The following is a 47,746-nucleotide window of genomic DNA, read 5'->3' as shown; positions in this document are numbered from 1 at the left end:
AATGCACATGTTTCAACCGATCGGGTCATCAAGGCAGCTAAAACGAGAAGACCTTGAAAGGGATGGCTGTAAGAGCGAAACCGCCAGCGGCCGCACCCGCAGGAATGGATATGTACCCCACCCCCCAAGAAAAACTGGCCGGCTCGCAGGCCGCCAAGTTCCCCTCCGCAATCCTACAAAACTTGCAGACGCGTCTGACTTGTCCCCCCAAGACCCAACGCCCATAGTCCCCACTCGCCCCAATGGCGACCGGGTTTGGCGACCTGGCTACTCACCCACAGGCACTTCCGCTTGCAAGCTTTGCCGAGGACCCTTTATGTTCACGGCGATCTTTCATGGCGGCTGTACGCGGGAGATCCTCGGATCTGCCGATTATTGTGGGATGAGTCGGCTCGCCAACCCGCGTATAGCTGCCACCTATTCGACTGGCGACGACAGGACAGCTCCCTTACCCACAAGCGGAGGTTCCCATGACTCAGCAATACATCCCCATCACCGGCATCGACTGCCTGATTCCCTGCCTGTTTATAGACAAGACCGCACCATTGGACGTGCTGCACGCCAACGGCACCGCACGTTTACTGGCCGTGACTCAACTGCTGGAAAGCCTCTCCCGCGCAGAACTGAAGAATGCTGACGACACCGATCTGCAACATATCTCCAACGCAGCGGCGATTCTGCTGCGTGACAGTTGCGACCTGTTGGGAGTGATGGGCTGGCGCCTTCAAGCCTGACGCCTGAGCGCTCCGCGCTGCTTGGTAGCGCGGAGCGTTTCAAATGGGTCTTGGACTTTTTAGGGGGTGGAAGTCTTTTAAAAATGGCTGCAATCGGCTGAAAAGCGGACACTTCGCTTTTACTCCGACTAGGATCACTTGTAGCTGCATGCCACAGCAGGCGCTCAAGCGCGATAGAGCACGTTGTTATCGTGGTGCTTTCGTGGCATGGTCACACCGATTACGATTAGATTTTTTCTTGCCGCCTGACTTTACTGGCTGATTCTCCCCGATGAGAAAAGTATTAAAGTTGACAGCATATGCCCTACATACTTGATATGGATATCAGCAACATTGCCAATGTCATTCACCTCCAGCGCTGGTGCAAATCGATTAGGCTCCATCCTAGTGCCTTCAGCGCTAGTGTTGGTGTGATCAGAGAAACAAATGAGTGCGACTTCATTACAGACGATGAAGGTGATTTTTTAAGCGTCGAGATCAGTCCTAATAGGGAGCTGAGCTAGTTATGGCCGCCACCTATCCCACCAAGGTTCTTTTGGCCTTTCGAAGTGGCGGTATTTGCGCTTACCCAACATGCGGAAAACACCTCACCTATCAGGCGGAAGTCGGTGACGACACCTATGTCGCCGAGGCAGCCCACATCCGCGGGGAAAAGCCGAACGCTGCTCGCTACGACGCCTTGATGACTGACGAAGAGCGAGACAGCGTTCATAATCTGATTTTCTTGTGCACCGATCACCACACCATTATCGACAAAGTTGAGGCCGACTGGCCTACAGCGAAACTTCAGGCTCTTAAATCGACCCATGAAGCACAAGTTCACGAAGCTATGGAAAAGGCATTTGTGGACGTTGAATTTCCTGAGCTCGAGCAAGCAATTTCGTGGGTCACATCGCAGGCGCCTGCAGCAAACGGTTCGTTTGACCTCACTCCGCCAGACGAAAAGATCAAAAAGAATGACCTGTCGAACGGTTCTCGGCACATCATTGCTGCCGGACTGATGTCACGTGCCACAGTCGCGGCCTACGTCGAGGCTGAGACGCAGCTAGATTCCGACTTTCCTGAACGGCTCAAGGCTGGGTTTCTAGCCGAATATTATGCACTCCGAGCAAAGGGGCATAAGGGAGAGGAACTCTTCGAGCTCATGTGTTCGTTTGCGCAGCGTGGGCTTCGGAAAAACACTGATCGAACTGCTGGAGTAGCAGTCCTGATTTATCTTTTTGAGATTTGCGACGTGTTTGAAAAATGATCCTGCCCACAAAACATATCGCCCAGAACGAGGCACTCATCGGCTTGGGAGCGACGCTTCTGACCCAGCTCGTCGCGCCAATGACAGTGTCAGGGCTATGGGGGCGTCTTAAGCATGAGCCAAATGTTGGAACATTCGAGCGATTCGTTCTGGCTGCAAACCTCTTGTATATGATCGGTGCGATTGATCTGAAGGATGGGATGATAGTGAAGGTCCCTGCATGATCAAGGGTGTACGTGCTAACCATCGGAGCTTCCGGGCCGTGAGTTTTATTCCGGGGGTCAATCTTGTGCTCGCCGATCGATCGAAAGGCTCGGGCGACAAGGACACAACAAACGCTCTCGGAAAATCTGCGCTGATCGATATCATCGATTTCTGCCTAGCCAGCAATACCAAGCCAAATCATGGACTTCGTATCGAAGCACTAAAGGGTTGGACGTTCAGCCTCGACCTAAGTGTCGGTGGAAACGAGGTGTCAATCACCCGCGCAACGGGCGCTCCCTCATTCTTCTCGATTGAAGGTCCAACAGAGGGCTGGCCGGTCCAGCCAACAGAAAATAAGGTAGGCATAACCGGCTTCGATGCAAAGACGTGGAAGGCTGTACTTGCCTGGGCGATGTTCGGAATTACCGAAGCTGTCGCTGATCGCGGCTATAGGCCATCGGCTAGGTCTCTACTATCCTACTTCTGCCGCAATCAACCCGCGGCTTACAACAACCCATTCAAGTATTTCGACAATCAAAAAGTCTGGGACATCCAAGTCCATAACGCTTTCCTCCTCGGTTTGGACTGGGAGAAGGCGGCGCTTTGGCAGCAGCTAAAAGATCAAAGGAACGCGCTGGACGCACTAAAGCAAGCAATCAAGACTGGGGCCGTTGATGGTGAGTTAGCGTCTCTCGGCGAACTCGAAGCAGAACGACTCCAGCTTTCGACGCAACTTGATCGTGAGCGATCGGCGCTCGTCACATTCCAAGTCCTCCCGCAATATCGGGAGATTGAGACTCAGGCTAACGCACTAACCGCTGAGATCCACTCGCGAGTGAATGCCAACATCACAGACAAGCGTAGATTAGAGCGATACCGAACAACCATAGTGGCCGAGGAGACGCCCTCGGATGACCGCCTGGAAGCTTTATATACTGAGGCAGGGGTGGTATTGCCGGGCGCGGTCATCAAGACATTGGCAGCTGCTCGGGCCTTCAATGAGCAAATTGTTGTAAACCGACGTGAATTCATCGCAAATGAGATCGTTGTACTCGAGGCCGCTTTAGAGGCAAGAAGTGACGAGATCGCTGTCCTCACGGAGCGGCGCGCTAGCTATCTGAACGCACTTGCCGGTCAAGGGGCTCTTGAGGAGCTTATGCAACTGCAAGAACTTCATGCAGCCACAAGACTGAAGGTCGATGGGCTTACGAGCCGCATCACACAGCTACGGCAAATGACCACCAAAGCTGACACGATTAAGGTTGAAACGGTTGAGCTAAAGAGAGCGGCGACCCTCGACTATGATGAGCGTCGCTCATTGTGGTCCCAGGCGCTGAGTTTATTTTCAGACTTCTCGGAACATCTATACAAGAGCCCCGGCCGTCTGGTCATCGACCTCGACGATACTGGCTACAGGTTTGACGTCGAGATCGCCGGCAGCCCGAGTGAGGGTATCAGCAAGATGAAGATCTTCTGCTACGACCTCATGCTCATTTGCTTCGCACGTCATCGAGGTCTCGGTATCGACTTCCTCATCCACGACAGCACAATTTTTGATGGTGTCGATCCTCGACAGCGAGCACATGCCCTAGAGCTCGCGGCCGAGATGTCGAAGAAATATGGATTTCAATATATCTGCACGCTTAATACTGACATGCTGCCAGTAAGCGACTTCTCCGCAGCGTTTGACTATCAAGCGGCAGTGAGACTGCGCTTAACCGATACCGACCCAAGTGGCAGCCTGCTTGGGTTCCGGTATTGATTACCATCTGCGCTGTTCTGGCCCGAACGTAGGCTGGAAAGTCCGCTTCTGGCCGGTAGCCATCAGCCACGACGGACTTCAATAGGCAAAGAGGAATGAATCGCCCCAGATTTCGTAGAGGCTCAATAACTCTAAATCGAGCCTAGGTAAATGTCCGCTTCTGGCCGCGTCCTGCCTGATACGACTGGCTAGCACCGGCCAGGAGCGGTCATTGTGTGTCTATGAGAGCAGGATGGATTCATTCGTGCACCAATAGCAGTTGAACTGTAAATTATTTCGATAAATGACGGTGCAGGACGCGCAAATGCAAAACGAAAGGGTGAAGGCGTCGGCTACGCCTTACGCTGGCTACAGATATCAAACATTGTTCGGTGTGCATCTGCTCGTTGATTGGCTCGAGGCACCGGCATCATATGTTCGTATGAGATTTGAGTGTGACGACAAATCAATCGGTCCACAGGGGCTGGACGATATTGTCGTAGAGCGATCAGATGGATCATTTGACTACTACCAGGTTAAGTACACACCGCCGGAAGCGGCTAGAGGGTGCGTGCTTTCATGGGATTGGTTATTAGATCCTAGTTCCGGCGGAGAGAAGCCAAAGTCTTTCATTCAGAAGTGGGCTAAGGCCTTAAAGGCCATCTCTGCTGAGCGCCTAGGAACAGCTTCCTTAATAACGAACCGGACGCCTGATCGGGAGATTGAAGACTGTCTGCGCGGTCATCATCTCGATTTCGACCTGGCACCATCGACTGTTCAAGAAAGACTGAAAACCCAACTCGGCGCTGAGGCTGCTGCTCGAGCGTTCCTGCAATCTCTGCAGATTCGGCACAGTCAACACGCGTTTTTGAGATTGGAAGCCAAGATTTCCGATCGGCTTGGAACTCTTGGTTTCCAACCAGGAGGGATTGCACGTTTACTTGGTAAGGCTTCTGATTGGGCAAACTTTAAGGAAGATCCACCGCCAGATGGTTGGATAACGCTGGATGTGATTCGTGGCGAGCTATCCCTAGCGTTACCTGCCCCCATTCCGCAGGACTTTGTAGTCCCGGAGGGGTATGAGCCTCCGAACCGGTTCTTCCATGACGAGCTTGTCGAGGCGGTTTGTTCTAGCTCCGGTGGCCTAGTAACTCTTGTTGGTCCCCCTGGGAGGGGCAAGAGCACATACATCAGCTTTTTATGCGAGCAGCTAGGCAAGGCAAAAATCCCAGTCGTTCGTCATCACTACTTCTTGTCTGTGCACGACCACAGCGGCGACCGCCTGACTTCTACACGTGTCGCAAGATCTCTGTTAAGTCAAGTTAGGCTGATTGCAGGTGGGAAGCTACATGGCGATATCAATGTCGACAGGGCCGAAGATTTGGCCGACGTGCTCAAACGTTGTGGGATGGCATATGAGGCGGAGAGGCGGCCATTCGTAGTGGTTATTGATGGTCTTGACCATGTGTGGCGAGACAATCGCGGAGATGTGCGTCCGCTCGATGAGCTTTTCCGTCAACTTCTTCCCCTTCCTGAAAACGTCGTTCTACTTGTCGGCAGCCAACCGGTTGCCGACGATAGGATGCCCGACCACCTGATAGCTGCATGTCCCCGTGAGCAATGGAGAGAATTACCTCCCATGTCTGGCGACGCTGTGCACGGTTATATCATGAGGCAGGTACAAGCCGGACGTTGGAAGTCACGGTTCAGGTTAGAGGAGGCAGAATTTGCGAGATGCTCAGCTGTTCTGCATGAGAGAACGCATGGGCATCCTTTGCATGTCATTTACTCGGTTGAGGCGTTACTAAACAAAACATCGTCCCCTACCGAATACGATGTCCGCGAGTTGCCGGACTGCCCTGGGGATGACATTCGTATGTACTACAGAACGTTGTGGCAGAAGTTGAGCTATGCCCAGCGAGATGTGTTGCATCTGATGAGCGCATTTTCATTTCGTTGGCCTGAGAGCGCCTTTGAGGATATCTCCCTAGGCCACGATCCAGGCCTTCTAACACTCGATGGTGTTCGTCATCTTTTGTTCGATAGTGGGCTTGGCCTGCAGCCATTTCACGAAAGCCTTATCGTCTTCATCAAGGAGGAAGGCGAGCATGGTTCTCGGGTCGAAAAACTTCGGCCACGCGTGGAGGAGTGGCTTCGAACCCTAGCACCGGCCCGCCTTAGAAATACTTGGCACTGGTTGATCGTTGCGGAAATGGGCGACGCGCAACCACTTCGGCAGGGTTTGACCCGGAATTGGCTGCTAGACCGTCTAACTGAAGGGCATCCAGTCGATGCGTTGGTTCGACTGCTTACGCGTGCTGAGGAAATTGCATTCGCAGAGCTGGCTTTCGGGGAGGCCTATCGTCACAGAGCTCTCAAAATGCGACTGCTAGAAGGGCCTCGATGCCAAGTCGAAGATGCATCTCGACTTCAGCGGGCTTCTTGGGTCGTCTCATCCGATACGACGCTTAGTCAGGACGCGTTTGTTGGTCGGCATAAGCTTGCCACCTCGGTTCTTCCTTGGCTGGCGATTGCGCTTGCTGAGCGTGCAGATGAGCGTTGCGCGCGCGAATCAGCCAGGTATGCGCTCGACAGATATAACAGCGAGCTTCGCTTAAATCCCGGTAGAGCTAACCGAGATGCCATCCTGAATCGACTGCATCTTTTGAATGCCTTGATCCGCTGTAGTGCTGTGCTACCTCCGGTGTTGGCGAAGCAACTGAAACATATGCCAGATTGGGGCTGTTATCAGTTGGTCGGCCATCTGAAGAAAACTAGAAGCCTTGTTTTGTTGATGGAAGTCTGGCGAGAGCCCGACGCGTTCGGTCAGCGGCGCTTGCTCGAAGATGCGGTATGCGAGGTTGCGACGCTTTCCGGCGCTAATATCTGCGCTTGGGAGGAATTCAAGAGTTTCAGACTGAGCCCTTTCGCTGCAATCGTGGCCACCCTCAGGGGATCACCATTTGACTCGCCCACTGCTAGCCCAATTCGCATAGGTTGGGACCGCAGCGCAGACATGGAAGTCCGCCGTTACATGTTCAGCGCCCTTGTACGAGACTGGTTTCTCCAGACTCTGGAATTGGATCTTTGCGCGCAGGGCGACTTCGAGTGGCTGGAGGCTCCCACGTTCACTGATCGTGAGAACCTCAGCGATTACCTTGATGTCCTTGCAACATTCGCAAAGGGAGTTGCTGACGCTTTTCGCGAGGGCATCGCAGTTCCGTTTGAGGCAGTTTTTGAACACTTCAGTCCGGTGACTGAGCCAACTAATGTTAGCTACCAAAAGAAGGAAACTTTTAGCAGCTTCAAGAGAGCCCTAGTGCAAGTCGCCGTCGACGTTCACCTTCTGAGTACAGCAGTTGGTGGCCCACGCATCATTGAGGCTAAGTCTTGGGATGCAGCTAAATCTTCTCCATGGTTGGATACACGGTCGTTCCCCGAGTTCGCTGTGCAGTATGGACAGCGTGTGTTCTCAAACGAGCTAGTCCGCCATGCTGTCGAGGAAAGGGCTGAGCAAGCCGTAAGCGAGCTTCAGGAGACATGCACAATTGCACAGGATTTGCTCGAGTTGTGTGAACTCTCAATTCTGTATGAGGAAGTGGAGGTTGCGAGAGCACGTTGCAGGCAGGCTTGGGACATCACGATTGGCTATGGGCACCGTAAGGACCCATCGCTCGATGGGGTTGTTTCTGCTTTGGAGTACTTACGAGAGGCCGCCCCAGAAGTAACCAGGTCGCTACTGTCTCTCGCTGCACCTCAGATTGCTAATGTCTGCCACTACACAGATGGAAGTGGAACTAAACACATTCCTGAGAGTGCGTCAGCGCTTCTGGCCAAGCTAGATCGTTATGCGTTGGCGAAACAATATGAGGAGCTTGTAGCTGTTGGGGAGTGGTACGAAGCTGAAGACTGCATGAAGCATCTGCTTGGCTCCGCGAAGCGAGTGACGCCTGAACTACTAGCGTTGGCGAAAACAGGTCTGTCTGATAACGAACTCCAACGCAAGTCTTGGAAGACTGAACCTATTGGCCCGCTTGCAGCTGTTGCAATGGCCCATCAGGGAGAGCCGACGTTTCTCCCCCCAACTGTTTCGGTGTTGCCTCCAAAGAAAGAGGGCCTTTTCCCGTCGGAAACGGTGGACTTCGACGCATTTCCACCGAGCAGTTTTCGCAAGTTCTTTTTAGAAATATCCCAGAAGAAAGGTGTTCCAGACAACACGTTGCGTAGCTGGTTCCTGCACTGGAAAGCAAAAGGCAAAGCATCAGTAATGCTCAAATACGTCCGGCAGGTGGCACTTGCTGAGTCTGACCAGCGGACTCGATTGCATCATTTGCTCGATGATCTTTTTGCGGTCAGTGCAGAGTTGGAAGGCGCCAGCGATGCAACGTTTGACGTAGCTGTTAAGGCTCAGATTGATAACGGGGGCTGGTTTCCTTTCTTTTTCGAAAGTTCTGAGGAAACTGAAGCTCGACTGACAAAGGTTGCTGAGTTGTACCCAGAACGGGCTGATGAATTTATTCGGCGCTCCGCTAAAAATTGGCTGACAACGTGGAGCAATCCAAGTGAGTTGATTGTCCCTGGTGAGAAATTGGTCTTTTTTCTGATTCAGTTGGGACGTATTGAAGAGGCTGTGGATCTGACGCAGAAGATGGTCGAATCTATTGTCGCTGACACCAGTGGGCTAGTTTTGCCGACACCTGCCTGGTCATGAGGTCGACCAATATGTCTAATCCTCAACTGACAGTGCTCATCGCGCGACTTCGATGGCCCGTACCGGCAGTTAAATGGTGGGTAAGTCAGCAGCTCGCGTTGTTACTACTGGATATCCAACAACGTGAGGTCGTTCAAGCTGCGCTTCTAGACGCACTCTTACAGGCACGTTTTGAAATCGAAGCTGTTGAGCTCTTGTTCATTTTTTGGCTGGCACGTACAAGAGATCAGTCCTATCAATTTCCGACTGAGCTTGGAGCTCATGTAAAGGCCAGGTCCCCGCTATCTGATTTGATTCTGAAATCCGTGGACTCGGGATGTGAGTATTTTGGGGAGTATCTGGCTCCGCTTTTACGGTTTCCCGGCGGAACAGCAAAACCCCGTGATTTCTTTGCCGCAGAGGGATTTGCATTTCCTGCCGTACTTCGATCTGTGCTGAGATACATCGAAGCGAGAACGCGCTTGCCGTTGCAGGCGCAATTTGCCTCGGAGTGGCAGGCAAGTCTCTCTCGAACGCCTGCTCACAATCACAGCATCGACTTCTTCCTAGACTCGCCGAGAGACCAATACACTGGACAGTTCTTTACGCAGCAGAGTGCGCGAGCTCGGTCAGCTTTCTTGCGGACATTGTCGGTTGCTAAAGATCATGGCCTCCCAGAGTCGTCTGTGGAAGGTTTCTCTCTTAGCACGCTGCCGCTAGATCCTGTGCTCGCGTGGCTTCAACCGAACCCTCCAGTTAACGGTCTTGCACTTTATGAGTCGGGCCTCGCAGAGTCATCAGTCGAAGACTACATTCGGGCCGTACTCGGGCAGATTCGCCAGAAAGGAGTGGTAGGTGCGTTGTCCTGGCCGGTTGAGCTCGGCACTAGTACATGGCTCGATATCACAATTGTGCTTTGGTCTGGATCTGTCCCTCAGTTGCACGAAAATTTGATGCCGGAAGACTTGTTTGATGTAGTCGGAACGTTGAAGAGCGCTGGGTTGGAAACCATAGCGCGCTGCGCATACACGCATGAGGCCGCGTCGATTATCGGGCTTTCCGGAGCCCTACCTCTTGCAGGTTGGATCCAGTCAGGCCAGTACGGGTACATGCAAGCAGACCTCATCAATAGGCATGTTTTTGCGCCAATCCCCGTTGATCAGGCGACTGAAGTTGAAGCTGCCCCGGAGGGAGGCACGCTGATATTTCGGTGCGGAGGCTCTAAGTTGGCCACCTTCGGATACTGGAACACAAAGTGGCGGGCAAACCATCTTCGAGATGCAGGACCGCGGTGCGGCACCTATCTGCTTCTGAGTACAGACTCCAAGTTTCCTCAGTGGGGAGAGTCACCAGGTCATTTGTTCTATGTCTGGCAATGCCGGCGGTTCACCCGTGAAAGTGACTTCGGTCCGGTCAGATATACAGACACCGTTGGTGTACTGCCATGGTGCAAACCAGCCAGAAATTCGTAGCATCAAGCAGACGGAGCGGACCACCTATATTGGTCGCGTGTATTCAGCCCTAAGCATTTACACAAAGCTTCTTAGCTCGCGATCTTGCTCGTCCCGATAACGCAAATTCAGTTCTACGGTAATCCACAACAGATGAACCAGCTAAAACGCCCCCTTAGTCCCGAGTGGGTCATGCTAAGCTTTGGGCCGGACGAAGATGATCCAGAAGGCACTGAGCGAACCATCATGCTTCCGCGCGGCTTCCCCTATCTAGAGCTGCGGGCCATTGGTGAGATGCTGGAAGCCGATGGTGTCTTTGTCCCTGGCTACCGTCCTCCATTAGTAGGACTGTGCCACCCTGATGCTTTCATCTTTGAGAATTACCTAGAACAGAGCCAGGCGATCCTTTTACCAGATAGAAATATTGCTTCCCGGATGGCCAAAATCGTGGCTGGTGTACCTATGGACGCGATGCTGCGCAAGATTGCAGCGATTAAAGCCTTCTGCCACTTTCTCAATATTCAAATTGAGCCCTCAGTCGCTTTTCACGAGCTCGCCCATACACAAGGCAATGATGTGGCGAACATAGAGCTGGCTCGCTTCCGAGACGCTGACAACGATGACCCCTATCCGTGGTTGGACTTAGCCTTCGGTGACCTGAATACGCTCGAACCTTTGAAGCCTCAGCGATTGCAGGAATCCTATGATTTGGCCTTCCCGTTGCGCCGTTGGCGGAGAAACTACATTGTTGCATTGAAGATCGCTGAGCTTGAGCTTTCCACCTGTCCTAACTTGGATCGGATGTTGAGTTTACTTTCCTGGATGCGTGACGACTTCATCATCGCAGGGCCTGCGGCGATGCTTGCTTGCATCTACTTCGCCCCAAACTCTGCGCCTCGCAAGGGCTTATTCAAACAGCTGCGTTCTGCCAACAGGCTTAGGGCTATTGAGGGGGTGCGCAATGCCGCCTGGGACTTGACCCATTTGAGCGAGATGATCAGGAAGGTAAATGAAGCGGGTGATGGTCCTGTGAGGCTGCTCTTCGCCAGCTTCGACGAGGGGCTTCGAAATCTGGCAGGACTTGTGTTTGCTCTTTCTGCCGATGACTTTTCCGAGAGCTTGCTGGTCGATGCGCTTATGCCGTGGTGGAACCGGGCGCACGCTGAGCGGATCGCGAAGGCGCTTGTTGAACTCATTGCGGACGTCAATGACGAAAGCCGAAAACAACAACAAGCAAGCTGGGCTGTCTCGATCGACGAAATGATCCGTCGAGGAGAAGAGGTCCTATTGTCTGTCTCATGACTCCTGAGCCTAGCTAGAGCGCGTTTTTTGAGGTGCTGTGTTCGGACTTGAATACGTGTGTTAAAAGGCTTCAAAAAGTGACTGGTGATAGATGCTAGGTATTGCAGTGACAGACTCCCCTGCTTGGAGGCGTCAGAGGCTACAGGATATTAGGGGTTCAAATTCTAACTACCCTCGACTTAGCGATAGAATAAATACTTAAGTACAGCGGTTAATTATTTTTAAAGGTTTTTTTTGGGGGGGGGGTGACTGCTAACGATGTGTGTACACACCTGTAACAGGTTGGCTATTTATTTTACTTTTTCATATCTATACGATGACCGCTTTTGGCCGAAATCTGTCGATCATGAAGGGCAGCTTTCGACCCAGGCCGGCCCTTCATAGCTGCTAACGCTTGCCAGAACCAGTGACTGCAATCCGATGGTACTATCTTCAATCGTGAGCTTGAAAAGATTCCGCGTTCTTTTGTGGAACTCCACAGGAACGCAATAATCTCGGTTCGACTAGCAACGACTGGTCATTAGACCAATCCAATGTAACCATTTCAATCGACTAACTGTCTGCCGCTTCGGGGGGCAACCGTAGAGAAGTAAGGATTTAGGATCTAGAAATGTTGAATCGAATACTTATCTATTTAGGGCTGTTGCGGGAAGAACGGTCCCTTGCCGACACGATACTAAACACTCGAAGTGCTGTCTTCTTAGCGAAAATTATGGGTATCTGCGCTATTATTTCGATCGGCTCGAATTACATCATGTGGGTACATGCCGTCTTCGAAGATTTTGATTTAGGAAATTCGGCCATCAGGGAGTACCTGTCATCAGACTATTATGGGAGCGCTATGCGGAATGAGGGGCGGCAACTGGAGCGGTACAATAAGGGGGTGGCCGACTCGTTACCTCCACACTTGAGTTTCTATTTCCCTACTCTAGGTGTAATCGTCAAGCACGAGGTAAGTGTAGTGCCTGGGACAGGGCACAGGCCGGACGGCACTCCTCAGTACAAATTTGAAAATAAATTCAAGGTTTCGCTGAATTTCGTTCACCTCATATGGTTTGTTTTATTGATGAGCATGCTGCTGGTCTCTGGGCTATTATTTTTATCCCGTCGCTCGCCTGCGGCGCTGATCCGACTCGAGGAGCTAGAGCTTAAGAATCATTTTTCACCTAGAGAACGATTGCCGCCTACCCGTGAAATGCTTGGGGTTGATAACCGGCTCGCTCTTATCTTCAAACGATTTAACGCTTTTGTAGTGTCCCTGAATTCCCGTCAGCGCGGAAAACCATCTTTTGAGGTTAACGATGAGTACGATGTTCAGGACCTGATGCTACCTATGCTGCAAATGGAGTTCGGAATCGTCAAGCGTGAAGTCTGGGGCCCGGATATCGCCGGGACAGCTTCCAGGGTGGACTTTCAGCTCGTCAACGAAGGAGTGCTTATTGAAATAAAGAAGACGCGAGGGAGTTTGTCAGATCGAGAACTATCGAATGAGCTCATCGTTGATATCATTCGATATTCAGCTTATGAACACATCAATAAGATTGTATTTTTTATCTATGATCCCGAGACTCGGATCCGGGATCCGTTAGTCCTGTTGACAGATATCGAAAAACTGCGTGGTACGGTTGATGTGAAAGTTTTCATATCGCCAAGGTGGTATGGATAGTCCGATGGTAATAGAGTCCGAATGGCGCTATTAGAGTATGACGTAACCGGAGTAGCTGGTTACCAGACAATTCCTCAATTATGCAGTAACTCACAAATTATGACGCTTCTGGAACTGGATTTGTGCTGCGTCCGGGGATGAACTGGATAGAGATATCTAGATGTGCCCGAAGACTCAATGTGCGGGCCCATTAAGGTAGGGGCCTAGTCAATGACTTTTGTGACTGTAGATGCTTGCGCAGTTCCTGGTTACCTGATCCAGCGCAGCGATTGTTGAAGGCGTCTGCGGTCTCTGCTGCCTGTAGAGAGCATCATAAATCACCTTGGATGCGATCATCGGGGCATGCGCTGCCCAGCGTCCGCTCCTGGCCAGTTCCTGCCCTTCGTGAAGGGCAGCTTTGGGAAACTCTGTACAAAAACCCGGAACTCCAATCATGCCCCCTCGCTGGCGAGGTTTTTGTAGAGCCCCTACTCCTCTACAAGAAGGAATTCTGCAATTACAAAGCGTTACGAGCTCTCGGATGAGACCTGGTACAGGGTTGCCGGTCTCTTCAAACCCCAAAGTGGGCCATACACGCGCCTATAGCGCAGGTCGACGACCACTGTCTTGATGTGCCTGTTCGTGGAATCTGCCCTCGCCAGTGGCCCATTCCTACCCTGCCGGCGTCATCTCGACCGCTACACAACGCCCTTTCGTTCGCACCTTTTCCACCAGTCGCGCTCTGTTGACGAACACATTGATTTCGCAACTGCCTGAGTGCTGCACGTCTTCCCAGTATTCTGCGTGCACAAGTTGCCCATTCTGCGGCCCCGTGTAAGTACCCGCTGCTTCACGTGAAACATAGCTACTGTCACGTACATATCTGAGCACGACCATATCTTCCTCCGGTGCCACCATGATCTGCCTTGGCACGCCGAAGAAGTCGATCAGTTCGCCCACCGGGCGATCTTTCCAGGCACTGCTGGCCGACAATGATGCGCAGCCACTGAGCAAGGTGGCGAGCAGGGCCAACATAAACAATCGGTTCATAAGGTCTTCTCCCTGAAGGCCAGGTTACTTGGCAGACATCTGCGCGAACCCTTCATCTATCTTCTGCATGATGGCCGCCTTGGCCGCCTCGCGATTCAATATCTCGAAGAACTGCGGCCCTGCCTTGCTCATTTGCGACGCGGACATCACACCCAAGTGCTCCATCTTCTTGGCCTGGCGTTCAGTTGGCTTACAGACAAAGTCACGGCTTTGTGCCAGCCAGGCGTCAGGTTTGCTCTGCCACTGGCTGGAATACTTCGCATTGCGAAACTCATTGAACACGCTGTGGAAATCCGCCGCATCCATGATGCGCACGCGGTTCTTCGCACAGTCGATTTCGACATCGTAAGAGGTGAAGTTGGGTTTACCGGGCTCTTCGTAAAGTTGATAGACACCCAATGATTTCGCGCCACCTGGACGATTGATGATGTGAGTGGGGTCGCCGTCGGCGATGAACACCTGATTCTTGCCCAAGGCACCCTGGTAGTGAACGACCCAGTAGTCGCCCTTCAGCACTTCGCTCGCCTGGGCAGCGAGGGCACTACACAGTAATGCGGCAGGCAAGAGCTGCCTTGTAAAAGCGATCATGGGGGCGCTCCTTTGCCGTTATTTTTGAAGGCAATAGCTTCGCACCCTGAACATGTAGCAAAGGGCTATCTAGCACATCCGTCCTATGCCTTTGACGAGAACAGCGGTCGCAAAACTTCCTGGAACTTGCTCCCTGAGAAAGGTACCGACACCGGCGAGTCCAAACGGGTAGCTTCCAAGAACCGCAGACACTTAGGCAAAGCTCCGACCAAGTGACAGGGCGTTTCCATGCTGCCTTTCTGAGCATCAGTTCAATAGCGCCGTATCGCCCTACCCCAACTGCAAAAAGAACCGACCAATCCCCGCGCCTGTCCTCTCTGAAAAGTCCTCATCCAGAAACAGATACCCCATGCCATCCGAAAGCACGCCTTTATGCTCAGGCAGCGCTCTATCCAGATCGCCCCCATAAATGGAAACCCTTCTACGCCCTGCCCCCGCTGAAACAGGCGACTGTAGCCAGGCGTCCACGCCATCCAACTTCGAAGCCAGGTTTTCATCATCGTCCACGTCGGCGTTCACCCCTAGCCGCACCGTCCCGCGATCTGAAATCGGCTGAGCCGCCTCATTCCGCTCGGAACCGGCTCGAACATAGCCCATGACAATTGCTTGCGAACGACCGTCAATGGCGCGCAGCTTTCGATAGTGAGCCACTTCACCCGGCTGGTAAGGCACAAAAACCGAAACCCAATAATTCCTGTCGATCAAGGCTCCTGAAAACCAGCTTCCAGGCAAGGCCATGAGGTGTGTGAGCGGCACTCCATCAGGCGAACAGGGCCAAGCCAGATCAGTGGGCAGGCAGGCCCCAGCACCGACATAAGCATCTTTTTTCTCAGGTATTTCACAGGTAAACGTCAGCTCATCAAACATCCGTATCGTTCCGATCAGTCATGGGCGCAGCATCCGTTAACTGCCGCTCGCCACTATACATCGGACACAGTACAGTCCCTTCTCGGCTTCTCTGACGATTGCAAATCATGGATGACACTCACTTCACTCCCGAACAACTGGCCAATAGAACCGGCACAGCCGTCGTGGACCATCAAGCGCCAATCCCCATGAAGTTCACCTCAGCCGACCAACTCATCGACCCAAAAACCATCGGCTATCGCAGCCTGGGCTTCGGCGAGGCACTGACGATCCCAGCAGCGCCCTATGAACTGCGCATCCACCACCGCGATCTGCCGCAATGCTTTCTTGACTGCGCCGACACCTTCGCCGCCGAATGCAAAACCGACGATATCGATCAGGGTTTTGTCGACATTCCGGAGCTTGCACAGCTGGGCTACCCAAGCTTCAGCGCGCTCTTGCAAGACCATCCCGATCTGGCGGCGCGCCTGGTTCAGGACTACCTGTATTTCGAGTTGTTGTTTTCGCTGTTCCCGCATTCAAGCGGCCTAAATGTCGTGATCAACAGCATCACCCGCGTCAGCTCAAAAGAAGGCGTCCTGCTGCTGACGGGCGAGACCTACGCTGCCAAACAGTCATGAAAAAGCCCTGGCCTCAGGATCGATACCGGGAATCAGGCCGATGATGTCAAACAACGAATCACTATCGAGCGCGGTCCGAGCCCTCTGCCTGGCGGCTTGATGCGCCTTCAAGGCGATGGAAGATCCATCGCCTCAAACAGTGCAACCTCAAGTACCGAGAACATCAACAATCGGTGTGTACTGCGGACTATTCTCAACAGCGTTTTCCCGCACCTTTTTGGTGCGCCCGCACCTTTATTGTTCGCAAAAAAAAATGATGACACGTTAACTAAGACTGGATACTCTCCCGTCCAAGAGAAAGGAATCTCGTTGTACTAGTACACCCCTATTGGTATCGGACAAGGATGTGACATACATGTCTTCCCTAATTACCTCGCCTGCCACTCTCTACGAAACCGTCGGTGACGGCGTAGAGTCGAGTAATGCCTCATGGAGTTTCGGAGGCAGTACCCCGCAACACTTTGACTCCCATGTTTCGAAGTCCGTACCTAAATATAAGGACGGGCATAACATCGTGCTGTCGCTCAGCGACTTTTTTGTAAAGAGTGATAGCACCTGCTACGAACTGGGTAGTTCCACCGGCACCCTCACGCGACAACTTGCACAGCGTCACTGCGCCTCGGTGAAGTGGGTGGGCATTGATGTGGAAGAGGCCATGACGCGCAAGGCGAATGAGCTCTTGAGCGCGTCGCCGCAGCACAACGTCAGCTTCGTTACCGACGATATCCTGACCTTTCCCTATGAAAAAAGTGATCTGATAGTTGCTTATTACACTATTCAGTTCGTGCACCCGCGCATTCGCCAAGCCTTGTTCGATCGTATCTACGAGACCTTGAACTGGGGCGGTGCTTTTATCATGTTTGAAAAAGTACGCGGCCCAGACGCACGCTTTCAAGACATTCTAAGCAGCCTGTATGTAGATTATAAGCGCGACCAAGGTTATAACGCCGAGGAAATCCTGGCGAAGACCAGAAGTTTGAAAGGTGTACTTGAACCTTTTTCCACGGCCGGCAATATCGACATGTTATCCCGCGCTGGCTTCAAGGATATAACCAGTATTTTCAAATATATTTGCTTTGAAGGCTTCTTCTGCATTAAGTGAATGGAGCTTCATTGTGAGTACAACTATAGAACAACAGTATTTGCAACTATTGCAAATGCCTGAAACCTTTCGTGCGCAGAAAATGGATTGTGAACTTTGCAATTCCAAAGATCATCGGGTTTTGCTGGAAAGTGTCCAGGGGCCCGGTGACCAGGCGGTGGCATTGCCAGTGCTCGGCTGCCAGGATTGTGGGCACATTTTCCAGCAATACCGCTTCGACGAAGCCTTCTACAGCGCTTACTACGACAAGTTCTACCGCCTGAGTTTGTTCGGCAATACGGAGCCGGAGCGCGCCTTCTTTCTGGACCAGGTACGCCGCGGCGAACACCTGTATCAGTACCTGCAAGATGTGCTTCCCGCCAAAGGCAAAATGCTTGACGTCGGTTGCTCCGCCGGCGGCCTGATGATTCCTTTTGCCAAGCGCGACTGGACAGTCAGAGGCAATGACCCCGACCGGGCCTACGTCGAATACGGCAAGAATATCGGCCTGGACATCGACCTGGTCGGCGCCGAACACATGAGCCCCACGGGTGATTACAACCTGATCATCATCAATGGTTCGCTGGAGCATGTTCATGACGTCAACCAGGTCATGCAGCTTTGCCGGCAGGCCAGTGCCGAGGACGGATTGCTGCTGATTGAAGGTCGCGCGTTGGGTTATGGCATCAAACAAGGGTTTCTAACCCATAACCATCGCCGCTACTTGAGTGCCAGCAGTATCGAGCACCTGATGTACCGGCATGGTTGGCAGCCGATCCAGACCACCCATGAGCCCGTGTGCGGGCCGACCCGACCGGGGGCGGTGTTCGTACTGGGGCGAGCCTGTGCCCAGCCTGCCACCGAGCACCTCGATAGCATCAAGGCTCAGGGCCGCAAGGCACTGCAGGAGTCCTACATGCCAAGCCTGCACTCGATGCGACCCCGCACATGAGTGCCTCGGCCTATGCCCTCGAAAAGTCGAGTGCCCGCGTCCATTCCTGCTTCAGGGATGATCTGGTCGTGACACCACCGCCAGCAGACGCGGTCACCCGGCGCTACAACCTCTACGACCCCCGTAGTGATATCGGTTTTGAACTGGGCCAGGCCGAGTACTCACTTGCCTTGCTGTTCGATGGCCAGCGAAACCTGCAAGCGATTGTCGACGCCGCCCTGGCGCAGCATCGAATCAAGGTCAGCCCCGAGAAGCTTGCGCAGTTCGAGCGCAAACTGCTCAACCTGAAACTGCTGAGCAGCGAGCAAACGGATCATAAAAAGGACCTGCGCGATCCCGCCACGGGCATAACCTATGGCCCGCTGAAAGAGCATTTGCTGATTAACCTGGTTAAAACCAACCCGCAGCCATTGCTTGATCATCTTTACCGGTTGGCGCCCTGGTGCTGCCGCGCGGCATTCATTTTGCCGCTGCTGGCCTTGTCCCTGTTGAGCTTCATGTACCTGGGCGCGCACTTGGACAGCTTCATGGCCGATGTCAGCGCCACCTATATCCACAGTTACCGCTGGCTGCTCTGGCACTTCCCGGTGATCCTGACCTCCATCGCCCTTCACGAACTGGGGCACGCGATGGCCTGTCGTCACTATGGGGTCAAGGTCAACGATTTCGGGATCGGCATCTACTTGTTGCTCGCCACCGGCTGGGTACGTCCGGTGCAGACGCAATGGTCGCAGCTACCGCTGAACCAACGGGTGATCACCATTCTGGCAGGCCCCTTGCTCAGCCTTCTGTATGCGGGAGTGGGCATTGCCCTGTGGGCGATGTTCCGTGACACCCAAGGGGTTTTACCCGCCCTTTTCGTGGTGATGATCGTGGCTTCGTGCATTTCCCTCATCCCCACCCTGCTGCCGATCTTCAATGGCGACACCTACCTGGCGATTACCGAAGTGCTGGGGCAACCGCGCCTGCGCCAGCGTGCTTTCAACTATGTAAAGCGCCATTGGCGCAGCGCGCCGCAGGAAAGCCTTTCCCCTGCATTGCGCAGGCTCTACTGGAGCACGTTCCTGTTGACCTGCCTGGGTTGGGTCATCGCCTGGAGCTTCATCGCAGCCACCCTGATTCGCCTTTTCAACCACCCATAAGGACAGTGTCATGACTCAACCTACAGTGACTCCGGCTATTGCCGCCATGGATGAACCCACCACCACAACCGCCCCGGCCGACGTCGCGCCGCAAGCCCTTACCGATGCACCGTTCGAGGAGTTCGACCTCGACGATATCGAAATCATCGAAAGCAAAGTTTTCGCCTGATCGCTCCGGGCTTCCTCGGCTTGACGTCGAGGGAGCCTCCCCTTCCTCAGACTGGGCAACCACATGGCTCACTTCGTTAAGCCCGAACCGATTGGTGTGGGTATCCAGTACAACCCCGAGATCCTCGACTGGTTTCCATTTGAGGACATCGAAGTCGATGTGCTGGAAATACTGCTCGACAACATCATGGCCCCTATGGATGGCCCGCAGATCATCAAGCCCGCGGCCCAGGCGATGATCAATCGGCTGGCTGAGAAATTCACCTTGCTGGCGCATTCCAACTACGGTTGCGACTTTGGTTTCAGCCCGCTTGAAGAAACCGCCGCTGTGCAACGCCATGTGCCCCTGGCCAAGATGCTGAACAGCCCATGGGTCGCCAACCATTGTTTTTATGGCGACAACTCCTGGCTGGATATCTGGAGCAGCCCGCTGCAGTTTTCCAATGCAGAGGTTCTGCGCTGCGCCGAACGCGCGAAGGCTTTGCAGGCACATTATGGGATGCCACTGGCCCATGAAAACGCCGCCTATTACTTGCAATGCCCGGGTGCAGAAATGCGCGAAGCCGAGTTCCTGGCCCGTCTCGTGCAGCAGTCCGGCACCTTCTTGCACCTGGACTTGCACAACATCTACACCAACCACCTGAACCTGAAAAACTTCGACTTGCGCGACTACCTCGACACCTTGCCGTTGGACAAGGTGATCTCTGTGCATCTGGCAGGTGGCAGCTGGCATGAGGGGCTCTACCACGACTGGCATGACTCGTGTGTGCCCGAACCTGTTTGGGATCTGTACCAGGAACTCATGTCCCGCTGCCAACCCTCGGCGATCATCCTCGAATACCAGGGGCAGGCTCACCACGCACTGACACGCGTGATGGACGCCAACGACGAACACATGATCGTCACCGATGTGCGGCGCGCACAGAACATCTGGAATCACTACACAAAAGCGGCACAGGAGCTGACGCATGGATGCTGAGCAGGTCTGGAAGCTGTGGCGACGCCTGCTACGCGATGAAACACTGCAGCAGCAGTTGTTCGAAGCTCAAGGCGCGACTCAATGGCTGGAACACTTTCCTGATAACGAGCGGGTGATTCTGCAGGCCTATGGCAGTCAGTTTGAAAGAGTGAAATGGTTCGTCGAAAACTATCAGTTCCGCTTGGTCAATTCCTTTATCAATGCGCTGGAAACCGGCGCGCCATTGACGCTGCGCGCGCTGCTCAACATCGACCTGGACCTGCCGGCACTGTCCAAGGCATTCCTGCGCCAACAAGAGTGGTTCGACTACGGGCCAAGAGTGTATGGCTATTGCGATGCGGCATTGGGCTTTCTGCTCGAGCGCCAGGAACTTGCCGACTACCCGCAGATTCGCGACCTGATGGGCCTTGAGCGCGAATCTGTGCGCCTCTACATCGGGCTGGTGGAAACCAGTGCCGCAGTGCCGGGCACTTATCAACGCACCGACGGTGCACGCATTTACCAGAGCCGCTATGCGCTGTCGCACTGGTTGCGTAATAAAAGCCTGCTCGGGCGTAGCAGACCGGAGGAAGCCAGCGAGCATATCTTGGTGTATTTGCCCACCCCTGAGGCGCGCCACAAATTCACCCTGATCAGCCCGCGCGCTGCGTACCTCTATCACTGCCTGGAGCAACCGCAGTCACTCGCAAGCTTGATGCAGATACTGGGTTCCAGCGCCGCACAACCCAGCGGCGAAGACTTGGCACTGCTCGATAAGCTGCATCGACTCAACGCCATCAGGATGCCGGCCTAGACCATGGAAAGCTCACAGTACTTCTGGCTGCGCTCGACCGGTTTCCCCATTCATCACTTGACGGATCTGGGCCGATTCGCCGACCTGCCGGCGTGCCGCGTCTTCGAGCAAGACTTCCGCTCCTTGCAGACGCTGAAGGCGACGCTACTTGAAAAGGCCAACGCGCATTCGCCCCAGGCCTGCCGCAAATTCATCCGCAAACTCAACGAGAACCAGGCCCTGCAACCCACCGATCTGCCAGAAGTACTGCGCGAACCTCTCGGTGAGGCTTTGCAACACTGGAATGCTTTGCTGGCGCGAACGTCAGCGCCTGAAGAAGCCGCCCGGGAATATGACGCCTATCTGGAGAGCGCCCGCCAAGGGCTGATCGACTTCCTGGATGACGAAGCGGTGGCCGAGGCCTTGTTCATCTCCAACCCGTCGGCGTTGACACGCATCCGTGAGCTGATCAGGGATCGGCACAGCAGGAACGACACCCGCAAAAAGCAAAAGCTGCGCTTGGGCTGGAGTTACGCGCAACGTTTCTGCGCCAAGAACGATACCTCCAGTTTTTTCGGACCTTTGGCCTGGGGCCGGTTCGATACCCGGCAGACGGCCAATGTGCATCTGACCCAGGATGACACGGCGTGGATCAAGGATCGCCACACCTTCTTCGAGAATTGGGTGGTACAGCGGTTGGTCGAACAGATCAACCAGCAATGCCCAGACACCGACCTTATGCCCTTGCAGCTCAATACCGGCTGCTACCTGCACGAACAGACCCTGTTCATGCCGATTGGCAAAAGCCAGCGCCTCAACCCGCAAACCGCCCAGGTACTGCAGTACATCAGCGAGCACCCGGGTCGAGCCGCCACTTGTGCGGGGATATTGAACAACTGTCTGCAAGATGCGGCTGGCACATTACGCGATCTGCTGGAGCACCTGGTGAGCAAGCGTATCGTGCGCCGGGGCTGGCAAATGTCGCCCCGCGAGCGTCACCCCATCGTGCAGCTGCAACGCTGTTTGGCCAACGCGGGGGTACCCGACCCGTTCAACCAGCTCTGGCAATCGCGCCTTGAAGCACTGGAGGGCTTGCGCCGTGACTATGCCCACGGCGACCTGATGCGTCGGACCGAATGCCTGGAGCGCTTGAACCAACTGCTTGGCGAGGCCGGGGTCGACCTCAGCCGAGAAACCGGCGCCATGTATGTCGGCCGTTACCCGCTGTACGAAGATTGTTCGAGAAACATGAACATCAGCCTTGGGCAAGCCATGCTCGACCAAGTCAACCAAGAACTGGCGCCGCTGATGCGCATCAATCAGTGGCTGATCAAAGCCATCGCGCACCAGCTCAATCAGGCCTTCATTGAAGTCTGGGAGCAGCGCCAGGTGGCCAACCCCGGTAAACCGGTTGATTTTCTCGACCTGCTCAACACCCTTGCCCCTCTGTTGCCTGCACTTGAGGCGCGCATCATCGACGACCTCGATCAGTGCCTGGAAACCGCTTGGGCGCAACTGCTGCAGGACTTCCCGGAGCATGCCGAAGTGCGTCTGTGTACTGCGGACGTCGAGCGCCTGATCAGCCTGCTGAACACTCGTCTGGATGTCGAAGGCTTCGAGGTGTTCGGCAGCGACTTTCACTCTCCGGATATCCTGCTCTCCAGCGCGTCGGTCGAGGCTTTCAATCGCGGCGACTACCAAATCATCGTCGGTGAAGTGCACCCGGCAGTTCATACGCTGAGCCAGCCCGTTGCCGCCCCGTTCGGACCCTTCAATACGCAGATAAACCAACAGGTGGAGGCGATTTTCCAACGCCCGCGCGTGGTACTGGCTGACTCGCCCGAGAGCTATCAGCGCTCCCACATCGACTGGCCATTGCAGCCCTCCTACCTGCAATTGGTGCTGCCGTCTGGCGGCGGTTGTGTCGCAGCGCACCAGCAGTTTGCCGCCGGCAGGGCAAAAGTGCTGCGGATGAACGGTCGCCTGCAAGTGGTCGACGCCCTAGGTCAGTTCAGCGAAGACTTGCTGTGCGTGTATTCCACGCCCTTGCATCGGCTGGGCTTCGCCCTGGCCGGCAGCGCCGTGGCCAAACACGATCACCGCCGTATCTGGTTGGGCCGGACCCTCTACAAGCGCGCTTCCTGGCTGTTTGCCCGCGATCGCCTGCCGGAACCGAAGGGCTCGATCGACGAGCTTGAACACACCCTGCAATGGCGTGCCTGGGCTGGCGCTCACGGTTTGCCCCGCTATGCCTTCGTCAAGATCGATACCGAACCCAAACCGCTGTTCCTCGACTTCGACAACCCTTTGTCCTTCGACGGCATCAGCAATGCGCTGAAGAACGCTGGCCATGTCAAGTTCTCGGAAATGCGACCGTGCCCCGATGAACTTTGGCTTGAAGAGGCACGGGGGCGTTTCTGCTGTGAAATACGCACAACCTTTTCCACATGCGAGGCTCTTGCGACATGAGTAAAGAAAATACAGCCTCTTGCGCCAAGGCCGACCAGGAAATAAAGCACACGTTTGTGTACCTGTTTTTGACCATATTCATTCCCTTTGGCCTCGGCCATTTCGTCTCGTACCTGTTTCGCACGGTCAACGCTTTGATCTATGTGGACCTGGAGCAGGAACTGCACCTGCCGGCCAGCAGCATGGGCCTGCTGACCGGCGTGTACTTTCTGACCTTCGCCGCGGCGCAGATTCCGCTCGGCGTCATGCTCGACCGCTACGGTCCGCGCAGCGTGCAGGCCCCCATGCTGTTGTTCGCGGTATTGGGCTCGCTGATTTTCAGCTTCTCCCACACCGAGCTGGGTCTGATCATCGGTCGCGGCCTGATCGGCCTGGGGGTTGCCGGTTCGCTGATGAGTGCGATCAAGGCGTGCACCATCTGGCTGCCGGTCGAGCGCCTGCCGCTGAGTACGGCGTGCCTGTTGTCGGTAGGTGGCCTGGGCGCCATGGCGTCCACCACGCCGCTGCATGAACTGCTCAAGTGGATCTCATGGCGTGAAGCGTTCTTGATTCTGGCGCTGTTGACTCTGTTCGTCAGCGCGGTCATTCACCTGAGCGTGCCGCGCACCTACAAACCCAAGCACACCACTCTGGCCGAAATGTCCAAGGCCGTGGGGACGCTTTACTCCTCGTGGGTATTCTGGCGACTGGCGTTGTACTCGGTGTTTGCCCATGCGATCTACATGTCGGTGCTGTCGCTGTGGATGGGACCGTGGCTACGCGATGTCGCCCAGCTCAGCGAGTCGAGCATGGCCAATACCTTGCTCTGGGGCACCGTGGCGATGGTGGCAGGTTCGCTGGCCTTCGGTTCGATCACCGACTACCTGCGCCGCTTTGGTGTGCAGCCGATCATGGTGTGCGGCGCCGGGGTTGCGATTTTCATCGTGTTTCAATCGCTGATGATCAGCGGACTGCCGGTGTCGCCGCTGCTGATTGCCATGGGGTTCAGCTTCTTCGGCACCTCCACCACCATGAACTACGCGATCGTAGCCCAGTCGGTATCGCCTGAACTGGCCGGGCGGGTCAGCTCGTCGTTCAACCTGGTGGTGTTCGTGCTGGCGTTCGCCTTGCAATGGTTGATGGGAGAGATCCTGAACCTGTGGCCGGCCAGTGGACAAGGGCATCCGGTGGAGGCTTATCAGTGGTCGCTGGGGGTGATGATTGCGTTGCAGGTACCTGGGGTGTTGCTGTGGCTGAGTTTCAAACCGTGGCAACTGAAAACAGCGACGGCGCGGTAAACGCTGGCGGCCAGCTGGTCTTCGTTGACCACAGGTCCGTCAACCCGCTGCAAAAACCCGCCAGTTGCGCTGCGTATGAGCGAGCAAGGCATGCTCAGCATCGAATCACTGACAGCACAGGCAACCGCTGATCAACGGTTGATCGGGGTCGCTTTCAAGAAAGGTGACCCTGACTTCCACGCCCGTTCGCAGTGGCGTCAATTCACACTGCCAATTGGCAGCGCCTCCTAGCCAACAGCTGCTTTTGTCGTCAAACCGACCTTCCCGATCCCAGGGGAACTTGACCTTGAGCCTTGCGCAGCGCCCATCAGTGCGCAGCGCTTCATCTTCCATGGCGATAACCAGCGCAGTCTGGCTGGGCACCTGCGGTTTCTCGTGAGCCAAAGGCGGACGATAGAGCGCATCCCCCGGCACAAGCATGAAGCGATTGCAGTAACCCGGATGCCGGTCATCGTCAGCCGGGTCGCCACTGGCGTACTCATTCAATACCTGTGGCTGTCTGCCTTCATGGATGACCCGAGTCAGAAGCCATGGCTCATTGCGCTCTTGGCCCGGCGGGCCGGGAATTTCCAGAACATGGCCACTGGCTAACCCGGTTTGCTGACCTTGGCTTTCAAGCGGACGGTAGGCCGCGCGGCGGTGCTCACCGGCCTGCGGGGTGAGCTGCCTGGCGGGCTTGATCAGTCGCTCGTTGGCCCGCCTGTCGCCCTCGGGGGCGACAGCCGTGGCTTGCTCGATCCTGGGAAAAACCGCCTGATGATCGCCAAACACCAGCACATGACCTTGAGCACTGTGCTGGAAGTGAAAGTGAATCCCCTCCTCCTCACACAAGCGCTGGATGAAGTGCAAATCCGTTTCACCAAACTGGGTACAGCAATCACGCTCGGGGTAGGTCGAGTCCAACTCAAAGCGGTAGGCATCGCCCAGAATCCCGTGTTCTTCGAGAATCAGGGCAACGATGGCCGGCACCGAAAACTGCTGATAGATCCTCTGGTTGGTGCGGTGGCGCAAGTAGGACAGGTGCGGAACCAGGGCCAGGTTGTAGCACTGGGTGTCCGCACATTGGGCGATGTGATAGATGCGCCCGTGAATGCCATTGCCGTGGCCATCGAAAGCCAGGAAGGCCTCCCTGTCGACGAGGCTTTGCAGTTCCAGGTCGGGTCGTTCACTCACACACTCCACCTTGAAAAAGTAAGGCTTGCTGATCGCCTCTTCCCCGGCGAATGCGAGCACTTGAACGTCATGCGCAAAACCGTCGATGGTCAAACAGAAGTGCGTTTGATTGGCTGGGCTGAACATCCACTGTGCTCCTCTTGGATCAGGTATTGAATGGACACAGGCGCATACCGCCATGCGGGAAAGTTAATTTCCCGCATGACGAATACATTTCAACGAATGTTTTAAATAATGAGCCCGCACTCGCTATAAAACGTGCATGGCGCAGGAGAGGAAGAGTCAAACCCGATCAGATACTGCTCTTCACCTTGGTCCAGACCCGCGTCCGGATGCGCTCCAACTTCAATGGCAGCGGTTCAAGCGGAACCAGTGTTGCGACGGTTGCCTTGTCTGGATATATCCATGGGTTATCGCGCAACTTCTGCTGGACAAACTCGGTGGCATCCTTATTGGCATTAGGATACAGCGTGTGATTTGACGTTTTGGCAATCACTTCCGGACGCATCATGTAATTGATAAACGCCAGGCCTTCTTTTGGGTGAGGCGCGTCTTTGAGCAGCACCAGGTTTTCCGACCAGACCAACGCACCTTCGCGAGGCAGGCTGTAGCTGATCGTGCGTCCGGTATTGGCACTTTCGTTGGCAGCCTGCGCCGCCAGGGCACCATTGGCCCAGCCCACCACGACGCAAATGTTGCCGCCCGCCAAGTCAGTGTCAATTCTGGAGGAATCGAAATAAACGATATAAGGCCGGATCTTCAACAGCAGTTCCTGAGCCTTCTGGTAATCATCCGGGTTCTTGCTATTGCTGGGGAGCCCAAGGTAATTCAAGGCAATCGAAATGATCTCGCTGGGCGAATCAAGCATGGCCACACCGCAAGACTTGAGCTTGCTGATGTTCTCTTCCTTGAAGATCAAGTCCCAACTATCGACTGGCGCATGATCACCCAATGCCGCTTTGACTTTATCCACGTCATAGCCAATGCCGGTGGTGCCCCACAAATAAGGCACAGCGTAGCGATTGCCTGGGTCGTTGACCGCAAGTTGGGCCAGGATGGCCGGGTCGACGTGGGACAGGTTACTCAGTTGGGCAGGGTCCAGCGGCTGCAGCACCCCCGCCTTGATCAGGCTGGGCAACACGTTGGAGGTTGCCACCACCACGTCATAGCCTGTGCGCCCGGCCATGACCTTGCTCTGCATGATCTCGGCGCTGTCGAAGGCATCCATGTGAATCCGGGTGCCCGTGGCCTGTTCAAACTCTTTTGGCGTTTCCGGAGCGAGCAGCCCGAACCAGTTGTACAGGTACATCCCTGGCTCTACTGCACCTGCGGATGTACTGATTCCGGCGCAGAGCAACGCGACCGAAAAAACGGTTCGCAAAGGTGATTTTCTCATGCAACATCCCTGTCTAGACGACGTGCCCTCATGGCTGTCGTAAACCTTGAAGGCGAATATACCGAGCCTTGGGCAATAGTAAATACCTACGATTACTTACCTTTTACCTACGACTCCCTAACCCTAAAGGGGTAGAAAATGCCACTCGACCTGCATAGCCTGGCTTGGCACCGCTCGATTGGAAAACTGATCATGCAGCTGAACCGTCCAGACTTCTGGAGTTCGCTTATTCGTACACTCAATGAATATGTGCAGATCGATAACTGGGTCGTGCTGATCTTCAGCAATCAACAAGTACAAGTGGTCAGTCTTCCCGAAGTAGCCGATGTGGAAGAGGTGGATGCGTTTATTCACCTGTATGTAAAGGGGCTATATCTGCTGGACCCCTTTTATATCGCCAATCGAGAAAACCCGCAGAGCGGATTCTTTCACCTGCTGGATATTGCGCCGGAGTACTTTCGGGAAACCGAGTACTACCACAAGTACTTTGCGCAATACATTTCTGTCGATGAAGTGCAATACAACATCCAGCTCGATGCCGATAGAACCCTGTGCATCTCCATTGGCAGCGGCGTGCACTTCAATCAAGAACAGATCACGATGCTGGATCTGATCAAGCCGTGGGTCACTGCGTTGATGCATCAGCGCATGTGCTTTGAAACGGATGTCGAGAAAAACCTCAGCGCCCCGCCGCAATGGCCCGAAACCATTAGCCAGCTAGGCACGCAAATAACCACCCGCGAGAGCGATGTACTCAGGCTGTTGCTCAGTGGCTTTTCCAACAAGGAGATCGCTGGCAAACTTTCCCTCTCGGCAGAGACGATAAAGGTTCACCGTCGCAACATTTACGCCAAGCTGAACATCAAGTCGCAATCCGAACTCTTCGCTCGATTCTTCATGCCAAAACAGGATGTTCTCTCTTGACGCTATCGACCTCGATGACGATCCCTGCCGGGAAACCGTAAGCAAACCACTGCATAGCCTGGATGCCTCACGAACCCCGCATCCCATCAGCAACACCCTCCAACCCCCTCTCAACACGGATGTAGAACACCCCATGTTTAAAGCCATTCTCTTCGGCCTGCTCTCCTGCGCCCTGGTGCTGCCTGTTTTCGGGCTGGTCATTGCACAGTTTCTCCCGCCTGCGTTCGTTGCCCTTGGCGAACCGGGTTGGAAACAACAGCACAATCAACTGGTCAGCCTGCATAGCGTTCAATGGCTGACGGTGCTGAGCTGGGCCCTCATGGCAGGGCTGGGGGGATTTGTCAGCACCCGGACCCACGCGACCCGCTCCTTGCGTCCCGCCATCTGGGTCGGGGTCATCATTTTGTTGGTGTGGGGCGTTCCCGTGGGGATCTTCTCCTTAAGCCAAATAAGCTGGGTGCATATCAGCTGCTGCCTGGCCATCATGCCGGCGGTGCTGGCAGGTGGTGCGCTGGCGCGCAGAAAAGCTGAATCATTGACCTGAACATCAACCCTAAGCAGGTAGCACTTCGATGGATATGCAATTTCGCGGTAACGCAATGCCTGGCAACCCCGCTGCCGGCACCTGCGATGAGTACAGCCTGAGCGGCATTTCCAGCCTGGATGAGCTGATCGACGCCTACCGCCAGATCGCCGGCAACCACCCAGGCTTCAGGCCCCTCTTCTCGCTGGATGATCTGCCCCAGGCTCGCTACACCTGCGGGCATGCCCGCAACAACCTGGGACTGGACGAGGCCTCGGAACAGGACATTGCCCAGTTACCTGCCGAATGCTTCGAACAGGGCGAATACCTGGGCTATTCCACCACCAAAGCCGAGTTCGCAATCTGCTTGCGCAACTTCACCGAGCTGGTGGCCGGCAGCTCGTTCGAAGATGCTTGCGCCCACGGCCTGACCCTTGACCAGCCCGCCCTGCAGGAATGGATGGACTATCAGGACAATCCGGTTTCACTGCTCGACCAGCCTCTCTCGGCGCTCCTGGTTCCGGTCGAGCATGCCTGCCAGGCACTGGCTGCGTTTCCCAACGGCTATTTCAGTTGCGACCTGGGCCCCGCGCAAAACTATGCGCTAGCGCGCCATTTTGCCCAGGCCCACGGTTATGAATTGATGGGGGTTGGCGCGTCTTACCTCGGTTTCCTGCGTGCAGCGCCTGCCGACCTGCACGTCGCCAACGCCGTGGCGAAGGATTTTTGTGCGCTCTACAACACCCCTGATGAGAACCGGCAAGCGGTGATTTCAGCGGTCGTCCAGGCGATCCGCGAGCGGACACACCTGTGGCTGCGCTACGTGGAATGACGCTCGGCTCTGGCCTGCTCCAGAGCGGCGTTCACCAAGCGTTTGCCAACGCCGCGACGCCGCCACAGCGGCGCAACGAACAGCACCGCCACATGCGTTCCATTTTCAAGCTCAGAAAAAAGTGCTCCATCGCGAAGAGGTCCCGGCGGGACTGTTGCGACTCAAACCTTGCTGCGGGCCATTTCTCGCCAGTAACAATCAGCTCCCTTCTTCACTGGATGACTTGCGCCAAGCGCAGCGCCAGCGTCGATGCCTGTTCGGCACTGGCAACGTTGGTGAAGCCCATCCCCAGACCCTGCCTGGACTGGGCTTCCAGGTACCACTGTGACAGCGGCTCAACCGCGATGCCCACCGCCCGGGCGCGCTGGGCGAGCTCGACATCATTCCCTTGCCCAAGACCGGCGACCAAGTGCATGCCGCCTGCTTGAGGGTTTATCTGTAAACCCTCGGCAAACTGTTGATGCAACGCATCGATCAGCCATTGACGGCGTCGCGCGTAGAGGCCGCGCATTTTATTTAGATGCCGTGCGAAGTGACCCTCGTTGAGGAAGGCGGTGACGGTCGCTTGAAGTAGATGCGGGCAGTGATTGTGCAGACGATCCGCCTGGCGGGCGAACGCTGGGGTCTGTTCGGCGGGCACCACCAGGTAGGCCAGGCGCAGCCCTGGAAACAGGACTTTGCTGAAGGTGCCGGTGTAGAGCACGCGGCCCTGCTGGTCGAGGCTCTTGAGGGCGGGCAAGGGTTTGCCTTGGTAGCGGAACTCACTGTCGTAATCGTCCTCGATGATCCAGCTCCCCTGGCGCTTGGCCCAGTCCAGCAGGGCCAGGCGCCGCGGCAGGGACAGCGACACCCCCAGCGGGCTCTGGTGGGTTGGCGTGACCACGGCAAAGCCCGCCTCTGGGGCGCGGGCGATGCCTTGAGCGACGTCCAGGCCCTGATCGTCCACGGGCACCGGCACCAACTGTGCGCCGGCTTCCAGCAGCGCGTTCCTGGCCATGAAGTAGCCGGGCTCTTCCAGCCAGCAGGTGGCGCCCGGGCCCATCAGCGTGTGGCTGATCAGGTCGAGGCAGGCGCGGTAGCCGGCGCAGACGAAAATCTGCTGCGGATGACAGGTGATCCCCCGGGAAATCCCCAGGTAGGACGCGATGGCTGCGCGCAACGGTGCATAGCCCTGCGCGTCCGGGTAGACGAGACCTTCCAAGCCCGTCTGGCGCAGTTGCCGGCCCGCCAGTCGCGTCCAGAGCTTGCGCGGAAAAGCGTCCAGCGCTGGCAGGCCCATTTGCAGTGCCAAGGGCGATGTGCCGGCATGGGTGGCCTGGTAGGTCGTTGCAGCCACTGGGACGCGCTGCACGGGCGCGCAAACCGGCGCCAGTTGCGGGGTGACAATGGTCCCGGCGGCCCCGCGAGCAGTCAGGTAGCCCTCGCCTATCAGCAGTTGATAGGCCGCTTCCACAGTGCCTCGCGCCAGGTTCAGCTCCGCCGCCAAGGCGCGAACGGCAGGCACGCGGTCTCCCGGACGCAGGCGGCCATCGGCAATCGACTCGCGAAACCGCTGGTAAAGCTGGCGATAGATCGGCGCCGTCTGGCTGCGGTCCAATTCGAAAGGAGGGATCATGGCCTAGTCATTTATGCATTTTTTGGCCCTGTAGCTTAAGCCATTGACCTTCTACAGTGGGTCATCTCTTTGCAGCGGATGACGACCATGCCCTACCCCCTTCAACACCTCGACAGCGAAGCGGCCCTGGCGGCCAGTTTCGACTTGATGCGTGTCTTGCGCCCGCACCTCACCAGCCCGGCGGCCTATGTCGCCCAAGTGGCCCGGCAAACCGAGCAGGGCTATCGCTTGCTCGCCGCGTGGGACGCTGAGCGCATCGTCGGCCTGGCAGGCTACCGCGAGCTGGAAAACCTGCTCTACGGGCGTTTCATCTACGTCGATGACCTGGTCGTGAGCCCGGAGCTTCAGCGCAGCGGCTTGGGAGCGCGGCTGTTGAGCGCGGTGCGGGATGAGGCCGTGCAGCGTCAATGCGAGCACTTGGTCCTGGATACCGGCCTGCATATGCCCCTGGCCCAACGCTTCTATTTCCGTCAGGGGTTGCTGGCCCGTGGCATGCACTTAACCCAGCGACTTCAGGGTGGGGAGCCGGCATGAACAACCTGCTGCTGATCAACGCCAGTCCCCACGGCCAGGTTTCCCATGGCCACCAGCTGGCACTGGAACTGGTGAGCTCCCTGCGCCAACGCTATCCACACCTGGAACGGGTCGAGCGCGATCTGGGGGCCAATCCGTTGCCGCCGCTGGGCATGGACTACGCCCACGCCCTGACCACCGCCACGCCCTTCGACGCGCCACTGTTCGAGGTATCCGAAGAGCTGATTCGTGAGCTGGAACGCTGCGATGCCCTGCTGATTGCCACGCCCATGCACAACTTCACCCTGCCGGCCGCGCTCAAGCTGTGGATCGACTACGTGCTGCGCATTCACCGGACCTTCAGCTCCGGCCCGGAGGGCAAGGTCGGGCTATTGAAGGACCGCCCGGTGCATGTCCTGGTCAGTTCCGGCGGTTTTCACCAGGGCGAACGGGCACGCCAACCGGACTTTCTGACGCCTTACCTGCGCCAGGTGCTGAACACCCTCGGCCTGTTCGACCTGCAGTTCACCTATCTGCAGGGCTTGGTGTTCGGTGAAGAGGCCGTGCGTGCAACCCTCGACGAAGCCCGCAGCGCACTGTCCTTGCAGCCACTGTTCAACCCCCTCGTTTGTGCCTGATCACTTTTTTCCCTATCGGAGTTTCACCATGAGCCAACTCAGACTGCCCTTTGCCACTTTGTCGCCGGCTGCCTATCAAGGCCTGCTCGCCACCAACACCGCCCTGGTCGCCAGCCCCCTGGGCTTGCCCCTGGTGGAACTGGTGTTTTTGCGCGTGTCGCAGATCAACGGCTGCTCGTTCTGCCTGGGCAAGCACTCGCAGACCCTGCGTGAATGTGGAGTCGCCCAGGAAAAGCTGGATTGCCTCGCCGGCTGGCGCGTCAGCGAACTGTTCAACGACCGCGAGCGCGCCGCCCTGGCCTGGACCGAGACCCTCACCTACGTTCACGACAAGGGCGCACCCGACGCGCTGTACGATCCCCTGAAAGCGCACTTCAGTGACGTCGAAATTTCCGATCTGACGTTGGCCGTGTCCTTGATGAATGCCTTTAACCGACTGGCGGTGGGCATGAAGCTCTAAGAGCAAGCAGAGCACAGCAGCCTCAATGGTTCAGCCGTTAACCGTTCGCGCGGGTGAGTCCACCGCCGGGGCTGCTGCGGGTGCTGGTGCGCCACACCACTATCGGCTTGAATCGTCGCCCTTCACGCCGGCTGGTCTTTATCAACCGGCAACGAAGCAAACATCTCAGCGCGGCACACCTCAAGAATCTCATCCGCCAGCGCTGAATCATCCGGGCAGGCACGGGACAAAATAATCGCACCGACCGCACGCGACAGCAGGTCGATCATTTTCTGCCTGCCCTCACCCGGTGCGGCATCCGGCCGGGTCGGATACTTGTCCCCCAGGGTTTTCAGGGTGTGCTCGATCCCTTCGGCAAACCTCGCTTTCACATCATCCGATTGACGCGCCGCGTCGCCACCCAATGCGGCCATGGTGCAACCGCCGCCACGTTCGTCGCGGTGTTCTCGGGTCACATAGACGTCGATGAAGCCAGGCACATCGAGCGCTTGCAGGCCAGCCAGCGACTTGGCAAGGCTGCAGGCCGAGGCCTCGGCCATGAGATCGGCCTTCGAACCGAAATGCTTGTAGAAACCTCCATGGGTGAAACCGGCCGCTGCCATGAGGTCCGACACCCCCACACCGTCGAAGCCGCGCTCACGGAACAACTCAGAAGCCGTTTCAACGATGTGCTCTCGATTGGCCTGCGCCTGGGCCTTGCTCACTCTCACCTGCAATACCTCCTATGCATCGGAAAATCATGGGGCCGATCATACATAGATGTCGACCATAATCAAAACCGTTGACAGCTTAGATTTCGATCATCATCCTAATTGCACGCACCACCGACCTCCACCCACGGGCACGCAAGAGACACCAGATGACCGATCAGAACCTGTTCACCCCTTACACCCTCGGCGCCCTCGCGCTGTCGAACCGCATCGTCCTCGCGCCACTGACCCGCAACCGCGCCGGCGCAGGCTCTGTTCCCAGCGAATTCGCCGCCACCTATTACAGCCAACGCGCTAGCGCCGGCTTGCTGATCAGCGAAGCCACGCAGATTTCCCAACAGGGCCAGGGCTATCAGGACACCCCCGGGATCTACACCCAGGCGCAGATTGAGGGCTGGCGCACCGTGACCGACGCCGTGCACGCCAAGGGCGCAAAGATCTTTGCGCAACTGTGGCATGTCGGCCGCGTGTCCCACGTTGACCTGCAAGAAAACGGCGCCGCCCCCGTGGCCCCTTCCGCGTTGCGCGCGGCCACCCAGGTGTTCGTCAATAACCGCTTTGAAGACGCCAGCGCGCCGCGCGCACTGGACATCAGCGAACTGCCGGGGATAGTCACCGACTTCCGCCAGGCCGCGGCAAACGCCATTGCTGCCGGGTTTGACGGCGTGGAAATTCACGGCGCGAACGGCTACTTGCTGGATCAGTTCCTCAAGGACAGCGCCAACGTGCGCACCGATGCTTACGGCGGCTCGATTGAAAACCGTGCGCGCCTGTTGCTCGAAGTCACCGCTGCCGTGATCAATGAAATCGGCGCAGATCGCACCGGGGTGCGCTTGTCGCCGGTGTCGCCGGCCAACGGTGTCTCCAGCAGCAATGCGCAGGCGCAATTCGATTACCTCGTCGATCAACTCGACGCCCTCGGCGTGGTTTACCTGCACATGGTCGAAGGCGCGACCGGTGGCCCGCGTGACGTGGCGCCATTGGATTTCGCCGCCCTGCGCCAGCGCTTCAAAAACACCTACATCGCCAACAACGGCTATGACCTGGAGCTGGCGACCTCGCGGCTCGCCGAAGACCAGGCCGATCTGATCGCCTTCGGTCGCCCGTTCATTGCTAACCCGGATCTGGTGGAGCGCCTGCAAAGCGGTGCGCCGCTGTCCGCCTTCAATCCCGCCACGCTCTATGGCGGCGGCGCGACGGGCTATATCGACTACCCGACCTTGGCCGAGTCGGGCACCCGCGCCAACTGAGCCCTACCCGCTCACACCAACTGTCTGTCCCTTTCCTGAAAGAGAGATCCCCCCATGAACACTCGCCCTACCGTTCTCATCACCGGCGCCTCCAGCGGCATTGGCGCCACCTACGCCGAGCGCTTTGCACAACGCGGCCACGACCTGGTGCTGGTCGCCCGCGATCAGGCGCGCCTGGACGCACTGGCCGCCAAGCTACGAGACGAACACCAGGTCGCCATTGATGTCATGGTCGCGGACCTGACCCAGCCCGGCGATCTGACGGCGGTGGAAGCCCGCCTGCGCGACGACGCCCGGATCGGCATCCTGGTCAACAACGCCGGCGCCGCGCTGTCCGGCCGCTTCACCGAGCAAAACGCTGATCACATGGCGCAACTGGTGGCCCTCAACACCACGGCGCTGGTACGCCTGTCCAGGGCCATCGCCCCGCGTCTGGCCGAAGCAGGCGCCGGCGCGATCATCAACATCGGTTCGGTGGTGAGCCTGGCACCGGAGTTCGGCATGTCGGTCTATGGCGCCACCAAGGCCTTCGTGTTGTTCCTGTCCCAGGGCCTGAGCCTGGAGCTGTCGCCCCTGGGCGTGTACGTGCAAGCCGTGCTACCGGCGGCCACCCGCACGGAAATCTGGGACCGCTCCGGCATCGACATCAACACCCTGGACGAAATCATGGAAGTGGGCGATCTGGTGGACGCCGCACTGGTCGGCTTTGATCGGCGCGAAGCGGTGACCATCCCGCCGCTGCAACAGGCACAGCCCTGGGATGATCTGCAGAACGCGCGTCAGGCCCTGCTCGGGCAGGTCCGCCAGTCCGAGGTTGCCCAGCGTTACCAGTCCCAACAGTGATCTTCAGGTAGCGAGCTTTCGCGGCGGATTCGCGGCAGGTACTGCGACGAATCCGGTCCGCTGTTCGGAGTAGCAATGAACCCAACACAGACAACTCTCCCCCCGGCTTTGCAGACGTCGTTCATCAACGCGGCGAACCAGTCGGTCACGGTCAGGGGCATTCCCTTCGCCTATCGCGATACCGGTACCGCGGGCGGCGTGCCCCTGGTGCTGTTCAACCATTGGGGCGCGGTGCTGGACAACTTCGACCCGGCCATCATCGATGGGCTGGCACAGACCCGGGCATTGACGTTCCTTGATGACTGACAGCACCTGGCCGCAACCGCAACAGAACACCCCCTACTGACGCCAACCCAACAGAGCCGCACCCCCATGAAGGCATTTTCAATTGATCGCTACGGCAAGAACAGCGGACGCCTGAGCGAAGTCCCCACGCCCGAGGTGGGGCCCCACGATGTATTGATCGAGGTTCATGCCAGCAGCGTCAACCTGCTGGATTCGAAAATCCGCCAGGGCGAATTCAAGCTGATCCTGCCTTATAAATTGCCGCTGATATTGGGCAATGACCTGGCAGGGGTCGTGGTCGAAGTCGGCCCGCAAGTGCGGCGTTTCAAACCCGGCGATGCCGTTTATGCTCGCCCGCCGCAAACGCGGATCGGCACCTTTGCCCAATGGATCGCTGTGCATCAGGACGCGGTCGCTCTCAAGCCGGCCAACATCGACATGGCGCAAGCCGCGTCCATTCCCCTGGTGGCCCTGACTGCCTGGCAAGTGCTGGTGGAAACCGCGCAACTGAAAAAAGGCCAGAAAGTGCTGATCCATGCAGGCTCAGGCGGCGTCGGCACCCTGGCCATCCAATTTGCCAAGCACCTTGGCGCCTTTGTCGCGACCACCACCAGCACGGGGAATGTCCAATGGGTCAAAGCGCTGGGGGCCGATCAGGTGATCGACTACACGCAGCAGCACTTCGAAGACGTCCTGCACGGCTACGACGTGGTGCTCAACAGCCTCGGCGACGACGTGCTGAAGAAATCACTCCAGGTGCTCAAGCCCGGTGGCCAGCTGATTTCCATCTCCGGGCCACCCACGGTGCAATTCGCCCAGGAGCAAGGGCTGGCCTGGCCGTTGCAGCAGGTCATGCGCCTCTTGAGCTTCGGTATCCGGCGCAAGGCGCGCCAGCGGGATGTCCGCTACGCCTTTGTGTTCATGCGAGCCGATGGCGCCCAACTGCAACAGATCACCGCGCTGATCGAGGCCGGCATCATCAAGCCCGTGGTTGACCGCAGCTTCAGTTTCGAATCGACGGCAGAGGCCTTGCAGTACGTCGAGCAGGGACGAGCCAAGGGCAAGGTGGTGATCAAGATCAAATGACCACAGCGCCTACCGATGACCCGACTGAATCGACGACAGCCCCTGAACCCGACGAGGCAACGCCAGCGCAGGCGCCGGACAAACCTGCACCGCAAGTGCCGGCGGATGCTGTTGCGCCGCCACAGATCCTTTGGCGCCGCTTGATGCTGGAGCCGTAGGTCCGTCGGCTTTTCTGGCGACAACCCAGGCCGGCTAAACCTCGGCCGACGCCCCCTCATCGGCTTCGTGCAGAATCCGTTCAAGCGCCGGCCGCGTCCACTTTTCCCAAGGCAACTCATCCTGCCCATCCCCCGGGTGACGATACTCTCCGGCATCAAACGCGAGGTAGATGGAAAAGGCCGGCTCGGGCATGTCAGCGTTCAAGGACAGATCAACCATGTCACTGAACAAGGTATTCATGACCGCATCACCGTAATGAAAGTCGCGCCGCCCCTCGATAAAGAGCCGGGCCACCGCCATGGCGACTTGATTGAAAAGAGCACACCGGTCTATCTGCATCCCGTCATACAGACGATTCAGGTCATGGCAGGCGTCGCTTTCGATCGCTTCCAGCACCTTGTAAAGCTCGGCTTCACTCAACATCCTCTGCATCCACTGGCCCACCGTTTGTCCGGGAGGCGCAGATTAACATCCGCCAAACGCCCTGTTCATCGGATCAAGGCCACCGAGGAGGACCGGCAAGCCTGGGCGCTGAAAGCCGCGGCAAAAACACCTACACCGCACGAACCACGGTGTAAGTGAGGGTGGCGGAAAACAGCGCCAGAACGACGGCGGTGCCCCGGGAAAACAGCGGTCCAGAAACCCGCCCCAGGTATTCGGCTCGAATGCCCGCCCCCAGCGAGACCCAGAGCAAGGCTATTGGCGCAAGTGCCAGGAAGAAAGCGCTTAATGACGGCAGGAAATCCCCCAGGCTGGCGAATGAGCTGGCCGGGAAGATCACACTGGCGAAGATCAGCCCCTTGGGGTTGAGCAAGGTCGCAATCAACAGGTGCCGTGGCCAGCTCTCAAAGCGCTCGGTGTGCTGGGCTCCGGTGGTGGAGGTCTTCCAGGTCTTCAAGGCCAGCGCCGCGATGTACAAGGCGCACAGCAGCTTGATCAGGTGGATCAGCCACGGGTAGTCGTGGGACAGCAGCACAAGCCCCCAGCCCCAGGTGCAGATCGAAACGGTGTAGCCGAGCATTTCGATCAACACCAGTGGCAGCGAGCGCAACACGCCGAACTTGAAGCCCGAGGCCAGCAGCAAGGTGTTTGAGGGCCCCGGCACTACCAGTATCAGGGACGAAAAAAGCGCGATCTTGTAGAGGTCATCCATTTGCATGGCTTCCTATTCCGTTAGGAAAGTGGGTCTGTGGGGAGTGCTGCCAGAGGCAGCGTTTCAGGGGCTCAGGTGGAATGCCCGCCCATGGATTTGTAAATGCTGATCAGGTGAGTACGCAGTTGACTGTCGCTATTGACCAGGTCGCGCTGCGCCTCCAGCACGGTGCGCTGGGCTTCCAGTTCCTCCAGGTAGCTGGCCTCCCCGGCCGCGTACCGGACGCGGGTCCACTCATAGGTGCGGGCCTTGCTGTCATAGCTGTCCTTAAGGTGCGCGGCACGCTGGTATTCGTTGTGGTAGCGGCTCATCGCATCGTCCACTTCCTGCCAGGCTGCCAGTACGGTCCGGTGAAATGCCACGGCCGCCTCTTGCTGTTCGAGTGTGCGCAGGACCACGGTCTTGCTGCGCCGCCCACGGTCGAACAGCGGCAGGTCCAGGCGCGGCCCTACCGACCAGGTGCGGCTGCTCCAGTCGGCAAACTGGCCGCTCTTGTAGGATTCGAAGCCGAAGTCGGCCCCCAGCATCACGCTCGGGTACAGTTCGGCCTCGGCCACTCCGATGCCCGCCGTCGCCCGGTGCAAGCGGGCCTGGGCCGCGCGGATGTCCGGACGCTCCCGGGCCAGGTCGCCAGGCAGGCCCAGCTGCAGGTTGGGCAGCGGGCGGCTCAAGGCATTATCAGGCCGCTCCGCGAGCAAGGTTTCCAGGGCTCCGGGATGCTCCCCCAGCAACAGCGCGATACGGTTGCCCGCCTGGGTGTGCAGCGCCTTCCAACCCGGTATCTGTGCATGCAGCGAGGCCAGCCGTGCCTCTTGGCGTTCCACCGCGAACCCGTCTTCCTCGCCCTCCCGGGCCTGGACGGCAACCACTTGCAGGTGCGCGGCCAGGATCTGTGCCTCCTGCTCCAGAAGACGGGTCTGGCGCTGTGCGGTACGCACTTCGAAGTAGTTTCGCGCCAGCTCGCTGGAGACACTGAGCAACACGTCGTCCAGGGTCGCGGCCGCACCATCGACCTCGGCCTGGGCGGCTTCACCCAGGCGTGACACCCGCCCCCAGAGATCCAGCTCCCATGAAACGTCGAACCCGGCCTGGTACAGGCTATAAGGGTCGGTAAGCACCTTTTCCAGGGCATCACTGTCGCTGCCCAAGGCTTCAAGCATTCGATTGTTCGGCGCGTACCGGCTTTGCCGGTTTCGCGAAGCCGCCGCGGAAAAGGACACTTCGGGCGTTTCCAGGGAAGCGACTATCTGGCGTTGCAAGCGCACCTGGGCAAACCGCAGCAAGGCCGTGTGCAGGTCCGGGCTGCCTTCGCGCACCTGGGCCTGCAGCTGGTCCAGCACCGGGTCGCCAAACACCTGCCACCAGTTGCCGTCTGCGGTGTGCGAGGTGGTCGCCGGGGCTTTGCCCGGCACCGAAGATGCTGGCGGGCCACTGTGCCAATCCGTCCAGCGTTCCGGGCTAGGTACTGCCGGTGCCTTGAAATCGGGCCCGACGGTGCAGGCGGTGATGGCCAGCAGCATGGCCAGCGTCAGCCCATTACGCAGGTATCCAGAGTGAGTAGTTTTCATGACGTTCCTTATCACACCAATCGATTGCGAAACAGCCACGCAGCCAGCGGCAGGGTCACCAGCGCAACGGCAAACATGGGCACCAGGTTCCAGGACACATCCGCCAGCGTTGCCCCCTCCAGGTAGATCCTCCTGACCAGGTCGATGGCAAAGCGCAGCGGATCGAGATAGGTCAGCAGTTGCAGGGCCTCGGGCATGCTGTGCACCGGGGTGATCAGGCCGGAGAGCAGGATCAGCGGCATCATCAGCACGAAGGTGTACACCATGGCCTGCTGCATGTTGGCCGACAGCGCCGAGATCGACAGCCCGATGCCCACGCAGGCGCTGGTGAAGACGAACAGCCCCAGGTACAGGTCCAGCACGGAGCCGATCATGGGGATCTTGAACCAGAACAGGCCGATGAGGAGGATCAGGCTGGACTGCAAAAGACCGATCAGTACCGACGGCAGTGCCTTGCCCAGCAGGATCACGAAAGGCGTCAGCGGAGTCACCAGCAACTGGTCGAAGGTGCCCTGCTCGCGCTCCCTGGCTACCGACAACGCCGCCAGCATCAGGGTCTGGATCATGCTCAGCGCGGCGATCAGGCCCGGCACTATGTTCCAGCGGGTTTGCAGGTTGGGGTTGAACCAGGCACGGGTCTCCAGGCGTATCGGCGCGTTGTCCACCGCCAGGAACTGCTGGTTGAAGTCAGCCACCAGGTTGGCGATATGCCCGGCCGCCATTCCCGCGGTCGTCGAGTTGCGCCCATCCAGGATCAACTGCAAGCCGGCGTTTTCATGCCGGCTCAGGCGCTCGTCGAAGTCTGCGGCGATATGCAGCACCAGCAAGGCACTGCCCCGGTCGATCACCGGGGCGATCTCATCGACGCTGGTCAGGGTCGACACTCGGGCAAATACCCCGGAGGCATCGAAGCGTGCCAAAAGCTCTGTCGAAGCGCGCCCCTGGCTCTGATCCAGCACGGCATAAGGCACGTAGTTCAGGTCGTAGGTGGCGCCGTAGCCGAACAGCAATGACTGGACGATCGCCGGGGCAATCAGGATCACCCGGTTGGCCGGGTCCTTGACGATGGCCAGGAACTCCTTCTGAAACAGGAACAGCAACTCGCGTAGGAAATTCATCAGTTTGTCCATGGCTTCAATCCAGCTTCTTGCGGGTGCACAGGCGTGCAGCGTTCAACAGGAACACGGCGTAGGCCGCGAGGATTGCGAGGTTCTTGGCGATCAATGGCCAGTTGTTGCCAGCCAGGAACAGGGTCTTGACCAGTTCCATGAAGTAAGTCGCCGGCAGGATCGAGCCCACCACGCGGATGAACGTCGGCACATTGCGCAGATCGAAGAGGAACCCCGAGAGCATCAGCGCCGGCAGGAAGCTGAAGATGATCGCGATCTGGCTGGCCAGGAACTGGTTGCGTGTCTTCGCCGAAATCAGCAGGCCAATGCCCAGGGTGACCAGCAGGTAGAGCATGGAGCTCAGCAGCAGGAGCACCAGCGAACCCTGGATCGGTACCTCGAACAGCAACCGCGCCGAAACCAGGCACATCACCAGGCCCAGCAGGCCCACCAGGAAATAGGGAATGATCTTGGCCAGGAGTATTTCGATCGACCTGACCGGGGTGACGAACAGTGATTCGAGCGTGCCCCGCTCCCACTCCCGGGCCAGTACCAGAGAGGTCAGGAAGGCACCCACCAGGGTCATGATCAGGGCGATGAGCCCGGGCACCAGGTACCAGGTACTGCTGTTGGCGGCGTTGAACCACATGCGTTCGACGACCAGCACCCGACCGGCCGACTGGGGCTGCCGGGAGCGATCGAACTGCTGCTGTTGCCAGACATTCAGCGCGCCCCTGACATAGCGTCCAAGGGTCGCCGCGCTGTTGGCATCTGCGCCATGCAGGAGCAATTGCAAGCGCGCATCCTGCTGTTCGAGGCGCCTGGAAAAATCCGCCGGCACGCGAACGATGCCATCGACCCGACGCTTGTCCATCAGCGCTTGGGCCTCGGCCATGCTGGTCACCTGGACCACCGAGAAGTAGTCCGAACTCGCAAGCTTCGCCACCACGCTGCGGGCGCTGGGGGAGCTGTCTTCCAGGACCACGGCCAGCGGCGTGTTGCGAATGTCCAGGGACAGGCCGTAGCCAAATATCAGGATCAGTACGATGGGCAGGACAATGCCTATCGCCAGGTTGCTCTTGTCACGCATCAATTGGCGCAACTCCTTTCGGGTGAGCGCAATGAGCCTGCGCCTGAACCCTGAGGCGGATCGATTGGAGTCAGTCATGGTCATTCCTCACTGCACCGGGGCGCTGGCCTGGGCCCGAGCACGCTCGACCACGGCAATGAAGGCGCTGTTCATGTCGGCAAGCGACTCGCTGCCCTGGTGGCGTACCTGTTCCGGAGTGCCCAGGGCCAGCAGCCGTCCGGCATCCTGGATGACGATACGGTCGCAGTACTCGGCCTCTTCCATGAAGTGGGTGGTGATCACGATCGTCGTGCCGCTTTGCGCCAGGGCGGTGATACGGCGCCAGAACGCCCGGCGGGCCAAGGGGTCGATACCGCTGGTGGGTTCGTCGAGAAACAGGATCTGCGGCTCGTGCAGCAGCGCGACCGCCATGGCCAGGCGCTGCTTGTAGCCACCGGGCAGCTCGCCGCTGCGCAGGTGCTTGTGTTCGTCGAGGTCGAACTGTTCGAGCATCAACGCCACCCGCGCTTTCAGCTTCGCGCCGTGCAGGCCATAGGCGCCGCCGAAGAAGCGCAGGTTCTCCAGGGCCGACAGGTTCGCGTACAGGGCGAACTTCTGCGAGACGTAGCCGATCTTGCGCCGCGCCGCCGCCCGTGCGGTGCGCAGGTTGACGCCAGCCACCTCAAGGTGCCCGCTGGAGGCGGGAAGCAAACCGCAAAGCATGCGAAACGTGGTGGTCTTGCCGGCTCCGTTGGGGCCCAGCAAGCCGAATATCTCGCCCTTCAACACCTCGAACGAGGTGCTGGCAACCGCGGTGAAGTCCCCGAACTTGCGCACCAGGTCGCGGACCTCGATGACCACCGCACGCCCAGAGGCAACGTCGCCCTGGCCGTCGCTGGCGGGCACCTGCGCCGGCTCGTCCAGGCTTGCAACGCTGCCAACCTGTTGCCGGAGCAACACCATGAAGCCATCTTCGAGGCGGGCCTCCAGCGCCTGGGGAGAGGCCTGGCCAGCCAGGGATGGAATGGCCTGCAGAGGCACCTGGGCACTGCGGATAAAGCGAACCATGCCGCCTTCGGGCACGGCATCGATGATGTGTTGATTGTCGTCAAGCAAGCGCGCCTGCAACAGCCTGGCCGGGGTGCCGGCCTCGGGGCCGACGCCATAGCACAGGCCCTGCGCCAGATGGCACAACTGCGCCGGTGGCCCCTGGGCGATCAGCCGCCCCTGGTACAGCACAAAGACCTGGGCGCAACGCTGGGCCTCGTCCATGTAGGCAGTGCTGATCAGCACCGTGAGGTTTTCCTGCTCGATCAGTTGTTCGATGATGCTCCACAGTTCCCGCCGCGACAGCGGATCCACCCCCACGGTGGGCTCGTCCAGCAGCAACAGTTGCGGTGAACGGACCAGGGTACAGGCCAGCCCCAGTTTCTGTTTCATGCCGCCGGAAAGCTGTCCGGCCAGCCGGTCGCGAAAACGCGTCAGGTCCATCATCTGCAGCAACCGGGAAAAACGCTCCTCGCGCTGCTGGGCGCGCACGCCATGCAGGTCGGCGTAGAGTTCGAGGTTTTCCTGGATCGTCAGGTCTTCGTACAGGCCGAACTTCTGCGGCATGTAGCTGATGAGGTCCTGCACCTGCTGCGGATCTGCGGCGACGTCCAGCCCCAGCACCTTCAACAGCCCTTCGTCGGCCTTGAGCAAGCCGGCAATCATCCGCAACAGGGTGGTTTTTCCGGCCCCGTCCGGCCCCACCAGGGCACTCAACTTGCCACTGGGCACCTCCAGAGAAACCTGCTCCAGAGCCAACTGCTCTCGCGTTCCACTGCGAAAGCGCTTGACCAGTTCAACAGCCTGAACCGTTACCGCTGGCGCACTCATGGCGTGGCCCCGGCCACCGGTGCCTGGTCAAGGTAGACGGTCGCCGGCATACCGAGCCGCAGGCGATCGTCAGGGTCCTTGACCAGCACCCGGATCTCGTAGACCAGGCTGGTGCGCAGGTCTTCCGTTTCCACCGACTTGGGGGTGAATTCGGCAACCGAGGAGATGTAGCCGACTTTGCCGTCGATGGCCTGGTCAGGAAAGCTGTCGGTGTAGACCCGCGCCCTCTGGTCCGCACGTATGTGGCCCAACTGACGTTCGTTGACATAGGCCCGTACCCACTTGGGGTCGGTCAGGGCCAGGGCAAACACCGGGCGCTGCGGCGAGGCCATATCCCCCGGCTCCAGCAAGCGCGTGCGGATCCGGGCCTGGGTCGGCGCCTTGAGCTGAGCGCGCGCCAGGTAATGTTCCAGCAGGTCCAGGTCGGCCCTGGAGGCTTGCAGGTCGGCCGTGGCCTGGGCGATGTCTTCATTGCGTGGGCCGATCTTGGCCAGGGTCCAGGATTCGCGCTGCTCCTGCGACTGGGCCTTGGCCACTTGCAAGCGGGCGGCTGCCTGGTCCAGGCGTTGCTGGCTGACGCCCTTGCCCTGGGTGTCGTCCGCGATCCTGCGCAGGCGCTGCATGTGCAGTTGAGCCAGCTGCATTTGCGCCTGGGCGGCATCAAAACGTGCCTTGGACTGCTCGACCTCTTGAGGCCGTGTGCCATTTTTCAAGCGCAGCAGCGCCTGTTCCTGGGCGCCGATCCTGGCCTTGGAGCGATTTATTTCCAGGCGCAGTGCGCGTGTGTCGAGTTCCGCCAGGACCTGGCCTGGCTGCACCAGGTCGCCCTCTTCGGCATACAGCGCGGCGATTCGCTCACTGCCGTCGAACGCCAGGGACACCTGGCGAATGTCGACGTTGCCATGGAGCTTGAGGTGGTCGTTCTGCTTCTCGGGGCGAAGGAGAAACCAGGAAACACCCGCTGTGGCCACCAGCAGTACGGCAACCCCTACAATCAACTGCTTCTTCATCCATGAGTCCTTTGTTTGCCAAGGCCTAATTAAAATTCAATTTGAATTTAAATTAGAAAATAACAGATACTGGCCATGAAGCAACCCCCCGCTCAGACCACGAGGAACGTCATGAACACGCGACGCAGAACCAGCAGAAGCGACGGCGAACACACTAAAATCCGCATTCTCGATGTGGCTGCCCGCCTGTTTGCCCAGCATGGCTATGCCAACACTGCGAGCAAGCTCATCTGTGAAGAAGCCGGCGCCGACCTCGCCGCCATCAACTACCACTTCGGTAGCCGGGAAGCCCTGTACAAGGCGGTGCTGATCGAGGGACACAAGCAACTGGTGAGCTTCGAAGCCCTGTCGCAGCTGGCGCAAAGCGAAGAGCCGGCGCTGATCAAGCTCGATAGCTTCATCGATGCCATCGTCACCCGGGTGCTCGATGAGCAGAGCTGGCAAAGCAAAGTCTGTGCACGGGAAATACTGGCGCCCACTGTCCATTTCACCAGCCTTGTGCAAGAAGAAGTGATGCCCAAATTCCGTCTGCTGGAAGCGCTCATCAGCGAGATCACCGGCTTTCCGATCGGTGACCCGGCGCTGGCGCGTTGCACCATCAGCATCATCGCGCCCTGCCTGATGCTGGCGGTGATAGATCGCCAGCAGCCCAGCCCGCTGCAAGCCGTCCTGCAACACGACGCCAACGCCCTGAAAGCCCACTTCAAGCTGTTCGCCAGGTCCGGCCTCGCGGCCATTGCCCAATAGTCGGCTCACACCGCCAGACTGCCAGGCTGATTGTGCAGGGCGCTGCCCAGCGCTGTTTTGACCCGCGACATGACCTGGGCGTTGAGAAAGAAATGGCCACCGGCAAACACGAACTGCTCGAAGCCGCCCAGGGTGTAGCGCCGCCACTGCTGCATCTGCGCAGGCGGCGCAATCAGGTCCTGGGCGCCGCTCAGGCACATCATGCGGGTGTCCAGCGGCTGCGGCTGGGCACCGGCGTAGGAGTAGACCATTTGTATGTCGGCCTGAATGATGGGCAGGTACATCTGCATCAGGTCCTCCTCGGCCAGCACCACCGCCGGCACGCCCCCCATGGCCTGCAGCGCGGCGATGGCCTGCTCTGCCGGCAGCTGGTGCAGCGGTGCTACCCGTTGCCGCACATGGGGCGCAACCATGCCCGAGAGCATCAATTGCTGCGGCATCGGCAACCGCCGCTCCTGCAGCACTCCGGCGACCGCAAAGGCCAGCAAGGCGCCCATGCTGTGGCCGAAGAAACAGCAGGGGATGTCATCGCCAAACTGCTCCAGGCAGTCGGCCACGTCATTGGCCGCCGCCTGCATGTCGCTGTAGCAGGCTTCCTGGCTGCGACCCTCGCGGCCCGGCAGTTGCAAGGCATACAGGTCGACCTGGTCGTACAGGGGCAGGAACCAGCGATGAAAGACCGAGGCCCCGCTCCCGGCATAAGGAAAGGTGAACAAGCGCATCTTGCCCCGAGGCCGGCTGGCATAGGGAAACCAGGCGTCCTTGGCCGCGCGTGATGGAGTTCCCATGGGTCAGCCCTCCACCTGCCTGGCCAGGGCGAAGCGATCGACCTTGCCATTGGCGTTGCGTGGCAGTGCGTCCAGGCACAGCACTTTGTCGATGATCATGTAGCGAGGCAGGCGCTGGGCGCAGTGGCGCTTGAGGTCGATCAGCGAAAGAGCGTCCCGGGTGCGAGCGACCAGCACACCCCACAACTGCGCGTTCATCCCCTCCCCGACCACCAGCACGGCGGCCTCGCTGACCTGGGGATGGGCCAGCAGCGCGGCTTCGACTTCCCCGCGCTCGATCCGGTTGCCACGCACCTTGAGCATGTCGTCACGACGCCCCAGGTATTCGTAGTTGCCGTCAGGCCGCTGCCTGACCATATCGCCGGTCTTGTAGGGCCCCTCCTGAGCCGGCTTGGCGAAATAGCCCAGCATGACCGTAGGCCCCTGCACCACCAGCTCACCTTCTTCACCCACTGCGCAGCGGCTGCCGTCAGGCTTTTGCGCCCACACCTGGTTGCCGGAGGCGGCCGTGCCGATGGGCACCGGAAGCACGCGCTCGGGATCGATGGCGCCGACCTCGAATGCGGTGCACACATTGGTTTCCGTGGGGCCGAAGAGATTGGCCAGACGCACATCGGCATAGGCCGCGCGCAGGTCACGCAGGTGCTTGATCGGAAAAGGCTCGCCGGCGAACAGCAGCACCCGCAGGGTGTCCTGGATATCGCTGAGCAAGTCGCCGTCTTGCATCATCATCATGAGTACCGAGGGCACCGAGTACCAGATGCTGATTTCGTGCTGGCGGATGAAGTCGGTCAGCAGCCGCGGCGAGAACGCGATCGACTCGGGAACCAGGCACACCGTCGCGCCCACATTGAGCGCGCAGTAGATGTCCAGGACCGACAGGTCGAAATGCAGGGGGGCATGGTTGGCGAAACGCTCGCCAGGCTGGAAGCAATAGCGCTCGCACGCCCAGTCGACGAAGGCCAGGGCATTGCCGTGGCTGAGCGCAACCCCTTTGGGCACGCCGGTGGACCCGGAGGTGTAGAGGATGTAGGCC

Annotated in this window: 42 protein-coding genes and 2 pseudogenes (1 of these 44 cut by a window edge); 27 read left to right on the top strand and 17 right to left on the bottom strand. The window is 58.0% G+C overall.

The window, feature by feature from the left end:
- Positions 1-470 precede the first annotated feature (470 nt).
- The 7 genes from PQT43_RS28230 to PQT43_RS28205 all read left to right on the top strand — a co-directional run bounded on the left by PQT43_RS28230 (position 471) and on the right by PQT43_RS28205 (position 13,037).
- A complete protein-coding gene (locus PQT43_RS28230; RefSeq protein WP_272755283.1) occupies positions 471-734 on the top strand; it encodes a short-chain dehydrogenase in 264 nt (87 codons plus the stop codon).
- Positions 735-1,239: 505 nt separating this feature from the next.
- Positions 1,240-1,983 carry an HNH endonuclease signature motif containing protein gene (locus PQT43_RS28225; protein ID WP_272755282.1) on the top strand — a complete coding sequence of 248 codons (744 nt, stop codon included), beginning with the start codon at positions 1,240-1,242 and terminating at the stop codon, positions 1,981-1,983.
- Positions 1,980-2,207, top strand: a complete 228-nt coding sequence (locus PQT43_RS31235; protein ID WP_336314633.1) for an ABC-three component system middle component 6 — start codon at positions 1,980-1,982, stop codon at positions 2,205-2,207. Before PQT43_RS28225 ends, PQT43_RS31235 begins: the two co-directional genes overlap by 4 nt.
- Positions 2,204-3,949 (top strand): DUF2326 domain-containing protein, encoded by a 1,746-nt coding sequence (locus tag PQT43_RS28220; RefSeq protein WP_272755280.1) that lies wholly within the window; start codon positions 2,204-2,206, stop codon positions 3,947-3,949. Before PQT43_RS31235 ends, PQT43_RS28220 begins: the two co-directional genes overlap by 4 nt.
- A gap of 304 nt (positions 3,950-4,253) precedes the next feature.
- Positions 4,254-8,639, top strand: a complete 4,386-nt coding sequence (locus tag PQT43_RS28215) for an ATP-binding protein (protein WP_272755279.1) — start codon at positions 4,254-4,256, stop codon at positions 8,637-8,639.
- A 1,583-nt stretch (positions 8,640-10,222) separates the two neighbouring features.
- Entirely contained in the window at positions 10,223-11,371 is a 1,149-nt protein-coding gene (locus tag PQT43_RS28210) for a hypothetical protein (protein ID WP_272755278.1), read from the top strand.
- A gap of 610 nt (positions 11,372-11,981) precedes the next feature.
- Complete coding sequence (locus PQT43_RS28205) at positions 11,982-13,037, top strand: hypothetical protein (RefSeq protein ID WP_272755277.1); 1,056 nt, start codon at positions 11,982-11,984, stop codon at positions 13,035-13,037.
- A 651-nt stretch (positions 13,038-13,688) separates the two neighbouring features.
- Here PQT43_RS28205 and PQT43_RS28200 read toward each other — a convergent pair.
- The 3 genes from PQT43_RS28200 to PQT43_RS28190 all read right to left on the bottom strand — a co-directional run bounded on the left by PQT43_RS28200 (position 13,689) and on the right by PQT43_RS28190 (position 15,521).
- Complete coding sequence (locus PQT43_RS28200; protein WP_272755276.1) at positions 13,689-14,066, bottom strand: hypothetical protein; 378 nt, start codon at positions 14,064-14,066, stop codon at positions 13,689-13,691.
- A 24-nt stretch (positions 14,067-14,090) separates the two neighbouring features.
- Positions 14,091-14,654: a hypothetical protein gene (locus tag PQT43_RS28195; RefSeq protein WP_170003956.1), complete on the bottom strand. Its 564-nt coding sequence runs from the start codon at positions 14,652-14,654 to the stop codon at positions 14,091-14,093.
- A 270-nt stretch (positions 14,655-14,924) separates the two neighbouring features.
- Positions 14,925-15,521, bottom strand: coding sequence for a hypothetical protein (locus PQT43_RS28190; protein ID WP_110596868.1), 597 nt, complete (start codon positions 15,519-15,521; stop codon positions 14,925-14,927).
- A 107-nt stretch (positions 15,522-15,628) separates the two neighbouring features.
- Between PQT43_RS28190 and PQT43_RS28185 the strand changes: the two genes are divergently transcribed.
- From PQT43_RS28185 to PQT43_RS28145, 9 genes are all read left to right on the top strand, one after another.
- Positions 15,629-16,141, top strand: coding sequence for a hypothetical protein (locus tag PQT43_RS28185; protein WP_272755275.1), 513 nt, complete (start codon positions 15,629-15,631; stop codon positions 16,139-16,141).
- Between the two features lie 355 nt (positions 16,142-16,496).
- Entirely contained in the window at positions 16,497-17,243 is a 747-nt protein-coding gene (locus tag PQT43_RS28180) for a methyltransferase domain-containing protein (protein ID WP_102879149.1), read from the top strand.
- A 121-nt stretch (positions 17,244-17,364) separates the two neighbouring features.
- Positions 17,365-18,174: a class I SAM-dependent methyltransferase gene (locus PQT43_RS28175; protein WP_272755274.1), complete on the top strand. Its 810-nt coding sequence runs from the start codon at positions 17,365-17,367 to the stop codon at positions 18,172-18,174.
- A 68-nt stretch (positions 18,175-18,242) separates the two neighbouring features.
- Complete coding sequence (locus PQT43_RS28170; RefSeq protein ID WP_272755273.1) at positions 18,243-19,316, top strand: M50 family metallopeptidase; 1,074 nt, start codon at positions 18,243-18,245, stop codon at positions 19,314-19,316.
- A gap of 10 nt (positions 19,317-19,326) precedes the next feature.
- Positions 19,327-19,485: a 3-thiaglutamate biosynthesis pearlin carrier peptide TglA gene (tglA, locus tag PQT43_RS28165; protein WP_185021120.1), complete on the top strand. Its 159-nt coding sequence runs from the start codon at positions 19,327-19,329 to the stop codon at positions 19,483-19,485.
- A gap of 63 nt (positions 19,486-19,548) precedes the next feature.
- Positions 19,549-20,463 carry a DUF692 domain-containing protein gene (locus tag PQT43_RS28160; RefSeq protein ID WP_102879147.1) on the top strand — a complete coding sequence of 305 codons (915 nt, stop codon included), beginning with the start codon at positions 19,549-19,551 and terminating at the stop codon, positions 20,461-20,463.
- Positions 20,453-21,256, top strand: coding sequence for a hypothetical protein (locus PQT43_RS28155; protein ID WP_272755272.1), 804 nt, complete (start codon positions 20,453-20,455; stop codon positions 21,254-21,256). The genes PQT43_RS28160 and PQT43_RS28155 overlap by 11 nt, the downstream gene beginning before the upstream one ends.
- A 3-nt stretch (positions 21,257-21,259) precedes the next feature.
- Positions 21,260-23,704, top strand: a complete 2,445-nt coding sequence (locus tag PQT43_RS28150) for a lantibiotic dehydratase (RefSeq protein ID WP_272755271.1) — start codon at positions 21,260-21,262, stop codon at positions 23,702-23,704.
- Positions 23,701-24,981: an MFS transporter gene (locus PQT43_RS28145; RefSeq protein ID WP_110653319.1), complete on the top strand. Its 1,281-nt coding sequence runs from the start codon at positions 23,701-23,703 to the stop codon at positions 24,979-24,981. The genes PQT43_RS28150 and PQT43_RS28145 overlap by 4 nt, the downstream gene beginning before the upstream one ends.
- Before the next feature lie 105 nt (positions 24,982-25,086).
- Here the strand turns inward: PQT43_RS28145 and PQT43_RS28140 are convergent, their stop codons facing one another.
- Together PQT43_RS28140 and PQT43_RS28135 are read right to left on the bottom strand one after the other, a co-directional pair.
- Positions 25,087-26,280 (bottom strand): contractile injection system protein, VgrG/Pvc8 family, encoded by a 1,194-nt coding sequence (locus PQT43_RS28140; RefSeq protein ID WP_272755270.1) that lies wholly within the window; start codon positions 26,278-26,280, stop codon positions 25,087-25,089.
- A gap of 166 nt (positions 26,281-26,446) precedes the next feature.
- Positions 26,447-27,550 (bottom strand): polyamine ABC transporter substrate-binding protein, encoded by a 1,104-nt coding sequence (locus tag PQT43_RS28135; RefSeq protein ID WP_272755268.1) that lies wholly within the window; start codon positions 27,548-27,550, stop codon positions 26,447-26,449.
- 138 nt (positions 27,551-27,688) lie between these two features.
- Between PQT43_RS28135 and PQT43_RS28130 the strand changes: the two genes are divergently transcribed.
- The 3 genes from PQT43_RS28130 to PQT43_RS28120 all read left to right on the top strand — a co-directional run bounded on the left by PQT43_RS28130 (position 27,689) and on the right by PQT43_RS28120 (position 29,829).
- Positions 27,689-28,474, top strand: coding sequence for a response regulator transcription factor (locus PQT43_RS28130; RefSeq protein WP_102863385.1), 786 nt, complete (start codon positions 27,689-27,691; stop codon positions 28,472-28,474).
- A 133-nt stretch (positions 28,475-28,607) separates the two neighbouring features.
- Positions 28,608-29,018 carry a hypothetical protein gene (locus PQT43_RS28125; protein WP_148049756.1) on the top strand — a complete coding sequence of 137 codons (411 nt, stop codon included), beginning with the start codon at positions 28,608-28,610 and terminating at the stop codon, positions 29,016-29,018.
- Positions 29,019-29,046: 28 nt separating this feature from the next.
- Positions 29,047-29,829, top strand: coding sequence for a DUF4253 domain-containing protein (locus tag PQT43_RS28120; RefSeq protein ID WP_272755266.1), 783 nt, complete (start codon positions 29,047-29,049; stop codon positions 29,827-29,829).
- Here the strand turns inward: PQT43_RS28120 and PQT43_RS28115 are convergent.
- Together PQT43_RS28115 and pdxR are read right to left on the bottom strand one after the other, a co-directional pair.
- A pseudogene (locus tag PQT43_RS28115) lies at positions 29,817-29,930 on the bottom strand (GNAT family N-acetyltransferase); the annotation flags it as partial. The gene PQT43_RS28120 and the pseudogene PQT43_RS28115 overlap by 13 nt on opposite strands.
- Positions 29,931-30,040: 110 nt before the next feature.
- Entirely contained in the window at positions 30,041-31,444 is a 1,404-nt protein-coding gene (gene pdxR, locus PQT43_RS28110) for a MocR-like pyridoxine biosynthesis transcription factor PdxR (RefSeq protein WP_272755264.1), read from the bottom strand.
- An 87-nt stretch (positions 31,445-31,531) separates the two neighbouring features.
- Between pdxR and PQT43_RS28105 the strand changes: the two genes are divergently transcribed.
- Genes PQT43_RS28105 through PQT43_RS28095 form a run of 3 tightly spaced genes read left to right on the top strand, consistent with a single transcriptional unit; the run spans position 31,532 to position 33,055 of the window.
- A complete protein-coding gene (locus PQT43_RS28105) occupies positions 31,532-31,978 on the top strand; it encodes a GNAT family N-acetyltransferase (protein ID WP_272755262.1) in 447 nt (148 codons plus the stop codon).
- Entirely contained in the window at positions 31,975-32,595 is a 621-nt protein-coding gene (locus tag PQT43_RS28100) for an FMN-dependent NADH-azoreductase (protein ID WP_272755261.1), read from the top strand. The genes PQT43_RS28105 and PQT43_RS28100 overlap by 4 nt, the downstream gene beginning before the upstream one ends.
- 28 nt (positions 32,596-32,623) lie before the next feature.
- On the top strand, positions 32,624-33,055 hold the full coding sequence (locus tag PQT43_RS28095) for a carboxymuconolactone decarboxylase family protein (RefSeq protein ID WP_170003927.1): 432 nt from the start codon (positions 32,624-32,626) through the stop codon (positions 33,053-33,055).
- Positions 33,056-33,177: 122 nt separating this feature from the next.
- Here PQT43_RS28095 and PQT43_RS28090 read toward each other — a convergent pair whose 3' ends face one another.
- Positions 33,178-33,765, bottom strand: coding sequence for a TetR/AcrR family transcriptional regulator (locus PQT43_RS28090; protein WP_180988380.1), 588 nt, complete (start codon positions 33,763-33,765; stop codon positions 33,178-33,180).
- Between the two features lie 149 nt (positions 33,766-33,914).
- Between PQT43_RS28090 and PQT43_RS28085 the strand changes: the two genes are divergently transcribed.
- From PQT43_RS28085 to PQT43_RS28070, 4 genes and pseudogenes are all read left to right on the top strand, one after another.
- Positions 33,915-35,015 (top strand): alkene reductase, encoded by a 1,101-nt coding sequence (locus PQT43_RS28085; RefSeq protein ID WP_110653326.1) that lies wholly within the window; start codon positions 33,915-33,917, stop codon positions 35,013-35,015.
- Positions 35,016-35,069: 54 nt separating this feature from the next.
- A complete protein-coding gene (locus PQT43_RS28080; protein ID WP_253085664.1) occupies positions 35,070-35,858 on the top strand; it encodes an SDR family NAD(P)-dependent oxidoreductase in 789 nt (262 codons plus the stop codon).
- Positions 35,859-35,933: 75 nt separating this feature from the next.
- Positions 35,934-36,158, top strand: a pseudogene (locus PQT43_RS28075) (alpha/beta fold hydrolase); the annotation flags it as partial.
- Between the two features lie 72 nt (positions 36,159-36,230).
- Positions 36,231-37,229: an NADP-dependent oxidoreductase gene (locus tag PQT43_RS28070; protein ID WP_272755259.1), complete on the top strand. Its 999-nt coding sequence runs from the start codon at positions 36,231-36,233 to the stop codon at positions 37,227-37,229.
- Between the two features lie 192 nt (positions 37,230-37,421).
- On the opposite strand, the gene PQT43_RS28065 is transcribed toward PQT43_RS28070, so the two are convergent.
- From PQT43_RS28065 to PQT43_RS28035, 7 genes are all read right to left on the bottom strand, one after another.
- A complete protein-coding gene (locus PQT43_RS28065; protein WP_258379777.1) occupies positions 37,422-37,811 on the bottom strand; it encodes a hypothetical protein in 390 nt (129 codons plus the stop codon).
- 130 nt (positions 37,812-37,941) lie between these two features.
- Positions 37,942-38,547 (bottom strand): LysE family translocator, encoded by a 606-nt coding sequence (locus tag PQT43_RS28060; protein WP_267268307.1) that lies wholly within the window; start codon positions 38,545-38,547, stop codon positions 37,942-37,944.
- 65 nt (positions 38,548-38,612) lie between these two features.
- Positions 38,613-40,109: an efflux transporter outer membrane subunit gene (locus PQT43_RS28055; RefSeq protein ID WP_272755258.1), complete on the bottom strand. Its 1,497-nt coding sequence runs from the start codon at positions 40,107-40,109 to the stop codon at positions 38,613-38,615.
- 11 nt (positions 40,110-40,120) lie between these two features.
- Entirely contained in the window at positions 40,121-41,239 is a 1,119-nt protein-coding gene (locus PQT43_RS28050; RefSeq protein ID WP_115580177.1) for an ABC transporter permease, read from the bottom strand.
- Between the two features lie 4 nt (positions 41,240-41,243).
- Positions 41,244-42,392, bottom strand: a complete 1,149-nt coding sequence (locus PQT43_RS28045; protein ID WP_019093651.1) for an ABC transporter permease — start codon at positions 42,390-42,392, stop codon at positions 41,244-41,246.
- A gap of 3 nt (positions 42,393-42,395) precedes the next feature.
- A complete protein-coding gene (locus tag PQT43_RS28040) occupies positions 42,396-44,165 on the bottom strand; it encodes an ATP-binding cassette domain-containing protein (protein WP_253085668.1) in 1,770 nt (589 codons plus the stop codon).
- A complete protein-coding gene (locus PQT43_RS28035; RefSeq protein WP_272755253.1) occupies positions 44,162-45,175 on the bottom strand; it encodes an HlyD family efflux transporter periplasmic adaptor subunit in 1,014 nt (337 codons plus the stop codon). The genes PQT43_RS28040 and PQT43_RS28035 overlap by 4 nt, the downstream gene beginning before the upstream one ends.
- Positions 45,176-45,286: 111 nt before the next feature.
- Between PQT43_RS28035 and PQT43_RS28030 the strand changes: the two genes are divergently transcribed.
- Positions 45,287-45,922, top strand: coding sequence for a TetR/AcrR family transcriptional regulator (locus PQT43_RS28030; protein WP_180988573.1), 636 nt, complete (start codon positions 45,287-45,289; stop codon positions 45,920-45,922).
- Between the two features lie 5 nt (positions 45,923-45,927).
- Here the strand turns inward: PQT43_RS28030 and PQT43_RS28025 are convergent, their stop codons facing one another.
- Positions 45,928-46,710, bottom strand: coding sequence for a thioesterase II family protein (locus PQT43_RS28025; RefSeq protein ID WP_272755251.1), 783 nt, complete (start codon positions 46,708-46,710; stop codon positions 45,928-45,930).
- A gap of 3 nt (positions 46,711-46,713) precedes the next feature.
- Positions 46,714-47,746, bottom strand: partial view of an L-proline--[L-prolyl-carrier protein] ligase gene (gene pltF, locus PQT43_RS28020; RefSeq protein WP_253085671.1) — the 3' portion only. Its footprint extends 464 nt past the window's final position; only the last 1,033 of its 1,497 coding nucleotides appear in the window; the start codon falls outside the window, past its right edge; its stop codon occupies positions 46,714-46,716.

Origin of the sequence: Pseudomonas sp. BLCC-B112, from assembly GCF_028550695.1 — a bacterium.
Lineage (GTDB): Bacteria > Pseudomonadota > Gammaproteobacteria > Pseudomonadales > Pseudomonadaceae > Aquipseudomonas > Aquipseudomonas danubii.
Note: the sequence above shows the minus strand (reverse complement) of the source record. Positions and strands in the feature narration are given on the sequence as shown.

Coding starts and splice junctions, on each gene's coding strand:
- PQT43_RS28230 (WP_272755283.1), top strand. CDS start 471: ATGACTCAGCAATACATCCCCATCACCGGCATCGACTGCCTGATTCCC.
- PQT43_RS28225 (WP_272755282.1), top strand. CDS start 1,240: ATGGCCGCCACCTATCCCACCAAGGTTCTTTTGGCCTTTCGAAGTGGC.
- PQT43_RS31235 (WP_336314633.1), top strand. CDS start 1,980: ATGATCCTGCCCACAAAACATATCGCCCAGAACGAGGCACTCATCGGC.
- PQT43_RS28220 (WP_272755280.1), top strand. CDS start 2,204: ATGATCAAGGGTGTACGTGCTAACCATCGGAGCTTCCGGGCCGTGAGT.
- PQT43_RS28215 (WP_272755279.1), top strand. CDS start 4,254: ATGCAAAACGAAAGGGTGAAGGCGTCGGCTACGCCTTACGCTGGCTAC.
- PQT43_RS28210 (WP_272755278.1), top strand. CDS start 10,223: ATGAACCAGCTAAAACGCCCCCTTAGTCCCGAGTGGGTCATGCTAAGC.
- PQT43_RS28205 (WP_272755277.1), top strand. CDS start 11,982: ATGTTGAATCGAATACTTATCTATTTAGGGCTGTTGCGGGAAGAACGG.
- PQT43_RS28200 (WP_272755276.1), bottom strand. CDS start 14,066: ATGAACCGATTGTTTATGTTGGCCCTGCTCGCCACCTTGCTCAGTGGC.
- PQT43_RS28195 (WP_170003956.1), bottom strand. CDS start 14,654: ATGATCGCTTTTACAAGGCAGCTCTTGCCTGCCGCATTACTGTGTAGT.
- PQT43_RS28190 (WP_110596868.1), bottom strand. CDS start 15,521: ATGTTTGATGAGCTGACGTTTACCTGTGAAATACCTGAGAAAAAAGAT.
- PQT43_RS28185 (WP_272755275.1), top strand. CDS start 15,629: ATGGATGACACTCACTTCACTCCCGAACAACTGGCCAATAGAACCGGC.
- PQT43_RS28180 (WP_102879149.1), top strand. CDS start 16,497: ATGTCTTCCCTAATTACCTCGCCTGCCACTCTCTACGAAACCGTCGGT.
- tglA (WP_185021120.1), top strand. CDS start 19,327: ATGACTCAACCTACAGTGACTCCGGCTATTGCCGCCATGGATGAACCC.
- PQT43_RS28160 (WP_102879147.1), top strand. CDS start 19,549: ATGGCTCACTTCGTTAAGCCCGAACCGATTGGTGTGGGTATCCAGTAC.
- PQT43_RS28155 (WP_272755272.1), top strand. CDS start 20,453: ATGGATGCTGAGCAGGTCTGGAAGCTGTGGCGACGCCTGCTACGCGAT.
- PQT43_RS28150 (WP_272755271.1), top strand. CDS start 21,260: ATGGAAAGCTCACAGTACTTCTGGCTGCGCTCGACCGGTTTCCCCATT.
- PQT43_RS28145 (WP_110653319.1), top strand. CDS start 23,701: ATGAGTAAAGAAAATACAGCCTCTTGCGCCAAGGCCGACCAGGAAATA.
- PQT43_RS28140 (WP_272755270.1), bottom strand. CDS start 26,280: ATGTTCAGCCCAGCCAATCAAACGCACTTCTGTTTGACCATCGACGGT.
- PQT43_RS28135 (WP_272755268.1), bottom strand. CDS start 27,550: ATGAGAAAATCACCTTTGCGAACCGTTTTTTCGGTCGCGTTGCTCTGC.
- PQT43_RS28130 (WP_102863385.1), top strand. CDS start 27,689: ATGCCACTCGACCTGCATAGCCTGGCTTGGCACCGCTCGATTGGAAAA.
- PQT43_RS28125 (WP_148049756.1), top strand. CDS start 28,608: ATGTTTAAAGCCATTCTCTTCGGCCTGCTCTCCTGCGCCCTGGTGCTG.
- PQT43_RS28120 (WP_272755266.1), top strand. CDS start 29,047: ATGGATATGCAATTTCGCGGTAACGCAATGCCTGGCAACCCCGCTGCC.
- pdxR (WP_272755264.1), bottom strand. CDS start 31,444: ATGATCCCTCCTTTCGAATTGGACCGCAGCCAGACGGCGCCGATCTAT.
- PQT43_RS28105 (WP_272755262.1), top strand. CDS start 31,532: ATGCCCTACCCCCTTCAACACCTCGACAGCGAAGCGGCCCTGGCGGCC.
- PQT43_RS28100 (WP_272755261.1), top strand. CDS start 31,975: ATGAACAACCTGCTGCTGATCAACGCCAGTCCCCACGGCCAGGTTTCC.
- PQT43_RS28095 (WP_170003927.1), top strand. CDS start 32,624: ATGAGCCAACTCAGACTGCCCTTTGCCACTTTGTCGCCGGCTGCCTAT.
- PQT43_RS28085 (WP_110653326.1), top strand. CDS start 33,915: ATGACCGATCAGAACCTGTTCACCCCTTACACCCTCGGCGCCCTCGCG.
- PQT43_RS28080 (WP_253085664.1), top strand. CDS start 35,070: ATGAACACTCGCCCTACCGTTCTCATCACCGGCGCCTCCAGCGGCATT.
- PQT43_RS28070 (WP_272755259.1), top strand. CDS start 36,231: ATGAAGGCATTTTCAATTGATCGCTACGGCAAGAACAGCGGACGCCTG.
- PQT43_RS28065 (WP_258379777.1), bottom strand. CDS start 37,811: ATGTTGAGTGAAGCCGAGCTTTACAAGGTGCTGGAAGCGATCGAAAGC.
- PQT43_RS28060 (WP_267268307.1), bottom strand. CDS start 38,547: ATGCAAATGGATGACCTCTACAAGATCGCGCTTTTTTCGTCCCTGATA.
- PQT43_RS28055 (WP_272755258.1), bottom strand. CDS start 40,109: ATGAAAACTACTCACTCTGGATACCTGCGTAATGGGCTGACGCTGGCC.
- PQT43_RS28050 (WP_115580177.1), bottom strand. CDS start 41,239: ATGGACAAACTGATGAATTTCCTACGCGAGTTGCTGTTCCTGTTTCAG.
- PQT43_RS28045 (WP_019093651.1), bottom strand. CDS start 42,392: ATGACCATGACTGACTCCAATCGATCCGCCTCAGGGTTCAGGCGCAGG.
- PQT43_RS28040 (WP_253085668.1), bottom strand. CDS start 44,165: ATGAGTGCGCCAGCGGTAACGGTTCAGGCTGTTGAACTGGTCAAGCGC.
- PQT43_RS28035 (WP_272755253.1), bottom strand. CDS start 45,175: ATGAAGAAGCAGTTGATTGTAGGGGTTGCCGTACTGCTGGTGGCCACA.
- PQT43_RS28030 (WP_180988573.1), top strand. CDS start 45,287: ATGAACACGCGACGCAGAACCAGCAGAAGCGACGGCGAACACACTAAA.
- PQT43_RS28025 (WP_272755251.1), bottom strand. CDS start 46,710: ATGGGAACTCCATCACGCGCGGCCAAGGACGCCTGGTTTCCCTATGCC.